We start from the raw sequence: 57671 nt of genomic DNA, 5'->3' as shown, positions 1-57671 counted from the left end.
TCCTGGCGATTGTCCTTGTCCCTGGGATTGCCCCTGGCCTTCCCCTGATGGCTGGTTGGATTTCTCGCCCAAGAGTTTTTGTTGCATCGAGTCCGCAAATTGGCCCATCTGTTGGTTCATCTCTTCTTGGGCCTGTTGCCTTATTTGCTGCTTTTCTTCCGGTTTTAAATTTTTGAGAAATTCCTCCAGCTCTTTCCGTTGTTCATTGTCCAGGTTCTCCAAAATCGCCTTGCGAAAAGCTTCCCGTTGCTGTTCATTCAGTTCCTGTTGGCGGTCCTGAAGCATCTTGGCGTAGGCCTTCTGCAACATTTTCTGATGAACATCCTCTTCAAACAGTTTGTTAAAAGCCGGCCAAATCCGCTTCGCGATAGCCGGGTGGAAGTCCGAGGATGAAATAAAGTTATCCTCAAAAAGCACCCTCCCCCAACCACTTTCCCCTTCCCGGGTCATAGAACCCAAGGCCTCGGTCAAGGCGGCGTGAACCCGGGGGTTCATGAGACGTGGGTCATTGAGACTCACCTCTCCCCCCTGGTAATGGACGCGGAGATACATAAGGACATCAAGAAATTGTTCGCTGGAGGTCAGACTGCTGAGGAGAAGACGATCGTAGTCCTCGTTTCCAGAATGGTAGCGGTGCTGGAAGAGTTCATGCATCCATTGGGGAGCACCGGCCATATCCGCCATTTGGGAAAAGGTTTGAACACCTCGGTCATTCCATTCCGTCAACCCGGCCACCATTTCCCGGAGCAGAAGAGCTTTCCAGAGGGCATGGAAGGCGGTCAATTTTGGCTCAAACCCAGGGGACTTCAGGAGAGGCGATTGATCACGGAGATCATTCTTTTCGTGGCGTGGGCCTTCCACGGCCCACAATGTGTGGGCAAGTCCCCGGGCGCGGACTTTCTCCTTTTCTTCCTGAATCGACCCGGGACCCCGCGGATAGAGGTCCGAGGGAACGTAGTTAATTTGACAGATATAATCTTTCGATGTGTGAGCGGTCCAGGCCCCCCCCTCCAACTTCGGAACCATCTTAACGACCGACGCGCCAGCCAGCCCCTTCGCCACTTGCGACAAAAATTGCACCGTTTCTTTGAGGTAACGACTTTCATCTTCGGTCGGTGGGCCCAATCGATCATGGAGGGACTCATAGAGTCCTCGCATGGTAGCGCGTGGATTGAAGTCTGGTTCCTTGGACGCCCGTCCAGCCAAGACCCCCGCCAAGACGATACCAGTCGCCCGCTGGGCCATGTAGGGGGTCAACAAAAGATCCTTTTCCCCCGTCAAGGCCATCACACCTGCGGCCTCGTTTAAGAGGGGGGTGTTAGAAAAATAGTTGTAGTTTTCACCCGAAGCGCCCGTGAGAATGAGAAAACCCAAATCCCCCCCCTCGCCCAGAACAAAACCCCGGTCGAATAATTTTTTAACGGGCACGCCCATTTCGGCGAGAAGGGCTGGATTGTCTAGATAATCAACCCCTTTTTCCTGGTATAAATAAAGGATTTGATTGGCATGGGGAAAATGTTCCGCTCGATAAGGGATTTTTAACCAGCCTTGAAATCCCCCTAAATGGACGACCTCGTGTACAAACACATGCCCAATTTGGTCCTCCGACAAGAACGTTTTGAGGGTTAATTTACCTTCCCCAACAGCTATCGTCGTCCCAAGTGACCACACCACACTTAAGGGGTCCAGACATTTCCGAATTTCCTGTGCGATCGCCGAGAGGACCTGCCCTTGAGCGGGATCCTTGGTGGACGAATAGAGATCGGCGACACGGAAATATTCATCGAGAATTTCCCGGGGAAAAGAAACTGTAAAATGGCCCGGGGTGAGACTCTTTTTGAGTCGATCCCGAATGAATTCTTGCTTGGAGGAGTCTCCCGGGAAAAACCCTTCAGCAGTTTGTTCAATAAGCGCGTCAAGGCGTGCTTGAAATTCTGCGGGAAACGCTGAGAGTCCCTCTTCGATCAGCTCAAGACGGATAAGACGAAGTGATTCCTTTTCTTCTGGCGAATCCGTTATCGCCATTTTCGGGAAGGTCCGTCGCCATATTTCGTTAAACTGCTCTTGGGTTTGAGTGCGGCAGAGCTCTGAAAGGGGATTAGCCAAGGAAGAAAGTTCATTATAGAGACGATAGGCCTCTTCTCTCTGCCCTAAATCCAACGCTTTCATCAAATCATACCGAAAGAGAAACGAATTCGATAACAAGGTTGGAAGGTCGGCTGAGGTCGGCTCCGTTTTTTTTGGTCGAACGGCCAGGGAGGTTTTCACAACCCGGCTGGCCACGGACTGGATGACATCGTTTTGTCTATTCCAACCATTCCAGTGGGCGTTCACAACAGAAAAAGCCAGGCTGACGGCAAAGGCCAGGGCCGTAGCCCGCTGGGCCATGACAACAAATTGGTCCCCCCCATCGACTTGGACGTATCCTTTGAGCTTCTTGGACAGGACCTTGGCCCGTTCGCCCATAAAAACGTGTAATTTTTGGGTTCCATTCAGGACAACTTCCGCCTGTCCTTCCACCCAATGACCCAGGGCGTCCACCAAACCCATAAAGTAATTGTTTCGTCCCAGAGCTTCGGCGGTCACGGAAGGTGGGACCGTGTTGGGCCCTGCGCCAATGGTTTGGGGCGCGGCTAAGAACAGTTTTTCTCCCACCAGGATGCGGTCTAAGGGGGACCGATCCCGGGAAAAGGCGGCCATGTAATGTTCGCCGTTGATGGCTTTGATTTTGGGGGCCAAGACGAGGACGTTCAATCCTTTTTTCTGGAGGGATTGGGTGATGCCCTCCGTGTGGAACCCGCCGGCCACTAAAACGCCGGCTGGGGCTTCGGGCCGTGCGGAAGAAGCCACCCGTTTCACCCCTTCCGCTAGGGCCTCGTTCCGTTCCATGGCCACACGGTAAAAGGTTTCAAAGGGGGCTAACTGCTGGCGGGAGAGGGTGCCCCCCAAAGAGGTGGTCGTTTCCGTTTCCCAGAAAGTTACATAGTCCTGCCATTCCTGGGCCATGAGGTTTTGGTGGACCAGTTTATCCGCCAAAACCAACTGGGAAGACTCCCGCCAGAGGTGACGTTCCGTTTCATTCCTCAATAAGGATTGGGCCGCCGTTTCCTCGTAGGCCGTCAATTCATTGAGAAACGCCCGGCGGTCGATGGCCTCAGCCTGGGCCAGGTAATCCAGGTATCCCTGAAAAGATGAACCGAACCTGATCCCCGCCTTTTTCGCCATCTTTTCAATTTGATCGTAGACGACCCCATAGGTCACTTCACCCGCCCGGTAAGCCACGGTCAAGGAAGTCAAATCTTCCAAGGAACGGCGATCCAATTGACGCGCCAGCCGTTCCAAAAGTTCTCCACGTTCCCGTTCGACAGCGGCAAAATCCAACACCGCTTCCCGTTTCATTAGATTCAAAAATCGCGCCAGTTGCCCCGATGGTTTAACGGGGGTCAGTCCCGAAACTTTTGAGAGGTAGTCCTGAATGGGAAGTGAACCCCCATGAAATTGGGTCCGTGCCTCATCCAAAATTCTGGCTTTCTCAGAAAGTTCCGTTCCTTTCCTTTGCGCCAAGTGGCGGCCAGCCTCCGCTAAATCGTGGTCGGTTTGGGTGAGGAGAGGTCGGGAGGTTTGATAGGCCTCTATATTCGCGTTATAAAGGACCGGGTCTTCGGCTCCGAAGAAGTTGATGGAATGGTCGGAGGTAAGTCCGGCGAACTGGGCACCGGAGATCCATCCTTTTTTAAGGAAATGATCTGCCGCCCGGCGCACAGCGTCCGGCGGGCCTGCGTGGCGGAAAGGGGAGAAGTCATAGATCCCGGCCCCCCCTTCGATGGCAACAGACATAGGCCTTTGTCCCGCCTTCTCACCCATATGCTCCAAAACACGGGAAATATTCCGCTGGCTTTCTTCTTGATTGTGGAGATCTTCGATCAATACAATCCAAGGATCCTTCGCATTCCCTTGATGGACGGCCTGAACTTCCGCCCAAGCCAGAGGCAAAGTTTTTGTCCAAAGGGGAAGTCCCCTGCGGCGGCGAAGTGCCGCAGGGGTTCCCGCAAAGGGTTGACGACCAAGGTCCAAGGCGTGATCTAATGGAGGCAGTGCCGGAGATTGCGGACCGGCCCAGGCCAGGAGAGGTTGTGGCTTGGCTTCCCGGGCCGCTCGGCGCTCTTGCCAAAGGGAGGCATAAACGCGTCCCCGCTCAGTTTCTGCTGCAATGGCCGGCTGGTGAAGAAATACGGCCTGGGAGAAAAGAACACCCAACGCGGTGACCAACGAAACCGCGGACACAAACGGACGTGACCGCGATTTCCTCGCCTTCTCTCTAAATTTCCAATCAGGACCCATCTTCATATGAAACTATTCTAATCATAGTTCCTTAAGACAACCTTAAGGACTTGTAACATTTTAGTAACTTTTTTTGGCGGTTCCCTCTCCCCCCGTCGGTTTTGGACGGGTGGGAGGGGGTGCCCCGTAGGGGCGGGTGAGGGGGGCCTCCTCGTATACTTAAAAAAGTGAGGCTGTAGAACTCTTTACGCGGATTCTTTCGTTTTCTGAATCACACGGAGCATCGTGTTAAAGTCGGCCAGACGAAGGGGCAGGGAAGTCAAATAACGAAGAAGGGCGGCTCTGAGAACGTCATCTAAACCTCTCACATTTTTCATTTCTTCTTGGGAAAACACAACACTTTCCGATACACTCACCGCCAGATCAATTCCTTTGGGAAGATTTAGTTTTTTTCGAGCCCAGTTATATTGATGGCCCAGTTGAGTCGGGTTAACCCAAGGAGAAGACTGACCTGCCGCCACATGGGCAACGGGTTTGGGCCCCACCCCCACAAAGGGGATTCCTTTCGCCGCTTTTTGAAGGGCTCCAACGGTCTCTGAATCAGCCCCCATGAGGAGGAGATACACTTTCCCTGCCTCGCCAGCATTGATCGATTGGAGCCGAGTCAACGTGTCCCGAACCAAGTCCATATCCGCCATCGTAACGATCTGCATTTCAACCGGCACTCGGTTTTCCTGTTCCGCTGCTTCCATCGGGCCGTTGGGTTCAGAATCAACGAACGTCCGCAACCGTTGAAGGACATTCGTGGCCGTCAATGGTCCGCTGTTCGGTTCGGCCAACCCTTTTGTGAACGATTCATCGAAAACGTGAACGTCTTGCGGATTGGTCAAATCTTCCCCCACATTTCGGATCAAACCCAAGGGCAACGACCTCGGATCCAAGGAATCCAAATGGAACCAGTCAGGATGGGGAAACGTATGGTTAAAGAGGTCTAAGATTTCCCGTTGACCCTCCGTCAGGTTTTCACGAACACTGGATCCATAGCCCGCGACAACGCGCGCCATTCGCGTTGCGTTCACCCGGACAGAATCACCATTCTCTTGAACCCCCAATAGCTGATCCCTATCTTTGAAGGCCAGTCGCGATTCAATCGCCTTGGCTCGCTCGCCTTGACCCATTTTTCTTAAAACCTCAATGACTCTGGGAGCGACAGAGTGAACATGACGGGTCGCAAAAAGCGCCTTCAAAGCGGTTTCAAAATTCTCAGCTTGGATCGCAGCCTCCCCAAGAAGGGCGTCTTCAATTTCGTGGGGCAATCCCGCCCTTTTCACCCGATCGATCAAGTGATTTTCACCGTCGTTCCCCACAACACGGCCAAAAAGGGTTGACACGTAGAAAGCCATTAAACCCCAAACAGAAAAAAACAAAACCACTCCACTCGAAGAGGTAACCAAATCGACTAGCAACCCATTGTCTCCCGCCCCCGTCAAACTGGCCCAAGCCAACTGGGGGGTCCACACAGCGAACAAAACCACCATGGATTTCCAATTCCAGTTAAAACTCTGCAAATTCCTGGCCTCCATCCAACGGGACAGAGCCGTGTAAGCGTTGCGGGCCGAATGAAGGAGTGCCACACCTAGGGCCGTGTGATACGGAGATTCAGAGAGGAAAGACGTCAACACATCAAAAGAACCCGTCCAGGGACCAAGGCCAAACAAAACAAAGGGAAGGGCATACAGCAACCCCGCACGGAGAACACGCGGAACCAGCGAACCCACCGCTTGACGATAATCACCCGGTGGTGAAAGTCCCGTTTCCAGAGCCCCCTTATAATCATCCCAAAAGTGAAACCCAACAAAAGCGATCAATCCCAAACCCAACCCCAGGTATGAGCCCAACAGAAAAGGCATCAAGAAAAAGAACCCCGTCTCATACACCGGCGCCCCCAAGAAATCGTTCACCCACCGCCCCACCCGCCACACACCCGCCGTTTGCGAAGTGGCCCCAGTCTCTTTATTTCTCAAAAACCGTGAGAACAAAGAATCCAACTCAACTTTCCCGGATTGCGCAAGGGTTTCAGGAGTAAATTTCAACACGCGATCAGCGAGAGCCTCAATTGCATCGGCAGAAGCGGAAACACTGACGATCGCCGCTATAATATCTTCTAACAGCTTTGGATCTACTATACTCAACCGGCCTTCCTTTTTTTCCTTTTTAATCCATTCTGTAAGATTCGTTTCCGGGTCATTCATCTCCCTTTTTTGATCATCAGTTAATTTATTAAAATGGTCTAGACGTTCAACGTTGATTGTTCGACCTACTTCGAAAAAAGCGAATTCATTAGGGAACCGTACGGTTGGAACACCTCTGACCTTTTCAGCAATAAAAACGCGAAACCCATCTGAAGTCTGTCTTATAATAAAATTGTAGGAAAGCCCTCGGTCGGTTATGTCCTTAATCGTGTGAAACAGTACCTTCACCAGTTGGTCCCGATTTTCTTGTTTGGCCTCTAACACGAGAGCCGGCCCATTCTGCGGATCCCCCAGAACACTCACGGACACGGGACCAACCTCACCTATTGGGATTCGTGGAGCGTTCTCAATGGGAAGGATTATCCGAAGGAAATGGGCGTGTGCCACATTCTGTGAAGCCCCCGCTTTAATTCTCCCTAATTTGGGTTTAGGTTTGGGTTGATCTTGTGATGCACCCGACTCTATTTCATCTGGCTTAGACTCATCAGTGGATAAACCTTGATTTTCATCCTTTGGCTCACTAAACCATCCATTCACCGCCGCAATCATTCCCGATAATGTTATGTCTTTGTCTTTTAGACTTTGAGAAGAATTCACTGCTTCTAATGCTTCAAAAATTGCCGTCAAAGACGATAATGAACTTATTTCGCTTTGGGGAGCACCACTTTCGGACTGTGAAAAAGTCATTTGATCTAATTGACTAAGGGGGGCCCCCTGAGGATCATTGGGAAAATAGGCGGCGGGGTTCGGTGTGAACCACCATTTCGTGCCATCTTTTGCCACCCAAATAAGAACCAATTCCAGCGCAAATTTTTCCAAAAGATTTTCCGCCCGCAACGAATATGAAGCGGGATCCGCGTTAACTTGCTCTGGTGACTTTCCAGCATTACCGCCCCCATCTCGTTTGGCCCGGGCAGGATTTTGAATAGCTGCAAATATGACATGTGGATCCGACATGGCTTCAACTAGCGACTCTCCCTCGTGAAGGGGACGGCTTGTACCATCACTGGAATAAAGAACAACGTCCGCATGTCCTTCGTTCAAAAAGAATCGGCCGGGAATAGGAAACCCGTCCTCATCCACCTTCCCTCCAAACCCAACGTTGATCCGTTCTTGAAGATCAAGAACCCTCCGCATCGCCTCGTAAAGATCCTTATGATCACTGGCCTGGTGAAGCCGGGGATGAATCTCAAATTCACCGTTCGGTTTCAAAACAATTGCATACTTTTTAAACCGATCGTTATTTAACAGAGCCTCCCATGAGAGTTCCTCAGATGAGGAAATCTCGGAAGACGGTTCTGTTAAATCCAACAATCGGCCAATTCCATGATCAAAATCCACACGAACAAAGCCCCTTTGTTTATTGCCTTTTTGAGACGGCTCTGGTAATTCGGACAAAGGGGGCCAGGGGGAAGGATCTTCTTTCGTGCTCTCGGGGATCACCTCCGACGGATTGGGAACACCGAAAAGGAGAGATATCGCCTTTCTTAACCAATTGACGACATGGCCCCACCCGGCACGAATACCTGCACCTATTGACGGAGACTCTTGAAGGGAATGAGCTTTGTCTCCAGTGTTACTCTTGGGGCTAACGGGAAAGAAATACTTTTTCCCTTTTTCCACAAAATGCACCTGCGCCACCCACCCGTTCCAAATTAAAGAAACTCCTTCAATTTTCCGACTTAAAAACTCCCGAATATGATGAGGGAGATCTTTCCCCGGTTGTGTCGTTAGCACAGACGCCAATAAGAGCTGACGGGCGGCCGCGTTCCCGCTTAAAGGATTGTCCGCCACAAAAAGTTTCGACCCTTCAAAAAGCCGATCCAGGGGCGTTTTCTCCTGGGCAAAAACGGAAAGGTAGGCCGATCCTTGGGTCGTGTCCACTGTTTTTATTTTGGGGACGACGGAAACGACGGCCATTCCTGCGTTGACCAACCGCGTCGTAATTCCCGGGGAATGGTAGCCGCCCGTCACGAGGATGGAAAGGGGCGGTTTCGCCGTAAGATCGGACGGTAACGATTCCACCACCGCTTGAACAAAGCGGTCCGCCATGGTCTGATCCCGGGCATGGGCTTCCCGGTAAAAAGTTTCATAGGGTTCCAAATCCACGCGGCGAGCCTCTCGGCCGTTCTGGTATTCGGCCCATTCTTCCGGGGTGAGTGAAAAATCCAAGAGTTTTTCAATGAGGGTCAGGTTCCGCGAAACACGAATCAGGTCTTTTTCTTCCTTCGACACGGCTCGGGCGGAATACAGGTCCCGTTCTCTTCTATTTAAATCGTGAAAGAGCTGTTCAGCGTCGATCCCTTCAGCCGCAAGCACATAGCGAACATAGGTTTCCATGGCCGGGAAATTGGACAAGCGGATGCCCGCCTGAACACAAAGCGATTCGAGCCATCGATAGAAATCTCCGTAAGAAAGTTCACCGGACCGGTAGGCCACGCTGTGGGCCACCAAGGCGTCCACGCGGGATTGGTCTAAGGTTTTCGCTAGGACCTCCAGCAACAAAGCCCGTTCTGTTTCCACCTTTTTCAAATCCAAGGTTTCTTCTAAACGCAACGCCCGGACGAACGGTTTGAGGGCTCCGCCCAGGGGAACGTTTTTGTCTTCCGCGAACATTTTGACGTAAGCCCCCAACGACAGTTCACCACGATAATACGCCTGCACCTGTTGATCGTATTTGATGAGAGAACCGTTAAACACCCGCGTCTTCTGGGATTCTATTTCAGCCCGTTGTTTTAAAACGTAGGACTTCTGTTCCACTTGAGTGGGCAAAGCACGACGGTAAGCTTCCACATTGGCGTTGTAGTGAACAGGGTCGTCCACACCCACAACGGAGGGGATGGGGCCCGTGGTGGTCAAAACGGAATAGATGGGCCCTGACATTTCGTGTTGGTAGAGAAGTTCCTCGGCCGCGAGTTGGGCCGCCACCGGGTCTGGAAAAGAGCGCAGGTAGGAAAAATCGTAGGGGTTAAAAGCGCCTTCCAATCCCAAAAGAGACAATCGGGAGGCCACTGGAGGGGATTCCATCAAACGGGTAATCGTTCGCGCAATGTTTTGTTGCGCCTCCCTGTTTTTGTGAACGTCCTGAATATAGTAAACGATCCCCCTTGGCTTACCGTCAGGGGGGAGGGTGAGTTTTCGAATGGTCATGTTGGCGGAAGGCAGGGCGCCGAAAACATCCCGGTAATCTTCGGTCAACCGCGGGGAGAGGGACCGGACCGCCGAACCAAAGGACTTGGTGTGAAATGAAACTTTTTCGGCCACGGGAATGGCGGAAGCAATGGAAGTGGAACCGAATTGGGCCCGGGCCAACAACCCCACATCCGAGCGAGAGGACCGCCGGCGTTGTTCGACCCGCCTCTCCTTCCAAAATGCGTTTTCCACTCCGGACGCCAAGAGAGTCTGATTAACAAACAGTGCCCCCACCAGGGTTGAAGCGATGATTTGTTTGACCCTCATAGCTTTAAAAATATCATTCCCTTTAAGAGGTTTGTCTTAAGGAAATGTAACATTTTTGTAAACTTTTTTGACAGGGGGCAAGCATTCCTATAGAATCACCCGAAATGACACTCGCTCCCAACACCACGAAATCTCGCTGGGTTCGCCCGAGCATCGGATATTCTGTCGTGGCCCTTCTGGGCGGGGTATTGGTTTGGGGTCTTCTCCAGGGGGTGGGCCCCTGGTCCTCAATCTTCGCGGCTTTTTTATCACTTCCTCTCAGCTTTTGGGTCATTAACCACTCCACCCTTTACCCTCACGTCTACCGGGGCCGATGGTTGGCCATGGCGGGATTCTTATTTTCATTTTTAGGGTTGAGCGACGCGGTGGGGCGGGTTTCCTACCAAGCGCTTTGGGAACGGGCCTTTCGATTGGATGGGCAGAGCACGCTATTCGAGAACAATTCAGAAAGCTGGCGAATTCAATATCCGAGACATTGGATCGCCTATTCCATGAACTCGGAAGGAGTGAGCACTTACTTTTTCAAACCGGACAAGGCCACTCCCACCCTGGAGTTCGCACTCACCCGTCGACCGATCACCGATGGAACAGACCTGGAAACATCCGTGAACGAGTTTCTCATGTTCCTTCCAAAACGGGGGGAAACCCAGATCCTTTCCCGGGGCCCCATATCGTATCCCCTTTTTCAAAGGGCCTACGAAGTCGTCTACGAAGACCCCACCCAACCCATTGTCCTCCGCCATCGACTTATTTTCCTCGTCAATGCAGAAGGACTGACCGTTCTCTCCGTGGCCGCTGTCCCCGCCTGGTCGGAACGACTTTTGAAAGAAACCGAACGGTTCCTCTTTAGTTTTGAACCGATCGGTTAACGTTTTTCCTGTTGGTCCACCTGTTCAAAAGAATTCCCGTCACCAAAAGTGCGGCCATTCCCCCCCCCGCCAGCAACAAAGGCTTGGAATGGTTCATCATGGCCCGGTGAAATCCGTCGATCCCCGCTTCAACCAGTATTTTCCAAAGCGTGTCCGCGAAGAAGGTGAGAATAAAGGTCCCTGGAAAAACCCCGATGGCGGTGGTCCACAGGTAACGACGATAACGCATATGGGACAGACCCGCCAAATAGTTGGTCACCGTGAACGGGGGAAACCCCACCAGACGCAGAACAACGAACGCCCACGCCCCGGGATTTCGTAAGTGGGCGGCCACATCCCTATTTTGCCAACGGTTGAAGAACCGCGTCAGCCTTTTTTGTCCCAGCCGCCGGGCGAGGAAAAAGGGTCCGGACGCTCCCAGGAGAAGGGACACCATATTGACCACCAGCGCCAATCGAAACCCAAAAAGGACTCCCCCCGCCACGGGAAACAAACTCACCGGAGAGATCCAACACCCCACCACATACATCCCGATAAACACAGGGAAAGACAAGGGGTTCCCCTTTAATCCTTCGATCAAATGAATAAAGTTTTCAAGCATGGACTTCCCCTTTTTCTTTTACCGACAAAAGATATCCCAACCCAAAAGTCAGGAGCGTTCCGAGGATCACCAACCAACTCCACCCCATAGGCAAAATGCCCTTCTCGGAAAGAACCAGCAAAACCAAATTGACCAGCGCGCTCACACCCATGGCCACAATATTCGTGGGGCTCCGACCACGCTCAGTGAGTAGGCCCAAAAGAAAAATCCCCAAAAGAGAGCCAAAGGTCACACCTCCAATTTTAAAAGCCAGCCAGAGGATGTTATTGAAGGAGCTGAACCCCCACGCCAAAAGTGCCAAAACGACACCAAACCCCACCACACAGTAACGGGACAAACGAAGAGCCCGCCAATCCTCCATCGCCCCCCATCCCCACCGCGCCGCAAGAGGCTTGTACACGTCCGTGACAAACGACGTGGCCAGGGACGCCAGCGGCGAATCGATTCCCGCCAGAACGATGGCCGAAAGAAGCAGTCCTTTGAGGAAAGACGGCATTTCGTTCCCGATGAAATGGGGGAAAATGGCGTCCAGTTTATCGGGCAAGGCAGCCCCGGGATGCCCCGTGTAAAACGCGTAGAGCCCTGCCCCCACCAAAAGATAAATAAAGAGGACCCCTAAACTTAACACGATGGTGGCGATCATGGTTTTTTGACTTTCCCGTCGGGTTTCTACGGTGAGCAACCGTTGCATTAAATCCTGGTCCGTCCCAAAAGCCGCCATGGACCCAAAAAAACCGTTGAGGATGGCCACCCACAAAATATGGGGGTTTTTGAAAAAAGTCGAAAAATAGGCCGGGTCCCCAAAAGAGGGCCCCCAGTCAAAAACAGACAACCGGCCCCCTTGACGAGCTGTCTGAAGCATTCCCGTCAGCCCCCCATCCACTTGTCCAGCCAGAAAAAGAACCGCCGCCACTCCTCCAACAATAAAAACACCCGCCTGCAAAACGTTCGTCCAAACCACAGCCCGCATACCCCCAAGTCCCATATAAATAATCCCAATCAAAATAAAGATCAGGATGACCGGAAGAATGTTCCACCCCAAAAGGACAGAAAGCGCCAAACACGCGGCCATGAGGCGGACCCCAGACCCCAAGAGCCGCGTCAAAAAGAAAAAGGAAGAGGCCGCCACTTGAGTTCCCCACCCAAACCGAGCGGCCAGAAATTGATAAACGGTCGTGCAGTTGTATTTATAAAACGCAGGAATGAAGAGCGTGGCAATCACAATCCGTGCCGCGGCCGACCCGATAAAGAATTGAAGGTATTCCCAATTTTCAAGAAACCCGACGGCCGGGACAGAAATGATGGTCACCGCGCTCACTTCGGTGGCCACAAAGGACAGGGCGGCCGCCCAACCGGGGACGCGGCGACTTCCTAAAAAGAATTCGTCCGTGTTGGTTTGCCGGCGACGAAAATAAAATCCCACCCCCACCATGGCCACCAATAACCCCACCAGCACCCCGAAATCGGCCGGAGAGACCAACGCGTTTCCGAAAAGTGCAGATTCCATCAGGAGGGAGTCCCCGTCATGGGTAAAGGAGGAAAGGTTTTCGTTCTTCGCTAAAACCAGCGGCGCTCTCGTGCACCCGGTTAAGAATGGTCTCTGGCGATTCCCCAGCGTTGAACCAGACCTCAAAATCCGAGGACCCCACCACCCGGGGCATTTCGGCCCATCGGGGTTTAAAATCCTTTGGTGAAATATCGCGCAACGCACAGACCGCGTGAACAAAAATATCCACGGGTCGAACGGTCTTGGGGTTGGTGATGATGACCCGCACCCCATAACATTTCCGCTTTTTGTAACGGTCTGTTTTCGGCCGAAAGACAACCGCTTTAAACCGAACCCCCCGTAATTTCTTTTTAGACAAACGTTTAACCACCGTCACATTTTTCATCCACGGAGCCCCAAAAACTTCAAAAGGGGTGTCCGTCCCGCGCCCCACGGAAACGTTCGTGGATTCGAAGGCCCCCACCCCGGCGTAAAGCAGCGCCGTTCGCGGGGTAGGGATATTGGGGGAAGGTGGGATGAATTTTAGTCCGGTGTTTTCCCATAACATGGGCCGTTCCCACCCCCGCATGGTCACGGTGAGAAGGCGGGAGTTTAATGCCCCCTTTTGATCGTGCCAGCGGGCAATTTCCCCCAGGGTCAGACCGTGACGGGTTGGTATGGAATAGTACGCCGTAAAGTGCCGAACCCCCGTAGACAGAACCAAACCTTCCACCACGGCCCCTCCCAATGGATTGGGCCGGTCCAAGACCACAAACTCCAAATCGGCCTTCGCGGCCTCTTCCAAAGCATACCCCAGGGTGGTGATGTACGTGTAATAGCGCACCCCCACATCGGGAAGATCACACACCAAAACATCCAGATTTTTAAGTTGATCCGCCGTTGGGCGTTTGGAATCGCCGTATAAACTGTAGAGAGGAATGGTGGTATCTGCCCATAAACTATGGTTCACCGTCCGCCCATGTTCCACTGTGCCACTAAATCCATGCTCAGGAGAAAACACCGCGGCCATCGTCACGCCCGGGGCCTCCATGAGATAATCGACCAAATGGCGCCCGTGCCGATCCACCGCGGCGTGATTCGCAATCACCCCCACCCGTTTCCCCCAAAGGGGCTCGAAATGATTTTCCACCAACACATCCAACCCCGTCTGCACGGCCCCGTTAACGGAACCAAGGCCAAAGAACATCAGCGAGAGAAAGGCCCACCCGTACCTCATGGAATCAAAACCTCCCGAAGAAAACCTCCCGCTTGGACCAACCGGCGCTCGGCCTCAAAACGCGAGACCCCGTGCCGCGCCATCACGATCGCGGTTTTAACTTTCCCCCCAGAACGGCGCAACAGGGACGCCGCCTCCGCCGTTGAGGTGCGACCCAAAAGGGAAATCAAATGGGTGGCGCGGGCCACCAGTTTTTTGGAACGGGGCTGTAGGTCCACCATCCAGGGGCCATACACTTTTCCCAACCGCACCATGGTCAGAGTGGTCAGCATGTTTAGTATCATCTTGGTGGCCGTGCCAGCCTTCAACCGGGTGGACCCGGCCAAAACTTCCGGCCCGGTGCGGAGCCGAACACGCGCGTCGGCCGGAACGGAAGACTGGGGGTTGCACGTCACAAAAACAGTGGCCGCGCGACGCCTCCGAGCCAGGACCAAGGCGGCACCGGCAAAAGCCGTAACGCCACTGGCAGCGACCGCCACCACAACGTCCGACGGTTGAAGAAGGGAACCTAATTTTTTTTCAAGTTCCTGGGCTTGGTCTTCCGCACCTTCTTTCGATCGGAAAACACTGGGTCTTCCCCCGGCCATAAGGGCCTGAACGAGGGTCGGGGACGTACCGAACGTGGGCGGACATTCCGCGGCTTCCAAAACGCACAGGCGACCGCTGGTCCCGGCCCCCACAAGGAACACCCGGCCCCCGCGGGACATCCGGTCGACCAGCAGATTCACGGCGCGAAGGACATCCCGCTTGACGCTGGCCACCGCCTTCGCGGCGGCGAAATTATCTTGGTTCATCAGGTCGAATTGGCCCCCAGGGGAAAGCCGGTCCAACCCTGCGGACCGAGGGTGGGGTTTTTCCGTGGGAAGTCGAGCGTAAGAACGAACGTCCATATCGAGGAGAATATCAATTTTAGCGCCCCTTTTAGAGTCTCCAAAAAAATCATTCTTGTGTCCCGATCCCGCGGACGCCCTCCAGGTCCCATGACCGACACCCTCGAGTCCCTCATTGGGGAAACATTGATTTTTGGTCTTCCGGGCCCCCGAGCCACACGGGACGATATTCTCTTTTTTCGTGAAACACACGCCGCAGGTCTTATCCTGTTTCGCATCAACTTCCGTTCTCCCACTCAAATCCGAGCTCTCCTTCAAGACATGGAACAAGCCCTCGGTCGACGGCTCCTGGTCACCGTAGATCACGAAGGGGGACGTGTGATCATGTTCCAGTCCGGGGTCACTGTTTTTCCCGACAACCTGGCGTTCGGCCGTTACGGAAAAACAAGTGCCGCTCGCGCGGAGGGAACCATCGAAGGCCGGGAACTTCGTCGGCTGGGCATGGATGTCTCCTTTTCCCCTACCGTGGACGTTCTAACGAAAGCCTTCAGCCCCAATATTGGAATTCGTTCCTACGGCCCCGATCCGGAAATTGTGGCCCGGCTCGCCACAGCTCGAATCCGGGCGCTCCAGAACGAAGGGGTGAGCGGCTGCGCCAAACATTTCCCCGGCCTGGGCCCCGCCACCCGTGACCCCCATCTCGATCTCCCCGTCATCCCCGTCAAATGGCGCGAATGGAGGAAACACCACCTGATCCCCTTTCAGGCCGCCATCCAGGCCGGGGTGGACATGGTCATGTCGTCCCACCCTTTGTACCCGAACCTCGATCCTCACCCAAAAACACCCGCCACGTTCTCACGCCGACTGATCACGGACGTGTTGCGAAAGGAACTGGACTTTCGCGGTGTCGTGGCGTCCGACGATTTGGAAATGGGCGCGTTACGGGGATTGGCGCCTGTCGGTCGGGCGGCCGTGCTCGCCGCACGGGCGGGCCACGATCTGATCCTTTGTTGCCACAAACGTGATCTCCAACGGGACGTTTTCCGGAACCTTCGGGACGCTTACGTCTCCGGTGAATTGAAGATCAAAGATCTGGAACGGTCCGTGGAACGCCTCCGTGCCCTTCGGGGGAGAAACCGAACTCGCTTTGCCCCAGGGGTCCCTTGCTCCGAACGATCGGGCGCTCCACTCGCGGAAACCGTGGCTCAAGGGGCGGTGAATGTAAGGGAAGGCCGCCAACCGCTTCCGATCCGAATCGGGGGCCCTTTTCAAATCCTTTTCCCCCGCTTGTCCGATCTGGCCAAAACAATCATGATCGAACCGGCCCTTTGCCAGGAAAAAACATTCCTGCGGAAATGCATTCCCCCCTCTTCTTCGGCTCGGATTCATTTACTCACGATCAACCCGAATCAGGAGGAAATACGCACGGCGGTACAGAAAAGTGAATCCTGCGCCGCCACTATTTTCTTTTGTTATGACGCCCACCTGCAACCGGGAAATTACAAACTATTAAAAATTCTTGAAAAAAAGATTCGTTCGTTGGTCGTGGTCTTGATGCGGGATCCCTATGACGAAGAATTCTCTAAACCGTCCACCACGATCGTCAACGCCTTTGGCTTCCGCCAAGTCCAACTGGAGGCCTGCCTAAAAAAGATATTCAGCTCGGATTCCCCCCTAGGGTCCCCTATGAGAGAAAAAGCCACGGAGCGGAGACAAAAAGGCTTCCGATGATCATCGAACCCCAGATCCTGCGGAGCAGGTCAACTAAAACGAAATCGCCCACCACCGTGGTCGTGGATCTGGGAGGAAGTTGGTTGCGCCTGGCGGCCGCGAAAGGATCCACACGCGCGCTCTACAAATGGAAAAAGAATGGGGTCTCCCTCGAGCAGTTGGTCCCGGTTCTCCATTCGCTTTGGAAGCGAAACGAATGGAACAACGTTCAACGTTTGATCGTCGGGTCAAAAGGAATATGGACTCTTTCGGAACGCAAAAAACTTGCCCGAAAACTTTCTTCCTTGGCCAAAACCGTGAACACTCTCTCGGATATTGAGCTGGCGATCCACACCGCCCTGGGGCACCCGAGAAAGGGAACGGTTGGAATTTTTCTCGTGGCGGGGACCGGGTCCATCGCGATGGGAATAACTCAAACGGGACGATGGATTCGGGTGGGGGGGCTTGGCCCCAAACGGGGCGACGAGGGAAGCGGCTGGTGGATGGGAAACGAGTTTTTAAAACGGAACGCTCTTCCGTTAACAGGTTTGTCGATCAAAGAAACAGCCGCTCTGGCAAAAACAGTATTCCGACGGTCTGCCCGGGATTCCCGTTGTGCCCAGATCATTCACGAGGCCCAAAACCACCTGGCTTCCTTAGTGGTGAAGTTGAGTCAAAAAATGAAAGGGATTTCTCCCCTTCCCGTGAGTTGGGGAGGTTCGCTTATGGCGAAGAGTCAATTCCGAAAAGGCGTTTTTTTCGCTGTTCGCCAACAAACACCCCGCACGAGCTTTACATTCGTTCCCCCGGGAGAGCCCCCCGAACAACGGGCCGCCCGTTCTCCGTCCCTCATCCCTCAACGACCGCCCCCTGCCGTCCCTCCTCGCTTCTTGGCCAAAAAGAAAAGTCGTCCTTTTTCCCATAACCCCACAGCGTAGGCCTCCGCTTCCGCTCCACTTCCCACAAAATAGTCCACCCGCCCGGGCCCCTTGATCGCCCCTCCTTCGTCCTGACTTAACACGAATCGTTGAACGTTGTTTCTCCCCGAAGTAGACATCCACGCCAGAGCGCCCGGCGGGAATACCTGGGGATCTAGGGCCACCGACCGGCCTGGGGTTAACGGCAGGTTCAAGGAACCAACGGCCTTATCCTTTAACGACCCCTGATCAATTTTAAAAAAAATGTAGCGGGAATTTTTATTCAAAATCTTCTGCCGTTCGTCCGGGTGGGACGCCAAATAGTCCACCATGGCCTTCCGACTAAACTTTTTCCGTGGAAGGATCCCCTGCTCGATCATCGCCCCTCCCACCGACTGATACGGGTGCCCGTTGTTTCCCGCGTAACGGACCCGGACCCGGCTGCCATCAGGGAGAAGCAACCAGCCGGACCCCTGAACCTGCAGAAAAAATATTTCCACAGGGTCATCGGCCCACGCAATTTCCAAATCGCGCCCCGCCAAAACGAAATCCGAATCAATATCCTTCCGCGTGTAATAGGGCGTCCGCCCGAGATTCGATTTCCGGAAGACCCGACGGTCCCCGTTCGGAAACCGCTCTTCCTCCAGATCCGGTGGTCGCCCATACAAGGGAAACCGAAACCTTTTCGTCTTTTTCAGAGAGGCCTGTAAACTGTGCTCGTAATAGGCGCTGTAGACCACCGTGCCCTGGTGGTCTGACCCCACTGAAGCGTAGACATGGAAATCTCGCGCCAGGGCTTCCCGACGGTCTCCCTTCTCACCCTCCATCACGAAAAGAAAATGTTCCAGGGACGCGGCCATTTCGTCCGCCGTGTAAACATCGGGACCCAAATAAAAAAAACGGTCGGAAGGAAGCGATCGATAATACCCCACACTCTGCTGAACAGCGACGACCAGTTCCGGGATAGAAGAATCGTCAATCAGAGAGGGAATTTCAGCGGGGGAAAGGCGAACCAACGAATGGGAATTGCCCCCAAGACCACTGTCAAAGGGGCGCGGCGCAACAGGGGACTCACGCGAGGAGGGAACCGGACCTAAGCAGGCGGACAGAAAAACGCCAACACCGAGCAGACAGAGCCAGCGCCCCAAACACTACTCCCGAATAAAAAGTGCCTCGATGGAAGACTGGTCCCACCGCACATGCACTTTTTTAAGAAGACCAGACGCGTCAAAACTCAGGTGAGCCAAAATGGGAACATCCCGGGTCGCGCTGGAAATGGCGTAACGATAGGATAAGACTTGCAAATCATTTTCAGGAACACTGACCGCGGGATTGCCCAGCAACATTAACGTCTTTTCGTGACTGGGAAGTTCCGCTTCAATATCGGGGGGCAAATGAATGAGTCCCCGGGCCATTTTTTTTAGTTCAAACACTTCGGCGTCCTTCGCCTGCTTCAGCGTTTCCAATATAACGTTTCGCGGAAAGAGGAGCATGAACTTTTCAGGCACAATGATTTTGGCCAAACGCCCATCGCGGGAGACCAGATCCAAGCTCAATCGGTTTAACGGCGGCGGAGAGGGAACGGAGGAGCGATGGACCAAATTAAATTCATAGTGAAGGAGGACCTCCCCGTTATTTTCTGTTTGAAAAAGAGGTTCCGCCCCAACAAGAAAACGGGTGTCTTTTAAACGAAGAACCGGTTTCTTAAATTCAATGACGAGATTCGACCGACCTCCAATAGCAAAGTGGGTATCGAAATTTTGAAGTTGTTTCTTGACTTCAAGAAGACGCAGGTAGACGCATCCTGACAACAGGGTTAAGAGGGTACCCAACAAGGCCACCGTGGCGACCTGTCGTTCAGGGCGAAAACGGGGCGTGGGGCTCATGAGGGGATAGCCACCCGGAGATGGGCCCCATGGGCTTTCTCCAATCCGGTCAGCACCCGTTCGTGCAAAGTCTGAGCTTCCTCGTCGGTAAGAGTTCGATCGGAATGCCGAAACGTGACCCGAAACGCGAGGCTCCGCGTCCCCGCTGGAAGTCCCTGCCCATGAAACACATCAAAAAGTTCAACAGCCTCCACCCATGCGCACTCACGGTTGATCCACGAGACGATGGACGCCCAAGGAACTCCCTCGGGAAACACCAGGGAGAAATCACGAACCAAGGCCGGCTGACGGGAAAGTCCTCGGTAATTTCGTTCGACAAAAGGTCCCCCCACCGCCACCGACAGGTTATACTCCCCCACAAACGTATCGGACGGCAACGCCCACATTTCCGCTTGAAGGGGATGCACCCGTCCGAAATAACCCAAACGTTCCTCACCCCGCCAAATCGTTTGGGATTCGGCCGGGTGGAGAAAGGGGAGGGGTTCCACTTTAAAAGAAATACCTTCCAAACGCCACTCGTTCAGAAGCGCCTCAGACCAGGCCCGGGCGTCCCACATTTCCAAGGGACGCGAGCGATATTTCCAGTGATCCGCGTGGTCCCGCCCCGTGGCCGCCCAAGCGATATGATCCGCTTCCACCACCGCCCCCCCCTTACGGTGAAAGGCCCGGGCCGATTCGAACAGTCGAGCGTCACGGGATCCCCGCCGAACATTACCCGCCAGACACACCAAAAGGTTCACCAAGAGACTGGGGTTCAGACATTCTCCGGTCAAAGAAAGAGGGTTGGATAGTTCCACCGGGTTTTCGCCGGTGGGCCCCGCCCAACGGTCCCACAACGTTCGAGGAACCAACCCGCTTTGAACAGCTTCCCAAAACCCAAGCCCGATCAATTTATCCCGTGCACGGAGTGAAAGCGAACGGACAAGCGGAAGCGCCGGCCCATCGGACACCGCCGCCCGCACACGGCCAGGGATACGATCGTAACCGATCCGACGCGCCACTTCTTCAACGATGTCCGGAGTGTCCTGCACATCCGCCCGATGAAGAGGCGGCGTTACGCGCAACAAAGGGTCCCCGCCTTCGCACACAAAACCAAAACTTTCCAAAGCGTTTTTAACGTCAGCCAGGCTCACCGACAATCCCAAAAGACGCAAAAGTCGTTCAAAGGAAACTTCAATGGGCTTCGGCGTCGCCATTTCACTCCGGGCGTCCTCTTCCGCCACCATCACGCCACCGGCCAGAGACTGAATCAAGGCCGCCGCACGACAGCTGGCCTTCTCCGTCATTTCAAAATCGGTCCCCCGTTCAAAACGGTAGGAACTTTCGGTGGACACGTTCAATCGGCCGCGGGAGCGCCGAACATGAGACGGCAAAAATCGTGCGCTTTCCAACAAAACAGACGTTGTGTTTTCCCCCACGCCAGTCCCCTGCCCCCCCATCACCCCCGCCGCGGCCACAGGACCTTTACCATCCGCAATGACAAGAACCCCATCCACGGTTCGGGTGACCCCGTCTAAACATTCCAATTTCTCTCCGGCGCCTCCCAAACGAACAACAACCGATCCCCCCGCTAGCCGGGCACGATCAAAGACGTGAAGGGGATGACCCAATTCCAGCAAAACGTAGTTGGTCACATCCACCACATTATTAATGGACCGAATCCCGCATCGCTCCAACCGAAGACGCATCCACAGGGGGGATGGCGCCACCCGCACGGAATCGAGAACACGGGCCACATATCGGCCGCACAGCGTTCGTTCCTCCACCCGGACCAAACCCGTTTTTCGGGGAACCACCGGAATCGACAAGGCAGGCCACCGAACAGGTTTCCCCAGCCCCGCAGCGATCTCACGAGCGAGACCCCAGTGGGAAAGCGCATCAGGTCGGTTGGGAGTCACTTCCACATCGAGAATAACATCGTTAAGCGCGAGCGTTTCCAAAACGTCTTGACCCAAGGGAGCTTCGTTCGGAAGAAGGTAAAGACCGGAGTGGTCGGGACCAAGCCCCAACTCCCGAGAGGAACAAAGCATCCCGTGGGAATCGATCCCCCGCAGGGGCCGTTTCTCAATCACAAGCCCATCCGGCAACCGGGCTCCCAAGCGGGCGAACGGATATCGATGCCCCGCCTCAACGTTGGGCGCTCCACAGACCACCTGAAAATGGGAGGTTCCGTCAAAAACGTCACACAGTTTAAGCTTGTCCGCGTTGGGATGCTTTTCGGCCGACTCCACCTGAGCCACCACCACGCCGGACACCGCGCCTCCCACCGGAGTAAGAGCGGACACCTCAAATCCCTGCTTCAGCAATAGCGCGGCGATCTCCTGGGGAGTTTCGGAAAATTCGACGAACTCTTTCAACCAAAGAAAGGAAGCCTTCACGCGAAATTCTCCAAGAACCGAATGTCGTTCTCGTAGAAAAGGCGCATGTCGTCCACTCCGTATTTGAACATGGCCACCCGCTCCACCCCTATGCCAAAAGCCCAGCCCGAATATTTTTCCGGGTCACACCCCACGGACCGAAGAACATTCGGATGAACAAGACCCGACCCTAACATTTCCACCCACCCCGTGAACTTGCACACCCGGCACCCTTTTTGACCACAGAGCGTGCAGGAGATATCCATTTCAAGACCAGGTTCAACGAAAGGAAAAAAAGAAGGACGAAAGCGTGTTTTAACGGAGACCCCCCGATCGCCGAAAAGACGTTCCGCGAAAAGGGTCAATACCCCCTTCAGATCCGCCACGGAAATCCCGATATCCACCGCGAGACCTTCCACCTGATGAAAAACGTAGGAGTGCGTGGCGTCCACATTTTCATGACGAAAAACTCGCCCTGGAGCAACGATGTAGACAGGAGGCTTGCGAGACCGCAAATGCCGAATTTGAACGGGGGAGGTGTGCGTACGAAGAAGAAGCGGTTGACCCGCTCGATCGGTAAAGTCCTTTAAGTAGAACGTGTCGTGAGAGTCTCGAGCGGGATGATCCGGTGGGTGGTTGAGAGCGGTGAAGTTATTATCATCTGTTTCGGCCTCAGGTCCTTCCGCAATGGAAAAACCCAACCGTAAAAAAACATCAGTAATCTCCTCCATCACCCGCGTCAAGGGATGCTGGCCCCCACGCCGCAAGGGGAATCCCGGCAAGGAAAGATCAATTTTTGATTTTGAGAGCTCAGAGGTTAGGCGGGCATTGTCCAATTCTTTCTTTCGGCGGTCCACACTCGCTTCAATGGCAACTTTTAGTTCGTTGGCACGCCGTCCAACATCGCGTTTTTCGTCACTGGGTAAACCCGGGAGGGCGGTAAGAATCCGCGTTAACGCCCCTTCTTTACGACCGAGGTATTTGAGACGATAAGCTTCCAACGCGTCCCCATCGGCTAATGACGCAGCCTCCGCAAGACTCTCGGTTCGAAGGGATTCCAGTTGTGAAAGGAGGGCGGACATAAAGAACGACGGGGCCCGGAAAGTCAGAACACCGGGTCCAGCCCGGAAAGACTACGCCGCTTTAACGAAGGCGTGTTCTCGAGCCACTGCCGCGAGTTTCTGGAAGGACGCCTGGTCTTCCGTGGCCATGGTCGCAATCACCTTGCGATCCATGACGACACCGGCCTTTTTTAAACCCGAGAAAAAGCGTGAGTAACTCAAGCCTTCCGCACGGGAAGCGGCATTGATTCGTTGAATCCAAATAGCCCGCATGTCACGCTTTTTATCTTTGCGACCCCGATACATATGCCGCATGGACATTTCCAAATGTTGAATAACCATCCGCCACCGGGTACTTTTCGTGGCGTAGGCCCCTTTGGCGCGACGGAACCATTTCTTTTTTCGCTGACGAGTGTAAACAGAACTTTTAACGCGCATAGGGCAAGATCGCTTTAATCATATCGGATTGTTTGGTGTTCAATTTGTTGTCTTTCAGGAAACGACGGCGCCGATTGGAAGACATACCGATCAAGAGATGCCGTCGTCCCTGCGTTTGATGCATGACGTGCCCTTGAGCGGTGATTCGAAAACGCTTTTTCGCTCCACTGTGACTTTTAATTTTTGGCATGAATGAACTCGACTTATTTATTGACCGGACATAGTTCCGGTGTAAAAATCGTGTCCGCTACTTTTTCTGGGGGGCCAACATCAGGATCATCCGGTTCCCGAACATCGTTGGGGAAGATTCCACCGTGGCCGCTTCGCCCAAAATACCCTTGATCCGTTCAATGATTTTATGGCCCAAATCTTTGTGTTCCATTTCCCGCCCGCGGAACATCACGGTAATACGCACCTTATCCCGCCCATCTAAAAACTTTTGAATGGACCTTAGTTTCGTATCAAAATCATGCTCCCCAATACGGGGCCGAAACCGAACTTCTTTAACCTGGCCACCCTTCGCGTGCTTTTTCGCTTCTTTCTTTTGCTTCTCTTTTTCGTAGCGATACTTGGAGAAGTCCACCACTTTACACACCGGGGGATTTGCCAGGGGGGCGACCTCAACTAAATCCTTCCCTCTGTCTTGGGCCGTGCGAATGGCCTCATCCAGGTTTTTGATTCCCAACTGGGTTCCATCCTCATCAATGAGACGGACCTGCTGAGACCGTATTTGGTTATTCACTCGCGGTCCACTGGTATTTCCTACTGGAGGCCGCGTAAAAGGTTTAGGGTAGATGCTCGTTGTCTCCTAAAAATAACAGGGGAGGAAGTCCGCCCCTGCGTCGTGTTGCGGTGTCATACTAACAGAACCAAACGTCTCTGTCAATGGTGTTCTCACTCTCATTTATTTATTTGATCGGTTCAGGAACCGGCCTTTCAGAAGGCAGCTTCGCCGCGACAGCCGCGAGATTCACTTCAGCCTCAACCGCCCAAGGGGACTTGGAGTAAAGAGTGAGGAGCCTTTCGTAAGAGACTTTCGCCTCCGCCCATTGCTGAAGAGCGGAATGCAATCGACCGAGCTCCATATACGCCCGGGGGACAAGGAAATGATCCGGGTAGTCCCGAACCAATTGGTCATAAAACCCAATGGCTTCCTTGTACTGCTGAAGTTCCACAGCAGAAGAAGCCTGTCCGGCCAACATCAACACCTTGTAAGCGGGGAGCGACGCTTGACCAAATCCTGCGCGATAATTTTTTGCGGCCTCTTCGAACTTTCGGTCGCTGAACAAAATGTCCCCTTTTAAAATATAGGCCTGCATCCCCACGGCGTTCGTTCGTTGGGTATTGATGACTTCGTCAATGGCCCCCAAAGCCTCTTTCATTGCCCCCTGGGAGGCCTGATAACGGGCCTTCGCCAGCTGAAGGATTCCCCCTTCCTGAAGCTTTTTTCGATTCACCACAATGAGGCCCGCGAGGCCCCCCGCCAAAATGAGCGTAACGAGAGCCAAGCCCAATTGGGCCCGATGCGTCACGATCCACTGCGCCACTTTTTCGCCTTTGGTCACCGGCACGTGAGCACGGCCCGGCAATGAGAAAATATTTGATGACATAAAGAGCCCACCCTTTGATCGTATTGATCCACTCATTTTCCGCCCACGCCCCCGGGCGGACTTGAACCACCAACCTTCTCCTTAGGACGGAGCCGCTCTATCCAATTGAGCTACGGAGGCTTGGGCGGAAAACGACCCTATTCCAACAGAAAAGAAGTCAATCGTATTGAATGAGAGACACCACCTCAAATCCACTCAACCGTTCACGTCCCTTTAAGAAATTCAGCTCGATCGCAAAGGCCGCTCCCATCACGAGGCCGCCCGCTTCGGCCACCAGCCGCGCTACCGCCCCTGCGGTTCCCCCTGTGGCCAACACATCGTCAACAACAATGACGCGTTCGTTTGGGCGAAGAGCGTCCACATGCATTTGCAACGTGTCTTCCCCGTATTCCAACGCGTAACGGGCGGAAATCGTCTGATAGGGCAGTCGTCCTTTTTTTCGGACAGGAACCAGCCCAACACCCAATCGACAAGCCACCGCCGATCCAAAGATAAACCCTCGGGATTCAATGGAAATCACTTTGTCAACACGATGCCGTTCTCCCACCTTCGCCAAGAGATCAATCGAATGGGCAAACGCCGGTCCGTCCCCCAGGAGAGGCGTGATGTCCTTAAAAACAATTCCTTTCTTGGGGAAATCCGGAATGTCTCGAATAAGAGACCGCAAATCCACGGGGAGAGCGGAGGAAACCGATGTCACCGCAGCCCCATTCGGTGACTCACGCGACGCAGCCGCGCCATCGCGCGTTCTTCCAATTGGCGAACCCGTTCCCGGGAGATTCGCATTTTTTTTCCCACCTCTTCTAATGTCATGGGCTCTTTTCCCGTCACACCATAACGCATTTCCAAAATAGATCTCTCCCGTTGGCTGACCCCCCTGAGGGCGGTGGCCACATCACTCCGATCCCGGAGAAGTGAAAAAATACGTTCCGGCCCCTGATCCGGCCGATCACTCACCATGTCGCGAATAAAAAGGTTTTCGTCTTCATCCAACGGCATATCCAGGCTCCCCACAGGCCTGGCCGCTTCATGAGCGTCCACAACGCTGCGAATTTGCCTCGGGGAAAGTGAGAGTTTTTTTCCCATTTCTTGAATGGTCGGGCTCCGACCGTGTTCAACCCTCAACCGCTCCCATTCTCTTAACCACCGACGAAGGGCTTCCAGCGCGTGGGGCGGTATACGAATCAATTTTGATTGTTCATCGTAAGCCCGACGAATCGATTGCTCGATCCAATACGACGCGTAGGTCGAAAATCGAAACCCTCGTTTGGGATCAAATTTATCGACCGCGTGCATCAAACCCAAATTCCCTTCCATAATGAGGTCGATAAAATCAACCCCGGAACGAAAATATTTCTTGGCGACAGGAATCACCAATCGTAAATTTGATTCGACCAACCGTTTCTTGGATTTCTTATCGCCTTTTTTGGCTCGGCGCCACAATTCAGTCACGTCTTCTTTGGACACATCCTGAAGACGCTTAACCCCATGAAAGTAGAGCGTAACCGCATCCAAACTTTCCGCCATTCCGGTGATCTCCTTCAAATCGCCTCAACCCAAAAAATTCGCCAGAACCACCTACACAAACCCCGATCCCTTGCCAACATAAAAAAATGCGGCTCGTTAGAACCGGAAGGATTCATCGAATGATAAACATCTCCGCGGGATCATTCTTGGGTGTTAATGGAATCTCCTCAGTGCGATCCACACGCGCCAGCAGGTGAGAGGTTCGGACATGATTTAGAAGGTCCGCCAAGACGTCCACCTCCCCTTCCGCTTCAAGGGAAACCGACCCGTCAAATTCGTTACGGACCCACCCCCGAATTCCGCGAGAAAGAGCCGCTTCCTCACAAAAGGCCCGAAAACCGACCCCCTGAACCCGCCCATCAAATCGCCATCGCCGACGACTAAGCATCTTTTCCCTTAAAAATCGGGGTGCGGGGTCGTGGGTGCCTGTGGGTGCCGTGTGCCAGTGGCACACGTTTGGCACGCCGCGAACAGCGGCCGGCCCCAAAGGGGACGTTTACGACGGGCCGAACAGGCCCCGGGTCCCGCGGTAAGTGCAACGAACGACTTCCACCAACCCCCAAAACGAACCGATCGCAGTGATGAACATCACCTAACTTAAAAATCGGGGTGCGGGGACTTGAACCCCGGACCTCTTGGTCCCGAACCAAGCGCGCTACCAACTGCGCTACACCCCGTAAATCACTACCTCCGCCCGCCTTCCGTTTTCGAACCAAGCGCGCCTTCCAACCCTCACACAGGGGTTCCAGGCCGGCCCGGCTAAAGCCGGTCGTCCCAATCGTGTGCCCTACTCGGCACACGGGACCCAACTGCGCTACACCCCGTAAATTAATGTTTCCGCCCGCCTTCCGTTCAGACTTTATTGGTTTTCCCACAACGGCTCGAAGCAATACCATTGGTCACCATGAGTGGCAACGTATTTTCCCAATACTTGGGCCATCTTGTCCATAAGATTCTGAACAGGGTCGGGGCCTTCCGGCCATAAAGGACCCTCCACAACAACCCGGTAGTGGCCCGGTCGATCCATGAGAGCGAACCCGGGAAGGATCGGACACCCCAGGCGACTTGCAAAAAGGAATGGTCCGCGGGGGAGACGAATCTCGCTTCCACAAAGGGAAACCCGACCACCATCCTCCCCAAAAGGACGGTCCCCCAACATGGCGACCGTCTCTCTCCGTCGCAGGGCTTTGGCAATTCCGTGAGCGGCCCCCCGCCCCACCGCCAGATACGAAAACCCCGACGGCCTCCGAGACTGAATAAAATGTTGCATGGCACGGGATCGATAGGGCTGAAACACGGCCGTCACAGGCCACCCCCACTCCGCGACAACACGCCCCCCCATCTCCCAATTACCTAAGTGCGTCGTCAAGAGAATGGCCCCACGCCCACGAGCGCGGACCGCCTCGGCCTGATCGCGGCCCTCGACCGATATAGTAACTTTTTGTCGGCCTAAAAAATCAGCCAATGTCACGCCAAAATTTTCAAACACCCGATCCACCTGAAACCGCGTGCCATAGAAAGCGTTCATACGTTCGATGTTCTTTCTCACCGCATCGGATTTTGTTGCAAACAATTTCCGCATCCCCCTCCCCAGGCCGGACGCCCAACGGTAACGCAAAGAAGGAGGCAAGGCCGCCGCAACACGGCTGGAAAGAGAAAGCCCCAACGCCCAAAAAAATTCTCGACTCACGTGAACGCCGATGAAACCCGCCGCCCCACAGCACGGGGAGGACTATCCCGATCACTGCTCACCAGAGAAAGAATCGCATCGGCCGCGTCCCGAGCCGCCCAAGGGCGAGCTAAGCGGGCCCCACTTTCCCTCAAGCGATCCAAGCGAGCAGGCTCCAAAAATAAGTGACTCACCACCTCGACCAATTCATCCAATGTGTCAGCCCGAATTGCCGCTCCGTGTCGAAGGAGATACGTGGCGTTCCGTTCTTCTTGACCTGGGATCGGTTCTATCATCACCATAGGGAGTCCTTGGGCCAAGGCTTCCGACGTGGTCAATCCCCCAGGCTTGGAAATCAGCAAATCAGCCGCCCCCATCAGCCGATGAACCGTACGGGTGTGTCCTAAAATCCGAACGCGTCGGTCCCCCGCAAAATAGCGTGTCATCCGTCGGAGGAGTGACCGGTTGTTCCCACAAACAACCACCAATTGAAACCCTAGGGGAATACGACGCAACGCGTTGACGGCGTCTTCCAAGGGCCCCAACCCGTAGTTACCGCCCATCACTAAAATCAGGGGATCCCGAGTGCCAAGCCCCAGGGCCGCTCGTGCCGCTCTCCGATCGAGACGCTGCGCAAAATGAAGGTCCACAGGGATTCCCGTCACTCGAATACGGTCTTCCGAGACCCCCAACCGCATCATCCGTCGACGGACTTCGTTGGAAGGCACCAGATAAAGATCCACCTGAGAAGAAATCCAATATTTGTGAACACCGAAATCGGTAATAATGCCCACCAGGGGAACGTTAATAAGCCCCCGTTCTTTCATTGCCGACAACAATCCCGCGGGAACCGCCTGAGTGCACACCAAACAACTGGGACGATATTTTCGTAGAAGTTCGGTGATGCGTCGGGTATTGAAAAGTCCAATAAACTCGCGGAGATCCCGAGTCGCTTTTTCAACATAGGGGTTGTCATACAAATAGTCCCACACCTGGGGAACCATTTTCAGCAATTGAATATAAAGTTTGGAAATAATCTTCCCAAAAACGGGATTGGAATAATTGATGGAGTGAATTCCCTCGCAAGAGACCGGCGGCCGACGTCGCCGCAACACCCCCATCACCGCGTCCGCGGCCCGCTGGTGTCCACTGGCGTGGGAAATATAACAAAAGAGAATCCGTGCCTGTGGGTTCACAGGAGAGAACGACGGGGACCGTGTAGGCCTAAGCGGGACAACGGAGCTTGGAATAAAAAAACCGCCACCTTTTTATTTTTACACCACGTTTCAGTCCGACACATCGGGGCGGTGGGACTTGAACCCACGACCTCTCGCACCCCAAGCGAGTGCGCTACCACTACGCTACGCCCCGGTGTCTCGGACTGAACAATTAAAACCAACTCTCCGACACCTTCAACGAAGGCTATCGGTCCTCGCTTTCAAATCTTTGACGAGTGCCGCCAAATCCGATCGAACATCTTTTAGCGTGGACACAGCGGCCGAGGAATCGCTCAGCGCTAAAGAGATCTGCAGGGGCCCCCGTTTCGCTTCGGCCCGTAAATGTTTCTTGGCCCCCGCCAGAGTCAGCCCGCGGTCCCGGACCAACTCCTGGACACGAAGAAGCCCTTCCACATCTTTTCGGGAAAAACGCCGATGCCCCGACCCTCGACGGGCAGGACGCACCACACCAGCGGCTGACTCCCAATACCGCAAAACGTGCGACTTCAGGCCCGTGAGTCGACTCACTTCGCCGATGGAGAAGAACTCCTGATCCGTCGGTAGACTCAAGAGCATGGGACGGCCAATATACCACAAGCCGAACCAGAAATCAATAAATCCTCCGCCCTGATCGACGGAAGGAGGACTTCGTCAAAGAAGTCCTTTCGCCATTTTAAATTTAATCCGCCGCCGGGGAGGAATGATCACGGGCGTACCCGTCCGAGGGTTGCGGGCCGGCTTGCTTTTTCGCATCACCACGTGAAAACTCCCAAACCCCTGCACCACGACTTTGTTCCCCTCCTGGAGGGCCTTCGCCATCCCTTCAAACATATGCGTCACCGCCGATTTCGCTTCCATTAAATTGCCCACGTCCTTCGCTACCATTTTCACCAGGTCCGCTTTGTTCATGATCTCTCCTTAGGACGGCATTTGTTTAATAAAAGATTGGATGTGCATCATTTCCGGCACCGGCGGTCGGGACAGCAGGTCCCGCATGGCGTCCCGTGCGGGCTTTCCCTCATAGAGAATATGATAAAGCTCCAGAATAATGGGGAGATCCAACCCGTGCCGCAACGCCAATTGCATGGCGCTCTTCGTGGTGGGGAACCCTTCGGCCACCATGGTCATTTCAGCCAACGCCTCTTTGGCCGTTTTTCCTGAACCCAATTTTTCCCCTAAGGAACGGTTCCGGGAATGTTGGGACGTACACGTCACAATCAAATCCCCCAACCCTGCCAATCCCAAAAAGGTAATCACCTGGGCCCCTTCAGCCATGCCCAACCGAACCATCTCGTTCAATCCCCGGGTCATGAGGGCGGCCTTTGTGTTGTCCCCAAAACCCAATCCGTCCGATACACCGCAAGCCACCGCAAAAACATTTTTGAGGGCCCCACATAGTTCCACACCCGTAAAATCAGGATTGGTGTACACACGCAGATGATCGGCGTTAAACAAGTCCACTATTTTTTGTCGAAAGGTGTCCGGCCCCGCGGCCACCACAGCGGCCGGGAGGGAACGAGCCACTTCTTCCGCGTGAGAAGGCCCCGCCAATACCGCCACCCGTCCGGCCAAGCGCGGATCCGACTCCGCGATGACCTCGCTCATGCGTTTGAGCGAATCGTTTTCTATCCCCTTGGAAACGCTCACCACCCAAGCTCCCGGGAGTAACGCATCGGTCTTTTTAACCGCCTGAAACGTGGATCGAACATGGGTTGAAGGAACAGCGTTCACCAGGACCGATCTCCCGGAAAGAGCTTCCCCGAGACGTGAGGTCACTTGGACACTGTCATGAAGAACCAAAGGCGGTAAAGTGGGCAAGCGCCGTGTTCGCTTTAATCGGTCCGCGTCATTCTCCACGAATTCCCACAAAAACACATCATGACCATTTTTTGCCAGGTGGTCGGCCAGCGTTGCGCCCCAACTGCCGCCGCCCAAAACCGCGATGCGCTCATTCATGGAAGGGGTCCTTTTTTTGACAGAGTAAAGAGAGGAGGTTCCTCACCGCGAAGGAGCCGCCGAATATTGGGAATGTGACGAAAAATGACAACGCCACTTAAAATCAACGCCAACAAAACCCGAGAGGCGGGGCTCTCCAACCCCTGAGCGGCCACAGGCAAAACCATGGCGGCCCCAATGGACCCGACCGAAACACGTCGAGAGAGCCCGAAAAGTAACGCAAAAACGAGGAGCGCGATCCCCATGGGGACGGGCAAAAGAGCCAAAAACACTCCCGCGGAGGTGGCCACTCCTTTCCCCCCACGAAAGTGAACCCAAAAGGACCAACTGTGCCCACCCACCACGGCCACACCCGCGAACAAGGGCCATAGGTTTCCCCCCAAAAAGATGAGCGCCAATTCCACAGCAAGAAATCCTTTGGCAATATCCACCAAGAGAGTCGCGACTCCGGCCATTTTCCCCACAGAACGAAAAACGTTGGTCGCCCCCACGTTACCCGATCCAACGGTACGAATATCGATACCTTTAAGCCCCCGCCCCATCAGGTAGCCGGTTGGGATAGATCCCAAACCATAGGCCAGACCCATAATCACAAAGATCTCGATCATCGTTTTCCTTTCTTAAACTTCATCACCAACGGAACCCCCGCCATCCCATACACCTTTCGAAAAACCCCTTCCAGGTGGCGCTCAAAGGAAAAGTGGACTTCCCCTGGTTCCAGATTGGAACGCAGGATAAAAACCGGTGGTGCGGTGGCCGCCTGCGTCGCGCTGTAAAAAACCATCTTGCGTCCACGGTAAGAATAGGGACGTTCCTGCACCGCCTTCCAAAAAAAGGCCGTCAGTTCCTCTTCGTCAAAGCGCTGACGAAAAGCGTCCCGTGTGACCCGTAACGCTTTTAAAAGTTCTTCCACGTGATGGCCCGTTTTCGCGGAGAGAAAAACCACGGGACTGTGGGCCATAAAGGGCATCCCTTCCGGCGTTCGGTCGCGGAAATAGGCGGCGTTGGGCGCCCGATCCACCACCAGGTCCCATTTGTTCACCCCCACCACACACGCCCGGCGTTTTTCATCAATCAGTCGGCCCACCGCCACGTCCCCCTCGGTCAACCCCTCCGAAGCGTCCACCAAAAGGAGGGCCACCTCACACCGTTCCAAAGCGCGTTCGGTCATCAACCGGGTTAACCCCTCCAAATCGTCGGCCTTGGACTTTTTCGCTCGAAGGCCCGCCGTGTCGATCAAGAGGAACGATTGGTCTTTCCAGCGCAATCGGCTGTCAATGGTGTCCCGCGTGGTTCCGGGAACGGGGGAAACGATCATCCGCTCTTCCCCGACCAACCGGTTCGTGAGAGACGATTTCCCCACGTTCGGGCGACCCACAATTGAGATTCGAACTTCTTCCGTGTCCGCGTCGTGGGGTTCCCCTCCCCGCGGTGGACCTCCCGTTTTTTCTTCTAAAGTGTCCAATAAACTGGAAATGCGCCGCCCATGGGACGCCGACAGAGTCAAAATGTTTGAAAACCCCAACCGCGCGAAATCACCCAACGCGGCGTCATGCCGTTCGGCGTCTGCTTTGTTCACGGCCAGGATCACTCGGCCCGCCATCGGCCGCAGCAAACGGGCAAAATCCTGATCCCCGGCGGTCAACCCTTCCTTGGCGTCCACGGCCCATACGATCACGTCGGCTTGATCCACCCAACGCTTCACCTGAGTCCGCACCGAGGCCATCACGTCCGCCCCCGGTGCATAGCCTCCGGTGTCCACCACTCGATACACGCGCCCGTTCCAATGACACAAGCCTTCAATCCAGTCCCGGGTGGTTCCCGCAATGGGAGACGTGATGGCCCGGCGGCTCTCGCAAAGCCGGTTGAAAAGAGTGGACTTCCCTACGTTGGGCCGACCAACGATAACGACGGTGGGCAAAGTGCTGCTCACGCTAATTCCCCTAATGTTTTCGACCCCACCCAGACATAATCCGCCATGGACATGACCGTGACCGCCACCATCGGCCAGAAAAGCAGCGCCGGCCACGTTTGGCCTGGGAAGGCCAACACCGCCATAACGGTGAGCATTTGCACCAACGTGGTGGCTTTCCCCAAAAACCGAGGGCGAACGATGGATGTGCCAGATAAAATAGTGATCACGTTCCACCCCAAAAGAATTAAAAGATCTCGAGAAAAAACGACAATAAAAACCCACATGGGACAGCGACCCAAATGAGCAAAAACCAAAAAGGAAGAAGAAAGAAGGAGCTTGTCCGCGATGGGATCCAGAAAGGTCCCTAAGGTGGTCTGCTCGCCCCGCCAACGGGCCACGGCCCCATCCAACACATCGGAAAGGGCCGCTAAAACGAAAATATACAAGGGCCACAATCGCTCGCCCTTTAAGAGAAGAATCACCAACACCGGCGTCAAAAGGATACGCGCTATCGTGATGCGATTGGCCCATGTCATGGGCCGCGCCCCGGAAAGATTTGATTTATTAACAACCATGCTCCAGCTCCTTTCGAATAAATCCCCAATTTTTATCGTCCAATTTGACCCGAAACCGGGTACCGTCCGCCGCCGGTTTTTCAGAAACGATTCGCCCCGTACCGTAAAGAACGGGCAAGAGATCTCGGCGCCTGTGCGGAAGAACAAAGGTCCGGTCCACAAGCCCCACTTCCAATTGGGCTTCCACCCGAGAAAGAAACCGGTCCAATCCATCGCCCTTTCGGGCGGAAACCATCACCCGCCCTTCCCGCCGCCCCTGAGCCCGCTGGGCCGATGTAAGCGCGTCACATTTATTGAACAGGTTCATCCGGGGAATCTTGTCTGCCTCTAAAAGACGGAGGACATCTTCCACCACCCGCTTCTGTTCAACCCAATCCGGGTTCGATGCGTCCACCACATGAACAACGAAATCCGAATCGCGGGCTTCTTCCAACGTGGCGTGGAAGGCCGCCACCAGGTGATGCGGCAACCGTTGAATAAAGCCCACCGTGTCCACGAACAACGCCGGTCGCCCCCCCGGCAATTTCACCCGTCGGGTGGTGGGGTCCAACGTGGCAAAAAGTTTGTCATCGGCCAACACATCGAGGCCAGGGCTTGTGTGGAGCGCGTTTAAAAGAGTCGATTTCCCGGCGTTGGTGTATCCCACAATCGCCACAAGGGGAACCGGGGTCCGCCGCCGATTGTCTCGCTGAAGGGCCCGTTGATGTCGAACGCCAACCATCTCACGCTTCAAACGCACGATCCGTTCCCGAATACGCCGTTGGGAAATTTCCAGTTTCCGTTCTCCAGGGCCCCGGGTCCCAATTCCTCCGGTCTGTTGTTCAAAACGCCCATACCGCTCCGTAATCCTCGGCAAGAGGTAGTTCATTTGAGCCAGTTCCACTTGCAGTTTGCCTTCCCGCGTACGGGCCCGCTGGGCAAAAATATCTAAAATAAGCCGGGTTCGGTCAATGATCTTGGCGGGGATCACCTCTTGCAAATTCTTCTGTTGACTGGGGGAAAGTTCCTCATCAAAAACGACGGCGGACAACCCGTCACGCTTCACCAGCTCGGCAATCTCCACCGCCTTTCCCTCACCAATCAGTGTCGCGGGGTCCCGTCGGGCCCGTTCCTGAACCACCGTGGCTTCCGCCACCCCCCCAGCGGTTTCAAGAAGACGTTTAAGTTCCAGAAGAGACGCGGACTCAACCCTTTCGTCGCCCCCCTTCAAACGAATCCCGACCACCACCGCGCGTTCCATGGCTGGCATTCTAGCGTTTGTTTAAAATGAAGGGAAGACAAACATTTTGGGAATTAAAAATCCTGAACCCGGCCAACAGGGTTCAGGAGGGGAGACGTCAGTGAGCGGCTTGATTAAGAACGACAACCGCCCGCTGGTTATCGGAACTTGAAAACACCACCACACACTTGGCTTGATCCGTGGCCGCGGAAGCGTAGAGATGATGGAGGTCAATGGCCGCCTCCCGCAATTTTTCCGTTAACAGCTTAAGCATGCCGGGTTTGTGAGGGACCTCGACCACCACCACATGCGTTTCGCGAACCTCAATGTTTTTGGCGCGAAGGGCGTCGGACGCCCGTAACGCATCGTCCACCAGAAGGCGAAAAACGCCGTCTCGTCCTTCCACCCAGGCGCACACCGCCAAAATGGTCAGGCCTTTTTCGGCGACCGTTTTGACGACGTCAGCCAGACCCCCTATTTCGTTCAACCGTTTGATAAGAAGTTCTTTACCGAGAGTGGCCTTGAGCATGGGACCCTCCTTTTCCTTTCGTTCGCTGGGACCTCGCAGGGAACGGTCCCTCGTGAAATGAATCCGGCGCGCAGAGGGTTTCAAAAAAGTGGGTGTGCACACGGTCAAACACCCCGCGCACGCCCCCCCCGTGCTCCAGAATATCCATCAGGCCGACTCCAGGAAGAAATATCCCGGGAAGAGGGCCCTTCGATTTCTGAATTATCTTCGTCATCGAATCTCCTTTTCTCAGAGTTCGAGGCCTTTCCCGGGCCCTTGCCGAACAACCGCCTCCACCGCCCGGAGCGTGGTCGCCGCAATCGCGGAAGCTCCCACCGTTTCTGTGTTCCAAACCAAATCGTACAACAAGGGATCCTCAATGTCCCGATGGAAATAATTTTTGACCAAGGCCGCACGGGCCCGATCCCGCGCCAAGATCGACTGTCGGGCGTCTTTCTCGGAAACACCACGAAGGGCCATCACCCGACGAACCCGGGTCGGAAGCGAGGCCACCAAACGCAAGTGAAGTCCTCCCATCAAGGGGCGAGTGAGGCAAGCCCCGGCCCGACCCACGATGATGACTTTACCTCCCCCCGCCAAAGAGCGAATCACTTTAAACAAGTGAGACACCACCACGGACTGGGGGGAAAGACCCGCGATCCAGGAAGACACCATATCCTGAATGCCTGAGGCGAACTCCTCCTCCGCCAAGCCCCGGAGAGACACTTTGAGGGAAGGATTATCCGCCACCACTTCCGCCAACCGCTCATTGAAGAGAGCCCAACCACCAAAGATCGTTTGCGGTCGACACGAGCGGGTTTTTTCCAGCAACGCTCGCGCGATCGCGTAACCGCCCGCCCCTGTTTGGCGCGAAATGGTAATAAACGGGCGCGGAGCCCTTCCATTATCGGCGTGATCGGGAAGAAGCTTTGCCGCCGCCGAAAGAAACCGTGTGAGATGGTCTGTGGCAAGAACCATAAAACCCCCTTTACTCAGTGCACAATCAAGACCCCGCAGGACGCGTAGGATGATACTTTCTGAGATACGCTCCCCATAAAGAAGCGATCCAACCGGGACAGACCCCGTCGGCCCACCACCACCAAGCTGGCCCGAGAACTTTTGGCCGCGTGGAGAATTTCGCCGGAGGGATGCCCTTCCCGCAATTGCGTCCGGACAGATTTGAATTGGCCCACCCACTCTTTTTTGGCGTCCGCCAAGACACGCGCCCCTCGTTCACGCAGGGCCTTCAGGGACACCTGGTGGGCGGACACGTTTCCATAGCCCCCTGGGACGCCCACCTCCGGAATCCAGAAAACCATCGGCTCAGCCAACACGTGAACCAAAATCAATCGGGCGGAACGGGCCGCCCCCAATTTATGCGCAAACGCCGTGGCTCGGCGCCCCTCGGGCGAACCGTCCACTGCCGACAACACAGTCAGGGTCCGACCCGGGTTTCGGTGCGCCACCAAAACCGAACAGGTGGCGTGGCGGGTCACCTTGTTCGATACGCTTCCCAAGAAAAATGTTTTGAGAGGGGTGACCCCGCGAGCGCCCAACACCACGAGATCGGCCCGGAACTTTTTCGCCCGATCCAAGATCGTGGCGGCCACATCCGAGGATTCGACCACCGCGGTGGACGTCTTAAACTTTTTCCCTAACCCTTTCGCCACGGCGCGGACCATCTTCGCTCCGCTTTCCCTTATGACTTCCGTGATCGAGGGGATTCCCGCATCACCCCTGTGGACAACGGGGATGACGGTCAGGACCTCAACGGAATGCCCCGGCCCCGTCACGAGAGACAACAAACGTTCGGCCCATTGGGAATGTTTCGATCCGTCCACCGCGAGCAGAATTTTCATAGGGATTACGCCTCCTCGAGCTCTTCGAATTGGGGAGCCTCCTGGGGAAGAACACGCCGTAATCCGCCCCAGGGGACTTCCATCACGTCCCGGACCCAGACCCTCCGGTCGCCCAACGTTTCCCGCACCGGACAGTGAGAACAAACCTCACTCATAAAAAAATGTTCCTTGAGCGCGTCCACCATGCTTTCGTGGAACAAGTCTCTCAGGGGTTTTTCTCCCCCCCGTGAACGAATGTCTTTGCGACGAAGTCGGCGCTCGAGAGCCGCGGCAATGGCTTGGAGGAATTCCGGTAAGGGTCGACGGGTTTCTAAATGGAACAACCTTTTTAAAGGAGCGTGCGCGTGAGGTTCGCGCCCGCACAGCACACAAGGGATTTGATAGCAGGCGTCCCGCTGACCGCAATAAGGGTTGAATGACAGGCGTCCCTGGAACACGCGATGGAAGGTGTGGAAAATTTCAGGCCAAAGATGGGGATCAAGGGAATAGTCCCCCTGTCGCTTATCGAACGTCTGCCACACCCGATGGGTAAGCCGGGTAAGAATCTCGTAAGGATCGTCTCCCAACCCCGACCGCATTTGGTAGAGGTAGCACCGTTGACGGTTCCCGCCGACATTGAGCATGGGACTGGCCTCCTTGCTGCAACGGGCACCCCCCCGGTTGCCCATGAACCCCCCGCAAATAATTGTCCTATAAAAGATCTAAATCCGCCATGACCCAGATCATGCCCAAAAGACCGTGATCCCACTCTTCATTTCGAATCAATACGCGTCGCAGGCGGAGCTCGCCTCAAACCCGGGAGGGACATAAACACAGTGGGGTTCTTCCGCCAATTCATCCCCGTGCTCGTAATAAGCCCGAGCGCGGCACCCCCCACAAACGTACTTAAACGAACAGGCACCGCATTTCCCTTCCAATTGGGCGGGGTTACGTAAATTTTCAAAAACGGGGGATGTTTCCCACAGGGTTTTGAAAGGGGTCGTGCGAATATTACCAACGGAAATGGGGAGGTACCCGCAAGGAAAGACTTCGCCCTTATGGGACACAAAACACACCCCCTGCCCGGCCAAACACCCCTTCGTTGTCTGATGCAAAGACTGATGGGGGTGGGTGGCTCCCTTGGCTTCCTGACGATGATGGCTGGGGGGCAAGCCGCCTATTTCTTTGGATCGTTCCCGAACGATGCGAAAATAGTGGGGCGCGCAGGTGGCTTTCAGTTCCATTTTTCGCTCCACATCCCGGTCATAAAACCAGTTCAACCATTTTTCATATTCCGCTGAAGGCAACATGTCGGATTCGGCGATCTGAACACCGCATCCAACGGGAACCAACATAAAAAGGTGAAGCGCGGCCGCCCCTCGGTCCAGAGCCATGGCGTAAAGGTCTGGAAGCTCATGCGCGTTGTAGCGGGTGACCGTCATATTGATTTGGAGAGAAACCCCCACTTTTTTGAGGTGGTCAAAACCCGCCCAAGCGCGCTCAAAGTTCCCTTCGCCCCGAAACCGGTCGTGAGTGGCGGGATGGGCCCCATCCAGCGAAATACTCACGCGCGCCACCCCCGCCTCTTTGATCTCTTTGGCCTTTTTCGGGTCCACAAGGGTTCCATTCGTGGCCAGGGCTACCCGAAGGCCCTGCTCCCGGGCAAAACCCGCCAATTCCAGAATGTCCGGTCGAAAAAGGGGCTCTCCCCCAGACAAGACCAAAATCGGCTTATAGTTTGTGGCGATGTCGGCAATCATGGCCTTCGCCGCGACGGTCGGCAGATCCGTTTCGGACACCTGGTCCAAAACATCCAACCGACGGCAATGAACACACCGGAGGTTACAGGCCGCTGTGGTTTCCCAAAAAACCAACCGGGGTGGGGCCGCTGGGTTCGAAGGCGATTGGCCCGAACGGTTGGGCAAAGGGAGGGAGCTGTTTCTCATACGCTCCTATAATAAGCTAAAATGGGGTAACCCACAAGACAGTCCAGGGGGATCACCAAACCATGACCACATCGCTAGCCGATATCGAGACTCTGCTTGTGGGAGAGACATCCGGGAGCTTTTCCCTGGTGATTTCCCCTCAAGCCACCCTCTCGTTCGATCGGGCGGGTCGGCCGACGGGTCTCTATGAAAATGGTTTTTACACTGTCCGGGGCCTGGACGGACGCTGTTTAGAAAAAAAGTGGGTCTGGAACCCTGAGGGGGAAGCCCACCGACACATAAGGGAATTGCCCGAGCTCGAACGGACAGCACTCAAAGAGCGTTTCTTGGATTTGATAAACTCCTGCCGTCAAAATCTGCCGATACTTTCCCAACGCAACAGTCTCCGATCCTTTGTGCGCGGAAGGGAAACGCCCGTGGATAAAGAAGCCACGGCCGACTTCCTTGATTTTCTGATCCGTGGGGTAAACAAAGCCTGGACATCAGACGCGGCCCAGTTTTCGAAAATTTGGCAACCGATCGGGATTCTTCCTCCGGACCAGTATTTGGCCCTTGTGGTTCAGGTGGCGGAGGGATGCGCCTGGAACCAGTGCACTTTTTGTGATTTCTACAGCGGACGCCGCTCCCGCGTCCGAACCCTCGAGGAAGTTCTCCTCCACGCGGAAGAGACCAAACGCTTCTTCGGGCCCGCGTTGTCGGGGCGTTGTTCACTTTTTTTGGGGGATGCCAACGCCTTCCAGGCCCCGCCCCATGCCCTGATCCCCATGGCCGAAGAACTGGCGCTTCGTTTCCCCCAATTGGCGACTCCCCAGACGGACGGAGTGGGCGGAATTTATTCCTTTGCCGACGCGTCCCGAATGTCGGCCTGGACCATCTCCGATCTTCAAGCCCTGTCCCGAACAGGCTACCGGCGGGCCTACATCGGCGTCGAGACAGGAGCCGAGACATTGAGACGCGAGCTCCGAAAACCAGGGAATGCCGAAACGGTAGCGGAGAGCATTTTCAAACTCAAAAGCGCGGGCATCGCGGTGGGGCTCATTGTCTTGCTCGGTGCGGGCGGGCAAGAAAACGCGTCAGCGCACGTCCGCGAAACAGCGGATCTCCTGCGCAACGCCCTGTTGGGACCGGGCGACCTCCTCTATTTTTCGCCGCTCATCGCTGGACCCCAAACCCCCTACGGACGGCTGGCCGCCCAGAAGGGATGGACCGCTCTCTCCGAACCGGAACTCTTGTCCCAACGGCGTGCCCTAGAGGCCCAGTTGACTCCGCGAGGCGAGCGACGCGCCCTTTACGACATTCGAGAGTTCGTCTACTGATATGGCCACACTCGTTCTGTTCCTGCATTTAACAGCCGCCCTCTTTTGGGTGGGTGGGCAACTCTTTTTGGCCTTGATCCTGGCACCCGTTTTAAGGAAAACCCTCACCCCGAAAGACAGAATGCCCCTTTCCCTCGCGATCGCCCAACGCTTCAAACGATTCGGCCATGGGGCTCTAGGCATTTTGATCCTCACAGGTTTTTGGCAAGTTCGCTACATTTTTTTCTCTTCGACCGTTTCGTTTTTCGAAACAGATTACGGTCGCATTTTTGGACTCAAGATGGGGTTTCTTGTCCTCACCTTGGTGTTGGGCGTTTTGCATGATAAACGCTGGGGCCCCGCCCTCGTCCGCACCAGCCACACCCCCGATTCGCTGGATTTCAAAACCGCCACACGCCGGATAATTTTTTGGGCCCGCTTCAACATCGCTGCCACGCTCGCCGTGGTGGCTTGCGCGGCCGCACTTCGTCTCACCACCTTTTAAATAAAACCAAGAGGAAAACCATGGACTTATTCGCCACACTTCTTAATCCCGAATCCGTTCCCCACGCGGTAACGGTTATCTGTCTCGTTGCGGGGCTCGGTCTCGCGTTGGGCCAATTCAAACTTTGGGGCATTCACATCGGCATTGCCGGAGTCCTTTTTACGGGTCTCATTTTCGGTCATTTCGGGATCACCATCAACGAACATGTCCTGGAATTTATCCGTGAATTTGGGCTCATCCTTTTCGTGTACGCCATCGGCCTGCAAGTTGGCCCCGGGTTCTTTTCGTCCTTAAGAAAAGGAGGTCTCCCCCTCAACATCATGGCGGCTTCCGTGGTACTTCTTGGCGTGGGGATGACTCTCGTGGCCCATTTCATAGGCGGTGTCCCGGTGGAGGCGGCGGTCGGGGTCCTTTCCGGCGCCACCACGAACACCCCCAGCCTCGGGGCGGCCCAGCAGGCCCTCCGCGACGTTTTTGGGGCCCATTCCGAAATCGTCAAAATGCCAGGGCTCGGCTACGCGGTCGCGTATCCGTTCGGCGTCATCGGAATAATCCTTTCAATGATTTTCATCAAGACCATTTTCAAAATCCATCCGGAAAAAGAATTAGACCAGTTCTCCGCCGAAAGCCGGGAAAATGCCCCAAAACTTTTTTCCGCCAATCTGGAAGTGACCAACAGCGCGCTCATCGGCTTGCCGATCGGGCATGTCCCCGGCCTGCCGGCGGCGTCTGTCGTTATTTCCAGGGTCATGCACAACGGGGAAGTGACCGTGGCACACCCCACCACCACACTCGCGGTGGGCGACGTTATTTTAGCGGTGGGTCCCCACGAAATGCTGAAAACACTTGAAGCCATCATCGGCAAAAAGTCGGAACTTGACTTGCGCGAAGTGGAAAGCAATATTTCGACCCAGAGGGTGATCGTTACACGCAAAACCATCCTTGGGAAATCCCTTGAAGAACTCTCTTTGCAGAAACGTTTTGGCGTGACCGTGTCCCGCCTGACACGAATGAACTTGGAGTTCGCCGCCCGTCCCGATTTGACCTTGAAATTCGGGGACACTCTCCTCATGGTGGGTGAGCGGGAAGCGATCAACGAAGCCGCCGGCGTGCTTGGAAATTCCCCCAAAGACTTGAACGATCCCCAAATCATTCCTCTCTTGGTGGGAATTACGGTCGGGGTCATTTTCGGAAGTTTGCCTCTCACGATCCCTGGCCTACCCGCTCCGGTCCGACTGGGTTTGGCGGGGGGACCCCTGATCGTGGCCATCGTGCTCGCCCGTGTGGGCCAATGGCGTTCGTTGGTGTGGCATATGCCCGTGTCGGCCAACTTAATGATCCGAGAACTGGGTATTTCCCTCTTCTTAACTTGCGTTGGGTTAAAATCGGGCGGAAAATTCATCGAGACTTTGATGTCCGGAAGTGGCGTCTCTTGGGTCCTTTGGGGCGCGGCCATCACCTTGGTGCCCCTCCTGGTCGTGGGATTGGCGGCTCGCTATTTCCATAAAACCAACTTCACCGCCCTGTGTGGAGTCTTGGCTGGCTCCATGACGGATCCCCCCGCCCTGGCCTTCGCCAACACCTACATGAACTCGGAACTCCCCGCGCTGTCCTACGCCACGGTTTACCCCCTGACCATGCTTTTGCGGGTCCTCTCCACCCAAATATTGGTTCTGATTTTATTACGATAGTCTTTTGATGGGATACTTTTCTTATACCCTCTCCCGCCCGCGGGAGAGGGTGGTCCGAAGGACCGGGAGAGGGGGGGGGTAACTGTGACGCTATCCCGCCCCGCTCTCCACGCATTACTAAACGGCTCCACCGCCATATTCTTGACAATCGGATGGATCGCCATCCAAACCATCCGCACAACGGGTCAAGTTTTTCCTTCTCCCCCAACGGTGGGAGAAGGTGGCCCGAAGGGCCGGATGAGGGGGGTCGCCCTCCACCGCCTAGCCATGGGCACCGCCTTCCTGCTCTCCACAATCTTCCTTTTCTCTTACCTCGAATACCACGCCCGGGTAGGAACCACGCGATTTCTAGGAACCGGCACCATTCGCACAATCTACTTAACCATCCTAGCGTCCCACACCGTCCTCGCCACAGTGGTCGTCCCCCTGGTTCTCACCACCCTGGCCTTCGCACTTAAAGGAAATTTCGATCGCCACCGTAAATGGGCCCGCTGGACCTGGCCCATATGGATGTATGTATGCCTAACCGGAGTGGGAATTTATTTCTTCCTAAAATATGGACAACCTTGACCACCCCACCGGCGACCCGGCCTGGCGATTCCGCGGTTTCCAAACCTGGCCCGCCAGCATCGAGGCCCAGCGCGATTTTTTAACGATCGCCGCCAGTTTAGCCGCGCAATCACAACACCCCTGCGCCAAGGACCTTCACCGCGTAGCCCTCTGGAACAGCCAAGGAACGCAAACGGTCAGTGGATTTCAAGATTTTGGGGAAAAGGGTTTTGGCGGTGCAGTTCAACTGCCGGGCGAATCAACGCCCCGGGCCGCCCTGATCGGAACAAAAGATTTTCTCAATGAATCCGGCATGGCGATCCCGGAAATGTTATTAACCGCCGCCCGAGACTGGGAAGAAGAAGGCGCCCCCGTCTTCTATTGCGGTTGGGACGGCACCGCCAAAGCGACCCTCCGCTTCGGCGGATAAATTCCCGTAACGCTGAAGGGGTTTCCCTCTCCCGTTGACGGGAGAGGGGGAGGGAGAGGGAGTGTTTTCGACGGAAGATTTCCGCCAACGCGGTCGCAGGGACTACGGACAAACTTTTTTTGTGAAAGGAAAAGGCCCAATTTTTTTGTCAAATTCCGCGATCCAACGGGGAATTTCGGATTAAACCATTTCCTCTTTTCGGAAGGTGATCCTACGCCATTTGAGCAATGAAGTGGGCGAGGCGCTGTCCTTCTTCCAGTAGTTTATGAACAGAAAGCCAGCGATCGAAGAAAAAGATATTCGCGTTTTGGAACAAGGATTCCTGGGTTGTTTTTTGGATCGTCCATTCTTCCCCCAAACAGATGGAGAGTTGTCTGATCACTTTATCTTTCCGTTGGGGCTGGGTGAGTTGTTCAAGGGCTCCGTCGTTGACTCTCCCCAATCGTCCCACACGAACAAAATCGGTTCCATCGTTCAAGAGTGGGATTTGAACGAAAATCCCCCGATCTCGAAGAAGAGCCTCGGCCCGGAGTTTGAGGGGCCTATTTTCAGCGACCCAAAGCAATTGTTTTTTCTGCTGGAGAGAGACCTGAATAGCCTTAGTAACAATTTCCTCCAATTGGTTGGTTCGGAATTCGTCCAACAAAATCAAAACAGCATTCGTGGACGAATCTTCTTCCCCCCACATGGATTCAAAACGTTGAGCCGGTCCCATTTTTCGAAATAATTGTTCCAACACGGTTTCCCTCAAAGAACGCGGCATTTGGGGAGAAAAGACCTCCCGTTGGACCTGCCCATACTTCTCTTTAAAACGGGATTGTTCCAAAGAGATGTCCTCCACGCGCAGGTGATGGGTCCAACGCTGGCCAAGGGAATCCGCACCCAGCAACAATTGAAAGGTTTCCTCTCTGAGCTCATCCGCATCACGAACACGGACCCCACGGGCAAGGGCGTCCTGAGCGGCGGAAACCTCCAAAGCCAATCGTTCTCCTGGACTTAACCTATGCCAATAGGCGGTGTTGTTGCGAACATGGGGAACCACTTCCGACGCGACGATAAGAAGGATCCCGGGAACCGATAAGCCCAGAAACATCACAACAAAGAACGCCACTCCCACTGGCGCAAAAGCCATCCCGTAAAATAAGCTGTTCCCCTGGGGGTGGGCCCGCACGAACAATAATTTTCCAGAGGCGTACATCAGCCAAAAAATCATTGGCGCAGAGAGGGGATTAAATACCCCTCCCCCGATCTCCATCAAGAGCAAAGGAAGTCCTAGGACAGTGACACCCTCGGAAAAAGCCGATCCCCATTTCACATAGAAGGATGTTCCCCGCTTTGCGCCAAACCATTTCACAAACCGGTAAAGAAGCGCCCGGGTAAACGCAGGAATCATCCCAGGAAGGACCGTGGAGGAGGACGAAACATTGGGTTTCAGTAAGGTATCCAGCTGATGGGTCGGGTTTTCGCGTAAGAGTTGGATCTGGTGATCAATGGACGCGTCGATGTCGGAAATATTACCCAGGGACACCAACCTTCGTTTCAGGTCGGCTTTATCCAACCCTTCACGCAAGCATTGCTCGTAAAAGGAGACGGCTGACCCATTCTTATGCCGCCCGAGCGTCATCAAAAATGCGTCCAATAGAGGAGACAGTTCATTTTTGAGTAAAAAAAGTTTTAAGGCCCACAAGAGGCGTTCGTCGATCATCATGTGGGTGGGAGGAAGGGGCAACCGCGCCGCAAAAACGCTCCCTGCCTCTGAGAGGGCCCGAATCGATAATTCCATTTGTGTTGTGTCCTCAGCCAAAACAGGGGTCGCGGTTGGGTCCATGGTCGCCACGATCTGAGAAAGAGGAAGGGTGGCCCCTTCGGGAACAACTTGCCATAGGGATTGAGTCCAGTCCTCTCCAGATGGTGTTACACCGGCCCATTCTCTCACCGAACGACCTTCGATATTCACCCGTCCTTCGAGAAAGAGCCGTGCCCAGCGTGCCAGGTGAGGACGAAGAACGCGCCGACTCAAATCGTCGGAGGAAGCGGGAGGCGCCCGGGCAGGGGAAAGACCGAGCAATACACCCTTTTCCCGGGCGGCATCCAATGCGGTTGAAAACTCGTGGGGCAGAGCTTGACGATAGAAGGCGTCTCGATCATCAGCCACTTCCAGCATAAGTTGGACCCAACGTCCCCGAGCCGATAGATACTCCTTTTCAAACCGGCCCCAAAACTCCTCCTGACCGTCCTTGCTCCCGTTCGTCTGCAAGAGGAACGCCGCATCCCTCCGAACGTTTTCATCCGCCGGATAACTGTTCCACGGTGATTGGAGGCGATACTCCTCATAAGGCGGCAACCCGTCCACCACTCCTCCGTTGCGCCAATGAACATAGACCGTGCGCAGGGCCAAGAGGGCCATGGGACGCGCATCGTTTTCCGGGGATTGGATGGCGCGTCGTGTTCGAACGAAGGACCGGGTGCGGGGGTACTTAATGTTAACACCTTCCTCGGTCAACACCCGTTGGACCCAAGTCGGGACCAAGGACACGAGAGCTTTCGGGAGCTCTTGGATGCGGAGTTCATCCACCAAAAGGCGGCCGGGATGACGGGATCCTAAAACCGAGGCCATTTCCCCAACAGTCGCTCCTGGGGAGGTGGACTCCCGTAGGTTGACGCCGTTCCAATAGATGTCCACATCCGATACCCCACTGAGGTAATTCATGGCCATCCAATGAAAATGGGCGTTGCGTATTCGGGCCCGAATCACTTCACGATCAAAGGTGGGGTCATCCTCTCGTGGGAGATCGAACCCCAATTGAACATCCGTTCCTTGATACTTTCCCTGGGGATCCGAGATTTTTCGAGCCCACAAGAGCTGAATGTCCACAATCCGCCTATCGTCAGACGCCCTCACGGTCCGCAATTTAATTTCATGAAGAGAGCCACCGCGCCCCGTTCGCACCATGACTTCATCGGCCTGAAAAGCTGTAAAGAAACCAATCCCAATAAACCCCGAGCTGGTGGGAGTCATGTCCAACGAAAACGCATCCGCCATTCTCCGCGCCAACGCTTCATTAATTTCATTGCCCTCAATCTGCTCCTGGATCGCCTGGCGGAGGGCCGCATCGTCACGTTTTTCCGGTTGCACGAGCGTGTCGATAACCCCTTGCGTGCGGGTGGTGGTGTCCGTTCCCTTTCTCAGTTGTTCCAGCAGATCGTCCGCTAAGGTCTTTGTCGTTTCGTCCGGGTCCAACACCTTTTTGACCAAACGGCTTAAAAACATTCCTAACCCGTCTTTAACGCTAACGACCAGACGAGGACGCTCTCCTTCTCGGTTCAAATAACTTCCCATTCGTATGGCCGGATCTTGTAATAAAGCCCCGGTTCGGCGGGCTTCTCTTACCGCATCCCGAGCGTTTTGTACCAGTTCCCGCAGCCACAACGGTTCGGCCAGCCCCTGATTGTTGGCTGGCCCCACGATTTCAGATGGGGCGGCATGGTCCTGGGGGCTTAACTCATCGTAGGTGTCCTTAAGTTTTGAGAACCCATCAGGGCCATCCAACTCTTCTGTTGAGGTCTTTCGGGCGGCCCCCAAAAACCGGGACAAAGAACGGTCGTCACTTAAAGGGTTTATGACAATGTCGGTCGGGAAGGTGGGGGCTCTTTCGGTTTCCCACTTCAAAATATCCTCGAATTCTTTCGACAACAGGGACAGGAAAAATTCCACCTCTAAAGGGAGAGGGGGTTGTTCGCTGGGCGACCGCCATAAAAAAACGATGGGCTCCATAGGATAGTCAACCCCAGGCATTGTTTGAGGGGTAAAGAGTTTTTCGCGAAGGGTTTCTTCCAATTCGGGATCCATCTCCAATAAGTCCATGTAACGTCTGAGAATTGGCCCTGCCTGTCCAGCCGGGTCTCGATTCAAAACGTATAGGGCGCGGCAAACCTCCCGCACCCAATCCTGCCGTTCTAGATTTTCGCGAGCCACCCCATCCAACCGATCTTTAACATCCGGTGGGATGGTGGAATCCACCCAGGGAATGAACAATTCGTGGGGATGCCATTCTGTCATATACGACATTCGGTTCTCGAGGGATTCCAAGGCAGGTCCATCCAATTTTTTCTTTAATTCTTTCAATTCCGGGGGTTTCAAGGGAGATTTGGTAAACACACGATTTAATTCCGTTCCAAATATTGTCAGTCCGTCTTGGCGGTCGAACCCGAAATAGAAGGGAAGGCCGGAATTTATATATTCACCACTCGTGTATTTGGAGATCTGGCTGTGCCTAGCATCGAAGGTGATAAACAGATCTCGAGGATGCCCTGTCACTCTGGCACAAACCTCGGAAATAGTTTTGGAAAGCCCTGCCCATGGGGCGAGGTCAATGGACCGATACCCCGTTGAATCGATGATTTGCAGTTGGGGTTTAGGGGATCCCTTTTCGTCAGTCGCGCGAGATAATCTGAAAACAGTATTATCAATTAAAACGATAGGGTTATAGATGCTGTCCATTCCTTGAATGGGTATTTCCCCCAACCGGTCACCCGACCAAATATTGAACAAAGTTAAATATTTGGACTCGTCATCCCGCTCACCTGTTGGGAACCCAACAATATCGTCTGAAAAGATGTAATACGGTCTCCCATCCAGACGAGGTGTAATTTCCGGATGACTATCCCCAGGAAAAATCGGGATTTTCCCCACTTCACTAATAAAACTGTTCTGAAATGGATAAAGATGCCTCAACGGAATTTGTGACGGAATAGGCGGAATGGGTTGGCCAAGAGTAATGAATTCCGTCATATCCGAATTGATGGTTTGGTAGGCAATGACGTATTGGTTCGATGGGAACAAGTATAATGATTTCCAATCATACAGAGGGGCAAGGCTTGGGGGAGAGGGAATACTCCATACTTCCCTTAAATGAGTCCCCTGGGGTTCGTATACAATAAATCTGGATCCATTTTTTTGATCTTTAACCAATGCCACTAAAGCGGCTTTCCCTCCGGGTTTAGAAACAGGTTTAATTTCCCGAAGTCCAGGAATAACAATTTTCTTAAGGTGACCCGATTCAAGTCCCAGCCAATAGAAATCACCTCCCCCAAAATCCAAATAGGCGCCGTCTTTAACCTCTAAAACCTCAGGAACGAATCGTTTTGGATAGGGAACAGAAACAAGTTTTAATCCATTCTCATTGAGGCGAATTAACACAGGAAGTCGATGCAAAACCAAAAAGGTGATCAACATCCATATGGATATTCCCATTAGGATCGGGGTCGTCAGATTCGATGAAGATGACAAAATATCCCATCCAATTGATCCAAAGATGACGCTGAACACCAAGAGAAATATTAATTTGATTATGACGCCTTCGAATTCCCCTTTAAGAGACAGAAAGTAGTCGGATTTGCCATGCTCATATTTCAACGGGGTAAACGTTGATCCTTTGGTTTGATAAAGAACACCCAGATGAGTTTCTGTTTCAATCGAAGGATTTCCAAAAGGATTTGTGGTTCTGGTTTTTTTGATCATTCCCCATGGGGAGACCTGTATATCGAATCCCTTTAAATGAACTCTGTTTTTTAAAAAATATCTCAACCGGTTAAAATAATTCCTTGAAAAATATTCCTTTGATTGAGGTCCCCCCTTCCATAGAGCCATAAAAAATAAAAAACCAGAAAAACCGATTAGTATTAAATTTAAATTTTTAGTTTGGGATTGAATATCTCCCCATAGTGAACTCGGTTTTAAGGGAAACGCTCTTTGGACAAGAGGCATTACATTGGTCGTTTCAAGCACGACCCATTCGTATCCCACTTTTACGACGACCTGCGCGTGGCCGGACAGATCCCGGTATAGGATATTCTCACTTCCTGAATTTTCTAATTCGACATATATGGCGGGAAGGCCCACATAACGCGCCATCAGATAAAAATATAACGTTGATGTGTTGCAGACAATTGGAATTCGTTCTCCTCTTTCCAAATAGGGTTTAGCGGTGCTGGCCCAACTGGTGCCATCAAATCCATAGGTTTTACCGGCATCGTAGGCGAAATAGCGTCCCATCAGATGTTTAATGGCCGAAAGTTTTTTTTCGTCGTGCGCGGATTGCAAAGGATCAAGGACCGCTGCCCATTCGGAGGGGAAATTCTCGATTTCTTTGGGTGGTAGAGGTAGGTTTCGGTAACTAAAATATTGCTTCTCAGCCACCCAAACGTCCCATGAGAGGGAAAAAGATCCTCTCGTTAGAGGATGAACCACCGGTTGTCCCGATTCGTATGCGAGTGGTAAGGCCTCCGCAGGTCTTCCAGGGATATGGATTCTAACGCTCTTGGCGTCCACTTGTCCGTGGTAAGGAACAAGCAAAGGGATGGATTCGTTTCTTTCCTTTGTTACGGCGACCATAAGGCTTATTTTTGACTTAGAAGGTCCCTCCATCCGGGAGGTCAGGTCGCCCGCTGATTTGAATGAACCGTCGCCAGTAAGATGCGGGTAAAACCCTTTAACCAGATAAGGAGAATCCACTAAACCGATGATCCGTCCATAGGGTTTGCGCGGTTTAAGTTCCTTGTCTAATGAGAAAAACGAACTCCACCATTCCGAATCGACCCAACTGGGGGCTGACCATCCGATCGCACCAGGAGTTAGAGTCATCTGATGGGGGACGAATTCAACCGGTTCATTCTCAAATTTTCCATCAACAGTCCAGGTCATCCAGAGCGAAGCGGCGACCAGCAGGGCCAAAAAAAAGGAGGCGATACGGAGGGAATGCCTCTGAACCCAAGACTTTTTGGAAGGGGATTGTTTTGTTAACGTTTGGCTGGATTTTCCCCAGGCCGTATCAATACTTTTTCGAATTCTCTCCAACAGGATTTCCGGGTCAGAACTTTCTCGCTCAAAGACAGTCCGATCAACAATAACTGTTTCCCCACTGCCCACGAGAATCACCGCAGGGGCCGCGCTCAAATCCGCCAGATAAAAATGACGTATCCGCTTATCCAATGGAGCCCACAGTGGGTTTTCCGTTACATCGGACATCCCTGCAGCGATGAAATCCGCCGCGTTCGGTTCAAAAATATCTGTATCCAAAAGAATGACGCCGCTTTTCCCCTCAAAAGAAAGCCATTCCTCGGTGTTGGGAAGGAACGTCTTTCCTTGTTCCCTGTCCTGTTTTAACAAAGGGAGGATTTTCTTGCTTAGATACCACAAGAGATCTGTGCAGGTTTGAAGATTGTCCCTCGTCAACCCTTTCTCGGCCCGAGGTTGTTTTGCCCTTAAGAATACGGCCAAAGTGTTCAGTAGGGCAAACCGTTCTTCGATGGAAAGCCTTGGATTCGTCCATCGGTCAATCAAACGCTTCATCCCCGCGATTTCGGAAGTGACGCGTTGATCGGATGGCACTAAGTCAATGGTCCCTCGATCTTCCGTCAGGTTGGCACCATCGGGAAAGACCAAGCACAGTTCCGGAATGACGTTGAGGGGAGTCCCTTCCGGAGAGGGCGAGAGAGATTCAATTTCTCTCGATGGGATGAACGATGCGATCGTTGTCTCCCGACCGGAGCCCGGTTTGTAATAATAATCAACTTCTCCATGGGGAGTGGTCATCGATTTGGTTGTCTTGTAGGGGAAGAGATAGTCCTCAAACATCTCTTTCAAACCCATGCCAATGCCCTCATCTGTAACCGAGTATCCGTTTGGGTTGATGGTGACGTGAACGGGAGGCAATTCCGTGGCCGATACCGGACGCGTGAGGCCCCCGTGTTTGTATTCGCCTGTTTGATCGACATTCGTCCCATTAACGTCGATAGGCGAACGGGTATTCAAGCGCAGTTTTTTTCTCACAAAGGATAGACGGCGGCCCGTTTCTTCGGCCGAAAGAGCGCAGCGAACGTCGATTTTCGTCCCCTGAGGAAGGCGAAAAACCAATTCCGTGGCGATATCTTTTGACAGGGCTGGCAAAAGAGCATTAATATTTTCGTCTCCCCATTCGGAGACATAAAGAATTTTATATGTAAATCGAATTTCACCGCCCTCTTTCCAGAAAGTAAATTCAACGCCATTGAGCCCGTCACGGGAAGAAGTAATGACAACGCGATCAGCGCTGGATTTGAGATCATTGAATATCTGAATCCCTCCCACCCCGCGTCGCCCGACGGGCCGAACATCCGGTTCAAACCGTCGAAGAACACCATCTTGGCCGTTGTCGATGGATTCCGATATGGCCTGTGCCGGGTCCACCGCTTGGCGTGAGAGCAACGGACCCAGTCTTTTGGTCCGGCGAGGGTCTAATATCAAATCCCATACGACCCCCCGATAAAAGGATTCGTCTTTTCCCCCGCTGGCGATAAAGGGCCTCATCGCCGCAACCAATTGTTCCCAGGAATACCCGCGAAGGGGTTCGGGTTGGGGCAATCCTCTTCCCGCCTGGGATTCAGTGAGGGAGAGGATCTGTCCTCCTTGATTTTCAAGTGTTGAAGTAACGGTGACTTCGCCACCTCTCGCTTGGATCGAGACCACACCCGTATGGGGGGATGGTGTCTGAACTTGGGTGGGAAGATCGGCCAATGGGGTAGGTAATAGATTGGAGATTTCACCGGGGGGTATGGCGAGACCATCCGCCGCCCCCGTGGCGGCGCAGGCCAGTGCGGTCAACGCTTGGCGTGAGGGATCAAACACCGGTTCTGAAAGGAACAATTTTTCCCCAGACACGAGTTTTTCAAGCGGGGTCCGATCTTGGGTAAAGACAGACAAGGCCAGCCCCGGTTTGTCATCCAACGTTTTAATTCGGGGGACCACCGTGATCACCCCGATCCCTGCGTTCACCAATCGTTTCGTTATTCCCTCCCCGTGAAAGCCCCCGGCCACCAAAATCCCCAACGCAGGCGTTGGGCGGGGACCGAGTGGACCCTTGTTCCCTTTAGACAAAATCAAACTGGACTGAAGGGCCCCCGCCATGGTCCCATCGCGCGCTTCTGCTTCCCTATAAAACCGCTCAAAAATTTCCAAATTGGAATTTTCAGGCACCCAACGCTTATAAGCCTCCCACTCTGGGGGAGTGAGGGCGAAATCAACCAACCGGAGCGAAAGATCAAGCTCTCGAGTGTCCTTGACCAAGGCTTTTGCCTCTTGGCTTTCCGCCAACCGGTCATAGAGAGCCGTTTCCAACCGGGTGACTTCTTCGAAAAGTTTCCCTGGGTCCACCCGTTCCCCTAAAAGCACGTAATTGGTATAGGCCGCCATCGCTGGGAAATTTGCCAAAGGGGCCCTCGTGCCACCCACCGCAATGAGGTGTTGATAAAAATCCGACAAACTAATCTGTCCCAATCGATAAGAGATGCCAGCTTCAATTAAGGAATTTCTTCCTTCCGCTGATAAAAAATGGGTCAATTGATTGAGCCATTGCCCGCGTTCTCGTTCAACCCGATTGAAATCAAGAGAAGATTCCATCTCCACCGCTTGAAGGAAAATGGACAGGGTGGGGTTCTCTCGCGCGAACGTTTGTTTATTTCCCGAATACGTGCTCGCCAGAATACGGGAATAATGGCTTAAGCTCTTTTTCCCCTCGTGGTAGGACCGTGCCTCATAATCAAAGGATTTGAGGCCTTTGCTGAAAACGGTATTCTGACGCTTAACGAACTCTCTTCGTTTTTGGAAAAGTTGATTGCGGAGGCTTTTTTGATGCGGAATGGCGGTGCGGTAAGCCATGACGTTGGACTGGTAATGACGCCGATCATCCACGCCCACAATGCGGGCGGGAATTTTTTCCCCCGATAGAAGTCCATGGAGCGGCCCAGCAATGCGGCGATCCAATAGTAACCGATCAGCGACTCGCCTCAAAATCGTCGGGTGACCGTAGTTCCTAAAGGCGGAGATATCGATGGCGCCAAATGCCCCTTCCAGAGCCAGAACCATTTCTGTGCTTTTTCCATCCTTCCATTGGAAAGAAGATAATTCTTGAATCAAACGGCTCAAATTCCTTTGGGCGTCGATATTCCAATGGACGTCCTGAAGAAGGACAACGATTGGGTTTTCGGGAGATTGGGGTGGGTAAATATTCCGAATGCTTCCTAATTCGTGGGGAATGGCTCGAATGACGTGAGATAAAGGGGCATGGCCACCGAGGTTTGAAATGGAAGAATGGAGAGAGGCCGACAACGTACCGAGATTTTTAGTCACTCGTTCCATCCCAGGGAGGGAGGACGTTGGAAGCGCCGCATACGTTGAGCCAATGAGAGATCGGCTTTTGCGACGTTCCTCCCAAAATCCGGATTCAGCGGCATGCGTAAATACCACTTGAGTGCACACATAAAGGATCACACTCAAATGACGCAATATCGGATTTAATTTTGGCAGAAAAGTCATTTTTTCCATTGGCTTGATCTACCGCCCCCCGTTTGTCATTAAGCCGATTCCGCCAAAGCCCGATAAACGTGCAATACATCACCCCAGTGAAACGCGGTGGACGGGAACGCCCGCATGGATTCCAGGATGAAAATCAGAGCATTCTTAGACGCAACAAGGAGTGGATCCTCTGGTACCAAGTTGTCACCATTCAACTGGATCAGCGGTGTTTGGAGAATTCGGAACGACGGATTTTTAAATCGATCAAGGATCGGAACTCGGACTTCTTTCAAAGACACATCAAAGAGAGGGTTGTCTTTCCCCCCCACCGATTGGAAAGCCCCCTCCACCACAAGGACACGATCACTGGGCAAACCATCGATTGAATTGCCCGCAACCACATAAAGATTCTTGTCCGCTTTCATCATCCATGTCAATTTTTCCACATTCTCGGAAGAACGAACCGCCACAGGATCCACAAAATACAGCTTTATCCCCTGGCCAAGCGACGCCGCTGGGGCATGAACATCGATGGCAAGACTTCCCTGTCCACGGGAATAGGTTTCCGCCGTTTGCATGACCATGGCCCGAAACTCCTCCACCCCGAGCCGGATGGGTCGCTGTTCCAAATTCTTTAAAATATCCCGGGCGATATTTTTCTGAGCCGGGGTCAAGTTCCCGTTGTCCAAATGATCCACCAGCCATTCCCGGTTCCCCCGCCGGTGAACAACGACCCCAACCCAAGCCGCCGCCCAAGTACCGCCACCCAGAACCCACCCAAGCGCTTCGGCCGGAACCATCGGCCCCACCCCCAACAAGAGAGCCCCAAAGATTGATGTCCAGAGCCACCAGGAAACGGCTTTGTTCCCAGACAGGGCTCCCACAACCCGTTTCATTTTTCCATCCACAAACCCATAAGTTCCCCAGGTATGAGAATACCCCAACACCCCGGCCAATAGGGACGCCGCCAAAACCCAAAAAATCGAAGCTCCCAGCAACAAATTGGCCATGACAGCGCCACCCATTCCCACAACCAAAAACACCGATTCCCAGGGCGCTTTCCGTAGGAGGTCATCTAAAATGCTTACGTGGGATGGAAAATTCATCCAAAACCAAGAAAGAGAAGAAGGCGACATTTTTTTTGCGTTATTAATCCTTTCATCAGCCAACCTTTTTGCGGCCATATACCCACTAAACGCTACTCTCATGTTCGCTTTCTGATTCGGTCCATTTAAAGAACGGACCTCCGAATCGGTCAGTTCCGGATTAATTTGATAAGCATACGCAGTAACAAGTTCTTGAAGTAAACCGGGGGCTTCAACTTCAAACGCTAGATTCACTATTTCTTCAAGCCGATCTCCCCAATGGGGACGGTCGAATACACGAATTCGCGAAACAGAAACAGAACCATCCTCGTTAATCGAAAAACCCACATTCCAGAAGCTGAGACCCAGCACCACCGTTGGATTCACCATTTCCTCAAACCGTGGGAGTCTTCGATCTGGACTCAAATTCTTTGGGAAACTTTTTAAAGCCTTTTGAACTTGAGCGGCCAATGCTCCTAACGCAATATAGTGTTTTTCCTCAGCGTCGGATTTTTTAATGGGTTCGCCCTCATCCCCGTAACGTTCCAAAACAAACGGAACATTTCCTAACCTTAAAATAAATTTCTCTTCACTCTCTTCCGAACCCTGCCGTTTAATTAATTCTCTCACCAGAATTCCGTTCTTAAAAAGATGTGCTTGAACCGCCGAATTAAAAGCGGCTTCTGACGCATCTTTCCCCGCTTTGCGAAACACATAGTTCTTTGTTTTTGTTTCAACCAATAGCGCTCCTGGGTCGCCAAATAAAGGCGACATGGACACCACTCCTTCAATCCCAAACTCGCGCAAAAAAACTTCGGGGAGAAACGACATCCGCGTCGCCAATGTCAACGAAGGGAGTTCAATTTTCATTCTCTCGTAACTCAACCAACGACTACTCAAAGACTCATCATTAATATGGACAGAAGAGTGTTTCTTTTTATTTAGGGGGAAAATTTCAAGATAAACTGATCTATATTCTTTATTTTTATTGGGTTTCATTAAATCATGAGTAATTAACGGTTTATTTTTTTTATTTTCATTTGTTTCGGTAAGAAATTGGACCACATCCTGTGCAAACGGCTCCCCCAATTCTTCTTTCAGTTCTCTTTTCAATGCCTCTGTGGGAGACTCCCCCTCAGCCCCTCCCCCGCCCGGAAACTCCCATCGATCACTAGGGTTTTTCACCAACAGGTACTGGATCTCACCGTCAGGGCCAATTCGCGTGATGACCGCCCGGACCGAAAGCCATTTATCCTGTGATCCCTCCAACTGATCCGAGTCGACCAAGTGGATCTGATACCCTTTTCGTGTGATTTCCGGAGACCAGGGTGTTTTAGTAGAAGGAACGCGCCCATCCGCGTCCCATTGCAAAAGAGCCACGACCAAGTTAACGAACAACCCAATGAAGAGACCTCCGGGGACCAAGAACAATCCAAACAAAATAAGGTAACGCGTCACGGCCCCCACCGCCGGTGGGGATTCCCCTTGCATCGTTTCCACCCGGGCCATCATTGCGAATCGACCCCAGGCAATCCCAAAGTGCCCTAAAAGAGCCAAAGACCCCAAAACGGGATCGATACCGAACCAGAGCACGCTTTCTTCTCCCAAACCTGAAGATAAGCCACCCATCAGTATCAAACCAATCAACGGGACCCCTTCCAGAAAGATCCATTTCCGACCGATCCCATGGGCCTCCTGGGCGTCCTTCCCGCTCCACCGCGCATACCAGTAGGCCGCTGACGCTGGGAAAAGGAAATTGGAATAGGTTCCCCATGCCCCTAAATGAACCCCATTTTCTTTATTGATCTGATCATGCACCCGCCGAATGAGAAGAAAATAGAGGAAGACCACCAAAAGAATCCAGCCCAGGGGCACCGAAGACGCCCCCATGTACACCGAGGACGAAAGGGGAAGAAGATAAAACCCGAACAATTGTATGGCTTTGCTGAAACTGGGGGCCTGCCCGGTTAGCTTTTCAAGCGAGGATTTTTTCCCTTCGCCTGTTCTTTTCTCATAGTGCGACGCCACAAACAACAAAAACCAAATACACACAAAAAGAAAAGAAGGGTCCAACGCCATACCCATCCACGTCTGCCCCGCCAACCCTCCCGCCGAAACAGACACCAAGGCGTTCACCCCATCTTCCGAACGAGACGCGTTTAATCCCCGATTCCAGGAAACAAAATGCCTTGCGTAGGAGAAAGGGGTTTCCCCTTTTTCAGTTTTCCCCCACCACTTTCGAACGAATCCCACCCCCGCTCCGATCCCCCAAGAAATCCCCACCCCCATCCAGCCGGTCGCCCTTCCGTTAGCATTTATTTGTGATCGGAGTAATTTGCGCGCCGCCAAGGTTTGCTTAACTAAACGAGAAAGGGAAGTTTCACGGGCAGCCAAGAATGAAGATTGAAAACTCTCAGGGGAT

The 57671-nt window shown here is 53.7% G+C and carries 42 protein-coding genes and 3 tRNA genes (2 of these 45 cut by a window edge); 8 read left to right on the top strand and 37 right to left on the bottom strand.

Annotated features, from left to right (window positions below; genetic code table 11):
- On the bottom strand, positions 1 to 4347 hold the 5' portion of the coding sequence (locus JNK54_02160; GenBank protein MBL8023072.1) for an AAA family ATPase. Its footprint begins 9873 nt before the window's first position; the window shows 4347 of its 14220 coding nt (coding positions 1-4347); its start codon is at positions 4345 to 4347; the stop codon falls past the left edge of the window.
- A gap of 179 nt (positions 4348 to 4526) precedes the next feature.
- Positions 4527 to 9992 (bottom strand): hypothetical protein, encoded by a 5466-nt coding sequence (locus JNK54_02155; GenBank protein ID MBL8023071.1) that lies wholly within the window; start codon positions 9990 to 9992, stop codon positions 4527 to 4529.
- 104 nt (positions 9993 to 10096) lie between these two features.
- Here JNK54_02155 and JNK54_02150 point away from each other — a divergent pair, with 104 nt between their 5' ends.
- Positions 10097 to 10861: a hypothetical protein gene (locus tag JNK54_02150; protein ID MBL8023070.1), complete on the top strand. Its 765-nt coding sequence runs from the start codon at positions 10097 to 10099 to the stop codon at positions 10859 to 10861.
- Here the strand turns inward: JNK54_02150 and JNK54_02145 are convergent.
- The 4 genes from JNK54_02145 to JNK54_02130 are packed head-to-tail and all read right to left on the bottom strand — an operon-like array spanning position 10839 to position 15075.
- A complete protein-coding gene (locus JNK54_02145) occupies positions 10839 to 11462 on the bottom strand; it encodes a VTT domain-containing protein (GenBank protein ID MBL8023069.1) in 624 nt (207 codons plus the stop codon). The genes JNK54_02150 and JNK54_02145 overlap by 23 nt on opposite strands.
- On the bottom strand, positions 11455 to 12969 hold the full coding sequence (locus JNK54_02140) for a hypothetical protein (protein MBL8023068.1): 1515 nt from the start codon (positions 12967 to 12969) through the stop codon (positions 11455 to 11457). Before JNK54_02140 ends, JNK54_02145 begins: the two co-directional genes overlap by 8 nt.
- Positions 12970 to 12985: 16 nt before the next feature.
- A complete protein-coding gene (locus JNK54_02135; protein ID MBL8023067.1) occupies positions 12986 to 14185 on the bottom strand; it encodes a DUF1343 domain-containing protein in 1200 nt (399 codons plus the stop codon).
- Entirely contained in the window at positions 14182 to 15075 is an 894-nt protein-coding gene (locus JNK54_02130) for an N-acetylmuramic acid 6-phosphate etherase (protein ID MBL8023066.1), read from the bottom strand. The genes JNK54_02135 and JNK54_02130 overlap by 4 nt, the downstream gene beginning before the upstream one ends.
- A 90-nt stretch (positions 15076 to 15165) precedes the next feature.
- Here JNK54_02130 and nagZ point away from each other — a divergent pair, with 90 nt between their 5' ends.
- Positions 15166 to 16746, top strand: coding sequence for a beta-N-acetylhexosaminidase (nagZ, locus tag JNK54_02125; protein ID MBL8023065.1), 1581 nt, complete (start codon positions 15166 to 15168; stop codon positions 16744 to 16746).
- Complete coding sequence (locus JNK54_02120; protein MBL8023064.1) at positions 16743 to 17663, top strand: hypothetical protein; 921 nt, start codon at positions 16743 to 16745, stop codon at positions 17661 to 17663. Before nagZ ends, JNK54_02120 begins: the two co-directional genes overlap by 4 nt.
- Here JNK54_02120 and JNK54_02115 read toward each other — a convergent pair.
- The 29 genes from JNK54_02115 to JNK54_01975 form a co-directional block, all read right to left on the bottom strand.
- Positions 17582 to 18790: an MltA domain-containing protein gene (locus JNK54_02115; GenBank protein ID MBL8023063.1), complete on the bottom strand. Its 1209-nt coding sequence runs from the start codon at positions 18788 to 18790 to the stop codon at positions 17582 to 17584. The genes JNK54_02120 and JNK54_02115 overlap by 82 nt on opposite strands.
- A gap of 3 nt (positions 18791 to 18793) precedes the next feature.
- A complete protein-coding gene (locus JNK54_02110; protein ID MBL8023062.1) occupies positions 18794 to 19528 on the bottom strand; it encodes a hypothetical protein in 735 nt (244 codons plus the stop codon).
- Positions 19525 to 21906, bottom strand: a complete 2382-nt coding sequence (locus tag JNK54_02105; protein ID MBL8023061.1) for a phenylalanine--tRNA ligase subunit beta — start codon at positions 21904 to 21906, stop codon at positions 19525 to 19527. Before JNK54_02105 ends, JNK54_02110 begins: the two co-directional genes overlap by 4 nt.
- Entirely contained in the window at positions 21903 to 22967 is a 1065-nt protein-coding gene (pheS, locus tag JNK54_02100) for a phenylalanine--tRNA ligase subunit alpha (GenBank protein MBL8023060.1), read from the bottom strand. Before pheS ends, JNK54_02105 begins: the two co-directional genes overlap by 4 nt.
- Positions 22968 to 23018: 51 nt before the next feature.
- Positions 23019 to 23384 carry a 50S ribosomal protein L20 gene (gene rplT / locus JNK54_02095; protein MBL8023059.1) on the bottom strand — a complete coding sequence of 122 codons (366 nt, stop codon included), beginning with the start codon at positions 23382 to 23384 and terminating at the stop codon, positions 23019 to 23021.
- Positions 23374 to 23574 carry a 50S ribosomal protein L35 gene (rpmI, locus tag JNK54_02090; protein MBL8023058.1) on the bottom strand — a complete coding sequence of 67 codons (201 nt, stop codon included), beginning with the start codon at positions 23572 to 23574 and terminating at the stop codon, positions 23374 to 23376. The genes rplT and rpmI overlap by 11 nt, the downstream gene beginning before the upstream one ends.
- Before the next feature lie 57 nt (positions 23575 to 23631).
- Entirely contained in the window at positions 23632 to 24126 is a 495-nt protein-coding gene (locus JNK54_02085) for a translation initiation factor IF-3 (protein ID MBL8023057.1), read from the bottom strand.
- 166 nt (positions 24127 to 24292) lie between these two features.
- On the bottom strand, positions 24293 to 24994 hold the full coding sequence (locus JNK54_02080; protein ID MBL8023056.1) for a tetratricopeptide repeat protein: 702 nt from the start codon (positions 24992 to 24994) through the stop codon (positions 24293 to 24295).
- 46 nt (positions 24995 to 25040) lie between these two features.
- Positions 25041 to 25114: transfer RNA gene (locus JNK54_02075), tRNA-Arg, on the bottom strand.
- 37 nt (positions 25115 to 25151) lie between these two features.
- Complete coding sequence (locus tag JNK54_02070) at positions 25152 to 25667, bottom strand: adenine phosphoribosyltransferase (GenBank protein MBL8023055.1); 516 nt, start codon at positions 25665 to 25667, stop codon at positions 25152 to 25154.
- A gap of 23 nt (positions 25668 to 25690) precedes the next feature.
- On the bottom strand, positions 25691 to 26521 hold the full coding sequence (locus JNK54_02065; GenBank protein MBL8023054.1) for a sigma-70 family RNA polymerase sigma factor: 831 nt from the start codon (positions 26519 to 26521) through the stop codon (positions 25691 to 25693).
- A gap of 112 nt (positions 26522 to 26633) precedes the next feature.
- Positions 26634 to 26909, bottom strand: coding sequence for an acylphosphatase (locus tag JNK54_02060; protein ID MBL8023053.1), 276 nt, complete (start codon positions 26907 to 26909; stop codon positions 26634 to 26636).
- Between the two features lie 216 nt (positions 26910 to 27125).
- Positions 27126 to 27198: transfer RNA gene (locus tag JNK54_02055), tRNA-Pro, on the bottom strand.
- A gap of 182 nt (positions 27199 to 27380) precedes the next feature.
- Positions 27381 to 28211, bottom strand: a complete 831-nt coding sequence (locus JNK54_02050) for a lysophospholipid acyltransferase family protein (protein MBL8023052.1) — start codon at positions 28209 to 28211, stop codon at positions 27381 to 27383.
- Positions 28208 to 29386, bottom strand: coding sequence for a hypothetical protein (locus JNK54_02045; GenBank protein MBL8023051.1), 1179 nt, complete (start codon positions 29384 to 29386; stop codon positions 28208 to 28210). The genes JNK54_02050 and JNK54_02045 overlap by 4 nt, the downstream gene beginning before the upstream one ends.
- A gap of 103 nt (positions 29387 to 29489) precedes the next feature.
- Positions 29490 to 29561 (bottom strand) — tRNA-Pro (locus tag JNK54_02040).
- A gap of 41 nt (positions 29562 to 29602) precedes the next feature.
- Positions 29603 to 29983: a MerR family transcriptional regulator gene (locus tag JNK54_02035; GenBank protein ID MBL8023050.1), complete on the bottom strand. Its 381-nt coding sequence runs from the start codon at positions 29981 to 29983 to the stop codon at positions 29603 to 29605.
- A gap of 75 nt (positions 29984 to 30058) precedes the next feature.
- The gene (locus JNK54_02030; protein MBL8023049.1) at positions 30059 to 30316 is read right to left on the bottom strand and encodes an integration host factor subunit beta; all 258 of its coding nucleotides are present in this window, start codon (positions 30314 to 30316) and stop codon (positions 30059 to 30061) included.
- Positions 30317 to 30325: 9 nt separating this feature from the next.
- Positions 30326 to 31363 carry an NAD(P)-dependent glycerol-3-phosphate dehydrogenase gene (locus tag JNK54_02025; GenBank protein ID MBL8023048.1) on the bottom strand — a complete coding sequence of 346 codons (1038 nt, stop codon included), beginning with the start codon at positions 31361 to 31363 and terminating at the stop codon, positions 30326 to 30328.
- Positions 31360 to 31971, bottom strand: a complete 612-nt coding sequence (plsY, locus tag JNK54_02020; protein ID MBL8023047.1) for a glycerol-3-phosphate 1-O-acyltransferase PlsY — start codon at positions 31969 to 31971, stop codon at positions 31360 to 31362. Before plsY ends, JNK54_02025 begins: the two co-directional genes overlap by 4 nt.
- Positions 31968 to 33296 carry a ribosome biogenesis GTPase Der gene (gene der, locus JNK54_02015; GenBank protein MBL8023046.1) on the bottom strand — a complete coding sequence of 443 codons (1329 nt, stop codon included), beginning with the start codon at positions 33294 to 33296 and terminating at the stop codon, positions 31968 to 31970. The genes plsY and der overlap by 4 nt, the downstream gene beginning before the upstream one ends.
- Positions 33293 to 33853 carry a CDP-alcohol phosphatidyltransferase family protein gene (locus tag JNK54_02010; protein ID MBL8023045.1) on the bottom strand — a complete coding sequence of 187 codons (561 nt, stop codon included), beginning with the start codon at positions 33851 to 33853 and terminating at the stop codon, positions 33293 to 33295. The genes der and JNK54_02010 overlap by 4 nt, the downstream gene beginning before the upstream one ends.
- Positions 33843 to 35093 (bottom strand): GTPase HflX, encoded by a 1251-nt coding sequence (hflX, locus tag JNK54_02005; GenBank protein MBL8023044.1) that lies wholly within the window; start codon positions 35091 to 35093, stop codon positions 33843 to 33845. Before hflX ends, JNK54_02010 begins: the two co-directional genes overlap by 11 nt.
- A gap of 97 nt (positions 35094 to 35190) precedes the next feature.
- Positions 35191 to 35601: a hypothetical protein gene (locus tag JNK54_02000; GenBank protein ID MBL8023043.1), complete on the bottom strand. Its 411-nt coding sequence runs from the start codon at positions 35599 to 35601 to the stop codon at positions 35191 to 35193.
- Positions 35579 to 35815, bottom strand: a complete 237-nt coding sequence (locus JNK54_01995; protein ID MBL8023042.1) for a hypothetical protein — start codon at positions 35813 to 35815, stop codon at positions 35579 to 35581. Before JNK54_01995 ends, JNK54_02000 begins: the two co-directional genes overlap by 23 nt.
- A gap of 14 nt (positions 35816 to 35829) precedes the next feature.
- Entirely contained in the window at positions 35830 to 36558 is a 729-nt protein-coding gene (locus JNK54_01990; protein ID MBL8023041.1) for a cytidylate kinase-like family protein, read from the bottom strand.
- Between the two features lie 14 nt (positions 36559 to 36572).
- The gene (locus tag JNK54_01985) at positions 36573 to 37439 is read right to left on the bottom strand and encodes a universal stress protein (GenBank protein MBL8023040.1); all 867 of its coding nucleotides are present in this window, start codon (positions 37437 to 37439) and stop codon (positions 36573 to 36575) included.
- A gap of 5 nt (positions 37440 to 37444) precedes the next feature.
- A complete protein-coding gene (locus JNK54_01980; GenBank protein MBL8023039.1) occupies positions 37445 to 38062 on the bottom strand; it encodes a hypothetical protein in 618 nt (205 codons plus the stop codon).
- A gap of 138 nt (positions 38063 to 38200) precedes the next feature.
- Positions 38201 to 39364 carry a radical SAM protein gene (locus JNK54_01975; GenBank protein MBL8023038.1) on the bottom strand — a complete coding sequence of 388 codons (1164 nt, stop codon included), beginning with the start codon at positions 39362 to 39364 and terminating at the stop codon, positions 38201 to 38203.
- 62 nt (positions 39365 to 39426) lie between these two features.
- Here JNK54_01975 and JNK54_01970 point away from each other — a divergent pair, with 62 nt between their 5' ends.
- The 5 genes from JNK54_01970 to JNK54_01950 all read left to right on the top strand — a co-directional run bounded on the left by JNK54_01970 (position 39427) and on the right by JNK54_01950 (position 43834).
- The gene (locus JNK54_01970; GenBank protein ID MBL8023037.1) at positions 39427 to 40680 is read left to right on the top strand and encodes a radical SAM protein; all 1254 of its coding nucleotides are present in this window, start codon (positions 39427 to 39429) and stop codon (positions 40678 to 40680) included.
- A gap of 1 nt (position 40681) precedes the next feature.
- Positions 40682 to 41164: a CopD family protein gene (locus JNK54_01965; GenBank protein MBL8023036.1), complete on the top strand. Its 483-nt coding sequence runs from the start codon at positions 40682 to 40684 to the stop codon at positions 41162 to 41164.
- Positions 41165 to 41184: 20 nt separating this feature from the next.
- The gene (locus JNK54_01960; GenBank protein MBL8023035.1) at positions 41185 to 42855 is read left to right on the top strand and encodes a putative transporter; all 1671 of its coding nucleotides are present in this window, start codon (positions 41185 to 41187) and stop codon (positions 42853 to 42855) included.
- Positions 42856 to 42939: 84 nt separating this feature from the next.
- Positions 42940 to 43425, top strand: a complete 486-nt coding sequence (locus JNK54_01955) for a DUF420 domain-containing protein (protein MBL8023034.1) — start codon at positions 42940 to 42942, stop codon at positions 43423 to 43425.
- Positions 43412 to 43834, top strand: a complete 423-nt coding sequence (locus JNK54_01950; GenBank protein MBL8023033.1) for a hypothetical protein — start codon at positions 43412 to 43414, stop codon at positions 43832 to 43834. Before JNK54_01955 ends, JNK54_01950 begins: the two co-directional genes overlap by 14 nt.
- Positions 43835 to 44045: 211 nt before the next feature.
- On the opposite strand, the gene JNK54_01945 is transcribed toward JNK54_01950, so the two are convergent.
- Both JNK54_01945 and JNK54_01940 read right to left on the bottom strand, forming a co-directional pair.
- Complete coding sequence (locus JNK54_01945) at positions 44046 to 54155, bottom strand: hypothetical protein (protein ID MBL8023032.1); 10110 nt, start codon at positions 54153 to 54155, stop codon at positions 44046 to 44048.
- Positions 54156 to 54223: 68 nt separating this feature from the next.
- Positions 54224 to 57671: the 3' portion of an NUDIX domain-containing protein gene (locus tag JNK54_01940; GenBank protein ID MBL8023031.1), read on the bottom strand. 2021 nt of this gene lie beyond the right edge of the window; 3448 of the gene's 5469 nt are visible here — the last part of the coding sequence; the start codon falls outside the window, past its right edge; the stop codon is at positions 54224 to 54226.

The sequence above is a fragment of the Elusimicrobiota bacterium genome, assembly GCA_016788905.1.
Lineage (GTDB): Bacteria > Elusimicrobiota > Elusimicrobia > FEN-1173 > FEN-1173 > JADKHR01.
This window is presented reverse-complemented; position numbering and strand designations above follow the sequence as displayed.

Coding starts and splice junctions, on each gene's coding strand:
- JNK54_02155 (MBL8023071.1), bottom strand. CDS start 9,992: ATGAGGGTCAAACAAATCATCGCTTCAACCCTGGTGGGGGCACTGTTT.
- JNK54_02150 (MBL8023070.1), top strand. CDS start 10,097: ATGACACTCGCTCCCAACACCACGAAATCTCGCTGGGTTCGCCCGAGC.
- JNK54_02145 (MBL8023069.1), bottom strand. CDS start 11,462: ATGCTTGAAAACTTTATTCATTTGATCGAAGGATTAAAGGGGAACCCC.
- JNK54_02140 (MBL8023068.1), bottom strand. CDS start 12,969: ATGGAATCTGCACTTTTCGGAAACGCGTTGGTCTCTCCGGCCGATTTC.
- JNK54_02135 (MBL8023067.1), bottom strand. CDS start 14,185: ATGAGGTACGGGTGGGCCTTTCTCTCGCTGATGTTCTTTGGCCTTGGT.
- JNK54_02130 (MBL8023066.1), bottom strand. CDS start 15,075: ATGGACGTTCGTTCTTACGCTCGACTTCCCACGGAAAAACCCCACCCT.
- nagZ (MBL8023065.1), top strand. CDS start 15,166: ATGACCGACACCCTCGAGTCCCTCATTGGGGAAACATTGATTTTTGGT.
- JNK54_02120 (MBL8023064.1), top strand. CDS start 16,743: ATGATCATCGAACCCCAGATCCTGCGGAGCAGGTCAACTAAAACGAAA.
- JNK54_02110 (MBL8023062.1), bottom strand. CDS start 19,528: ATGAGCCCCACGCCCCGTTTTCGCCCTGAACGACAGGTCGCCACGGTG.
- pheS (MBL8023060.1), bottom strand. CDS start 22,967: ATGTCCGCCCTCCTTTCACAACTGGAATCCCTTCGAACCGAGAGTCTT.
- rplT (MBL8023059.1), bottom strand. CDS start 23,384: ATGCGCGTTAAAAGTTCTGTTTACACTCGTCAGCGAAAAAAGAAATGG.
- rpmI (MBL8023058.1), bottom strand. CDS start 23,574: ATGCCAAAAATTAAAAGTCACAGTGGAGCGAAAAAGCGTTTTCGAATC.
- JNK54_02080 (MBL8023056.1), bottom strand. CDS start 24,994: ATGTCATCAAATATTTTCTCATTGCCGGGCCGTGCTCACGTGCCGGTG.
- JNK54_02065 (MBL8023054.1), bottom strand. CDS start 26,521: ATGGCGGAAAGTTTGGATGCGGTTACGCTCTACTTTCATGGGGTTAAG.
- JNK54_02060 (MBL8023053.1), bottom strand. CDS start 26,909: ATGCTTAGTCGTCGGCGATGGCGATTTGATGGGCGGGTTCAGGGGGTC.
- JNK54_02035 (MBL8023050.1), bottom strand. CDS start 29,983: ATGCTCTTGAGTCTACCGACGGATCAGGAGTTCTTCTCCATCGGCGAA.
- JNK54_02030 (MBL8023049.1), bottom strand. CDS start 30,316: ATGAACAAAGCGGACCTGGTGAAAATGGTAGCGAAGGACGTGGGCAAT.
- JNK54_02025 (MBL8023048.1), bottom strand. CDS start 31,363: ATGAATGAGCGCATCGCGGTTTTGGGCGGCGGCAGTTGGGGCGCAACG.
- plsY (MBL8023047.1), bottom strand. CDS start 31,971: ATGATCGAGATCTTTGTGATTATGGGTCTGGCCTATGGTTTGGGATCT.
- JNK54_02010 (MBL8023045.1), bottom strand. CDS start 33,853: ATGGTTGTTAATAAATCAAATCTTTCCGGGGCGCGGCCCATGACATGG.
- hflX (MBL8023044.1), bottom strand. CDS start 35,093: ATGGAACGCGCGGTGGTGGTCGGGATTCGTTTGAAGGGGGGCGACGAA.
- JNK54_02000 (MBL8023043.1), bottom strand. CDS start 35,601: ATGCTCAAGGCCACTCTCGGTAAAGAACTTCTTATCAAACGGTTGAAC.
- JNK54_01995 (MBL8023042.1), bottom strand. CDS start 35,815: ATGACGAAGATAATTCAGAAATCGAAGGGCCCTCTTCCCGGGATATTT.
- JNK54_01990 (MBL8023041.1), bottom strand. CDS start 36,558: ATGGTTCTTGCCACAGACCATCTCACACGGTTTCTTTCGGCGGCGGCA.
- JNK54_01985 (MBL8023040.1), bottom strand. CDS start 37,439: ATGAAAATTCTGCTCGCGGTGGACGGATCGAAACATTCCCAATGGGCC.
- JNK54_01980 (MBL8023039.1), bottom strand. CDS start 38,062: ATGCTCAATGTCGGCGGGAACCGTCAACGGTGCTACCTCTACCAAATG.
- JNK54_01975 (MBL8023038.1), bottom strand. CDS start 39,364: ATGAGAAACAGCTCCCTCCCTTTGCCCAACCGTTCGGGCCAATCGCCT.
- JNK54_01970 (MBL8023037.1), top strand. CDS start 39,427: ATGACCACATCGCTAGCCGATATCGAGACTCTGCTTGTGGGAGAGACA.
- JNK54_01965 (MBL8023036.1), top strand. CDS start 40,682: ATGGCCACACTCGTTCTGTTCCTGCATTTAACAGCCGCCCTCTTTTGG.
- JNK54_01960 (MBL8023035.1), top strand. CDS start 41,185: ATGGACTTATTCGCCACACTTCTTAATCCCGAATCCGTTCCCCACGCG.
- JNK54_01950 (MBL8023033.1), top strand. CDS start 43,412: ATGGACAACCTTGACCACCCCACCGGCGACCCGGCCTGGCGATTCCGC.